Genomic DNA, 57671 nt, shown 5'->3' on the forward strand with positions numbered 1-57671 from the left:
CAAAGTAAATTTTATCGTCGAACGTGAAATCGGCTTTCAGGTAATCAAAGCGCCCGCGTCCACCACTTACGCTCACATCGCCGTTCAGAACCGGCGCCGTTGGCGTCCCGGTGATAGCAACAACCCCGCTGGCCGTACCACCCAGATTGGAAAACAAATCTGTCGTAAAAGCCTCCAGAATGTGCAGATCAGCGTCGTTAAGGCTTGCTTTCAATGCTAATGGGTCAGTTTTTTGTTGGGGTGTGTAGCTTCCTCGTAACGTGAGCACATCGGCTCCACTCCGATTCAGGTTCACATTAACATTGAGCTTTTGGGTCAGTTGATCCCACTTGGCCCGCCCCCGCAGATCGCCTACCAGTGCCTGCTGATACGACAAGGTATCAACTGAAAATTCGCTTTCGAAAATTGGTGTTGCGTAGATATCACGCACGGTCACGGTTCCGTTGAGAATCCCGCCAAGCGTTGTATTCAACAAGGGATTCAGTGACCGAAGCCGGAAATTCTGCGCCTGCACATTGAGCCGTTGTACCGAATCGGATGAAAGCTTTCCCGATGCCTGAATCAGTTGGTTCTGATTCAAGACCGACAGATTTCGTATCGTATACTCGTCGCCAACTTTCCGAATCAAACTTTGGGGGTTAAGTGTCCAGTCGCCATCCAGCACCCGTACTTTCGACTGGTTGAACGTAAGATCGACCGCATCCCCCTTGAAGTACATCTGGCCGTTCAGATTAGCCCGGTTCGAACTACCCGCCTGATCAATGCTACTGGTAAAACTGATGTGATCGACATCCCAGGAGGCTTCCGCCTGAAGATTACGCGTAGGCAATACGGTACTGAACGTTTGTCGATCCGAGGAAACGACCGCCGATGCCAGCACTTCTTCACTATACGTGAATTTGGAGGTCGTTACATCCAATTCCGTTGGTCCAAACCCGATTTTACCGAACTGTAATGAATCCGTTTTGACGTTTGCCGTTAGAAACGACGTGTTGTCAGCCATAAAACGCCCCTCAAGACGGGTAGCCGGAGCGACGTGTACCGCCGGACTCAAAAACGCCATTAATGGTGCTATATCTTTGGCTATAAACTGAAAGTCAAGCCCATACCGAGGGATAACTTTACTCCGATTAGTATGCGCATGCCGTTGTTTTTGCTCATAGTAAGCCTTCATCCCGACGGCATCTCCGGCGAAATGCATCTGGTATTCGCGCGCGAGTCGTTTCAGGTCATCAATCGTGCGCTGAGGCTGAAAATTCCCTTGTAGCCGGGTTGTCAGAAAATCAGAATCAAGGTCAAAGTAGCGCTGCGTGCCGACCGAGTCTTTGCGCTCGATGGACGACATAAGCGCGAGCGTTCCGACGCTGAGCCGACGCTTACCCAGCGTCAATTCACCGTTTTGAAAATACGCGTTGCCGACAATGTCATCGAGTTTACTGCCTTCCAGCTTGACATCCAGATCAGTTTTTACAACCAGCGAATCATCCAGATACCCCAGCGCTCTAAAGTCGGCGTGCCGCACCGTACCGTGCAGATCATAGCGATTTTGGGGACCGCGCAAATCAAATTCGCCGTTCAGCGCAAAATCCAGATTGACGTCATTTAAAATAAGTTGCCCCTGGAAAAAGGCTTTTTGCAAATTGCCCTGTGCTACAATGTTGCGGTAATCATAGCCTTGCCAGCCAAACCGGGTCAGCCGACTGTCGATGTCAATATTAGCTCGTTCGAGATCCGTTCCGTGGCCATTGATGCGCCCTTCTCCATCGAGCTTGCCAAACTGATCCGGCTGATCGATCAATTGACCGAGTTCCAGATTCTCGCTTTTCAGATTAGCCGAATACGTCGTCCGATCCGCGTTATCGGCTAGCTTGAGGGCAAGGTCACCCGTGACGCTGCCAATGCCGGTTCGGAATGTTCCTTTCGTCTTGAAATCGTCAAATGCCCCAGCAAACTTGGCGTCGAAACTAACCGTTCCGAGTTTCTGAATTGTATGGTTGAACGACGTATCGGGATAGTACTGCCGGATATCGGCCATGTTGACCTGCGAAGGCGTAAAGTTGAAGTCAACCGTTGTTCGGTCCATGTCGGGCAGTCCTTTCCAGGCAATATCACCCGCCAACCGGCTTCGTCCATTCGGTCCAAAGCGCAGGTCGGTATGGCTCAGCCGAAAATCATTGACCGTACCGGTGAAAATGCCGGTTAGATACCAAGTTTCGTTTAGCTCCCGCAAGTAATCGGAGAACAGCCCCAGGTCTTTCGATTTCACTTCGCTGTCGCGGAAATTCGCTACCATTAGCACCCGGCTGTTAAAATCGCTGAAAGCCGCCGGTTTGTCGTAGAAAAACGTCAGACTGTTGCGAATTACTGAACTACCAATGTGCGCGTGCAGCTTGGCCAGCTCCATTTTGGTATTGCAATACAGGAAGCGTGTGTCAAGCCGCCGAATTTTTAATCGCGAATCGCGGTCAAATCCCGTTAAACCCTTGATGTCAAGTGCAATCGTATCACCGAGCACCAGAAAATTCGAGACTTCGGCGGTAAGGTTTTTTAAGGTGAAATGGTTGTAATCGAAACTTTTCGGATCGCGCATAAAGGGTTCGCGCGGATCTTCGAGCGTGTACGCTCCCTCAACCAGATGAATGTGGCTAATCGTGAAAGGCACATTTTGATTCGGGACGCTCGGCTTCGTGGGGTCGGAGGTCAGTTCTTCAATGCGGGCAATGAATTCATCCAGGTTCGTATCACCCGTTTTCGGATTTTTGATCATCCGTACGTCGGGTCGATACAGCACTACCTCGTCCAGATGAATGTTGTGCGCCGACGAGTCGATCAGGTTTCGCAGGTTGTAGTCCGCATCAAGCCGCCCCACCTGAATCATGGGTCGCCCTTCCCGATCGCGGATTCGAACGCCCGTCAGCGTAAGCGAATCAAACCATTTAATCGATACATGTTGAATATCAACCGGAAATTGAAGCTTTTCTGATAAGCGCGTCGCCAGTTCGCTTACCACCCGCGTCTGAACAGCCGGAACCTGTAATCCCAACACCACACCCAATAGCAAGCCAACTGCTGTGAGCAGCAGGTACAGCAGCGTTTTAAGGAATATGGCAAAGAATTGACGCATCCGGGCCCGAAATGCCTAAAGTACAATGATTATTGGAAAAAGCTTATCCTTCAGACAACTAACAGAGGGAACGGTTTAGCAGCAACTTCCATTATATATTCTACAAGAATCATTATCTATTAGTTTTGTACGGTGAATATTTTAGCGATTGAATCCTCCTGTGATGAAACATCAGCGGCCGTTTTAGCCAACGGTCGGTTGAAATCCAATATCATCGCCACCCAACTGATTCACGAACAATACGGCGGTGTTGTGCCCGAATTAGCGTCGCGCGCTCACCAGCAGCATATATTACCCGTTGTCGAACGTGCCTTAGCCGACGCAAATATAGCCAAAACAGACCTGTCGGCCATTGCCTTTACGCGCGGACCGGGCCTGCTGGGGTCGCTGCTGGTTGGTACGTCGTTCGCTAAAGCGATGGCGTTGGGCCTCTCGATCCCGCTTATTGAGGTCAACCACATGCAGGCGCACGTACTGGCCCATTTTATTGACGATCAGCACGATGATCGTTCACGTCCGAAGCCGGGCTTTCCATTTCTGTGTCTAACCGTCAGTGGTGGACATACGCAGCTGGTACGCATCAACAGTCCGCTTGAGATGGTTGTGATCGGGCAAACGCAGGACGATGCGGTTGGGGAAGCATTCGACAAATCAGCGAAGTTGCTCGGCCTGCCCTACCCCGGCGGTCCGCTAATCGATAAATACGCGAAAGAAGGCAACCCGCTGGCTTATAAGTTTCCAATGGGCGAAATGCCGGGCCTGGACTTCTCGTTCAGTGGAATAAAAACGGCTATCCTTTATTTTTTGCGCGATAATATAAAGGCAAATCCGGCTTTCACCGCCGAGAATCTGGCCGATATCTGTGCCAGTATCCAGCATACACTGGTACAAATGTTGCTGAACAAACTAAAACGGGCTGCCCGCGAAACCGGTATCCGGGATATTGCCATCGCCGGGGGCGTATCGGCCAACAGCGGTTTACGCTCAGCCTTGACAAAGCTCGGTGACGAACAAGGCTGGACGGTGTTTATCCCGCGTTTTGAGTATTGTACCGATAATGCAGCTATGATTGCGATGGCCGCTCAATTCAAGTACGAACAAAGCGATTTCACCGCGCAGACAGTCAGTCCACTACCCCGAATGAGTTTTTAAGATCAGCCATGACCACTATTTCCGAACTCCATATTTATCCTATAAAATCGTTGCGGGGTATTTCCGTAGCCGAAGCGGTTGTTGAAGCCAAAGGACTCCAATACGACCGGCGATTTATGCTGGTTTCACCCAACGGACAGTTTATCACCCAACGGGCGAATCCGCAGATGGCCTTGATTGATGTAGCGATTGACAAGGATCAGCTCCGCATCTGGCATGTCAACCGTCCCGACGATGTGCTGGTGTTACCGCTAGTGGTGCCAGAACAGACGAGCACGTCGCAGGAAACCATGTCGGTAACCATTTGGGATAGTCACGATGTGCCAGCCATGACGGTGAGTGCGGAAGCGGACCAGTGGTTTTCAGAGATGCTTGGACAACCTTGCCGACTGGTGTTTATGCCCGAAACCACCCACCGGGCGGTCGATCCGGAGTACGCGCGGCAGGACGATGCGGTCAGTTTTGCCGATGGGTATCCATACCTGCTCATTGGACAGGCTTCGCTCGATGACTTGAACCGGCGATTGCCCGCTGATGAGCCGGCCAAACCGCTTGACATGCTTCGGTTTCGACCGAGTATTGTCGTTACAGAAAGCGCCCCCTACGAGGAAGACACCTGGGCGCATTTTCGAATTAGCGACATCGATTTTTACGGAGTAAAACCCTGCGCCCGCTGCGTACTGACGACGATTGATCCGGCAACGGGACAAAAAGGGAAAGAACCGTTGCGGACGCTGGCTACCTACCGTCAGTGGAAAAACAAGATTCTGTTCGGTCAGAATGTCCTGGCCGGTTCGAGCGAGGATCTACCGCTAGGGGTTCTTCGCGTTGGGCAGGTTGTGGAGGTGGTTAGTCATCAGGAGCCGAGACTACAGCCTCCCATTGAGTAATCCTACTGCGTTTTTAAAACCTATAGGCACTACTGCCGTTTATTGCCTAGTGTTTATTGTTATTCAAGTCCATTGCTTACACCTTTACGCAACGCCTATTACTTGAGTTTACCGGTCGTGTTCGGCGCCGTGCTGTCAAATCGAATGGCAGCCCGGCTGTCTGACGTTACACCGATACACTGGGCCACGCCCATCGTCCTGGCGCTGGTTGTTTTTATTATCTACACCGTTGACCGACTTCTCGACATCAGAAAGCCGAACGAACCCGCAACGGCCCGACATCAGTTTCACCGTCGATATGCTCATTTGCTCTGGCGCTCGGTGATTGTAGCAGCGGTGTTAGCCTTCATCCTGTGCTTTTTCTTACCCGGTAGCGTCATAAAGTTTGGTATCGTATTAGGAGGCATTTGTGCTGCTTACATTGGCGCGGTATATCGGCTTCCTACCCGTCATCCGGCTTTGTTGTTGAAAGAGCCGCTAGTAGCCATGCTTTACTCGGCAGGGGTATGGGGAAGCGTGTGGGTGCAGCGCCCAGCCATCAGCGGTATTGAGATGGCTCAGTTTGCGATGTTTCTGGGCATTGCCTTTCAGAATCTGCTTTTGTTTGCCGTTATGGAAAAGCGTGAATTGCCTGGCCAACCGGAGTTTTCGCTAGCCACCGAATGGGGCGAAGAACGCTGTGACACCCTATTACGATGGCTGACCTTTGCCATCATCGCTACCGGATTGACCGTTTGCTTTCTGACCGAAGACCGATTTGCGCAACGATCGGCGATCATGCTGGCGCTGATGAGTTTGACACTTTACGGAATTCAGCGCTACCCGGCTTATTTTCTTAAACATGAACGCTACCGCTGGCTTGGCGATGGTGTATTCTGGTTCCCCGCGCTGGTTCTGTAACAGTCGATTTTTGGGCAACTGATACGTATAGAATTGCTGTCTGTCCCTAGGCTACACTGTAGAGTTATCATCTACAATCGCCTATTACTTCCTATTTCGGCAGCAATTACCCTCATTATTTACCTCAAAATAAAAACTAAACTAAACCTCACAGTACTATTATTATATTTTAACATATAATCTGATCATATCCTTTAATTCTGGGTTTTAACAAAAATTATCCTTTTATACATAAATATTGGTCGAATCGCCTAGATCCTGATTTTCCTGTCAAAACGTATCTCTTCTTTTCATTTACTTTACTGATAAAGCGGTAAGGAAGCAACGATCAGCGGTGACTCTTTCACCCGTTCACCGGATTGATTTTGCCCATCATAGCCGCTTTTTGAAACGACCCGTAACGTAAACGCAGCCCCTGTCTGGTAAGCAACCAACGTTGCCATTTCGATAAAAAGTCGTGGTCAGCAGACAGCGTCCAATGCCCTCGAACGCATAGATGCTCCTGGAGAATTTGCAACATCATAAACACGCCCCTATATGAAACAATCTCTAACTGCAATGCGAGGTTACGTGGCACTACTGGCCGCTTTCGTTTGCCTGCTGGCAGAAAGCCGGGTTTTTGCCAGCGCTGAACCGGCCAAGCTAGCCGATGTTGACGTGACCGGTGTTGTTACGTTCAAGGATGATGGTACACCCCTACCGGGTGCCTCGGTTTTGCTAAAGGGCAGCACAAACGTGGGAACCATAACCGATGCGAGTGGTAAATTCCGGATTCGGGTTCCCGACGAAGCCACACTAGTCGTTAGCTACATCGGGTACATATCGCAGGAGATTAAACTGAACGGACGCACATCGCTCACGGTTGCGATGGAATCCGATGCGCAACAGCTCAGCGAGATTGTCGTGACATCGTTTGGCATCACCCGCGACCGTAAAACGTTGGGCTATGGACTGAGTGAAGTAAAAGCAGAGCAGCTCACCAAAGCGCCGACCACCGACGTGACAAACTCGCTGGCGGGCAAAGTGGCGGGCGTTCAGGTAACGGGAGCTGGGGGCGGTTTCGCCGGTTCGAACGTAACGATTCGTGGATTCTCGACGTTTACGGGTAGCAACCAGCCGCTCTACGTGGTCGATGGCATTCCACTCGACAACTCGGGCGGCAGCAATAGCGTTAATACGGGTGTCGTCAATTCCAGCCGGATCTCCGATCTTAATCCGCAGGACATTGAAAGTGTGAACGTGTTGAAAGGAGCAGCGGCTACCGTATTGTATGGGTCAAGAGCCGCTTCGGGCGCGATCCTGATCACGACCAAAAAAGGAAAGAAAGGCACCAACCGTCAGATCTCGTTCTCGACCAATACCGCCGTCGGTACGGTTAGCCGCTTTCCCAAATTTCAGAACGAATACGCGCAGGGAAGCAACGGAAATTACGCCAGCAACGTAGCAGGATCATGGGGCCCTCGGATTCAGGGTCAGACCGTTACGAACTGGTTTGGTCAGCCGGAGCAACTTCAGGCGTATCCAAATAACGTTCGCGACATTCTTCAAAACTCCATCTCGTCGCAAAACAACATCAGCTTCTCAGGCGCTGCGGACAAATTCGATTACCGGGTTTCGTACGGCAACTCCATAGAAACGGCGCTGGTGCCCAACAACAAACTCAACCGCAACAACCTGACCGTAAACGCAAGCACTCAGTTGACCGATAAATTACGCGTGGGTAGCTCGTTTACCTACACAAACTCGACGTCGGATCGTACGCAGTCGGGCAATCAGGGCGCAAACCCCTTATGGCGCGGTATTTATGCGCCCCGCAGCTACGATTTAACCAATCAACCCTACCAGGATGCTGCCGGTAACCAGCTTTGGTTTGCATCTGAAGATCACCCCTACTGGTCAATCGAACACATCAGAAACCACCAGGAAACCAATCGCTTCTTCGGCAACATCAACCTGAAATACGATATTCTGAGCTGGCTACAGGCCGACCTGAAAGTTGGGACGGACGTGTACACCTTCAACACCAAAGGCTTTGACGACAAAGGTGTACGCAGCAACGCCAACACAACGTCTGCCGGGGCCGGTGGGGTGCTGGACCGCACCGAAATGATTCGCAACCTCAACTCGTATTTTACCCTGACCGCCAACCGAAAAATCAGCAACGACCTCCAGTTGATGGCGACGGTGGGTAACGAGATCGTTTCGAACTACAGCAGTTCGTTACAGGATATCGGATTGGGAATTGTGGTAGCCGGGTTCGACAACGTAAAAAACTTCCTGACCTTCAATCCATCGTCAAGCATTACGCAACAGCGGCTGGTTGGTGTATTCGGAGATGTGGTACTTGATTACAAAACCTGGCTGTCATTCAACGCCAAAGCCAGAAATGACTTTTCCTCAACGCTGGCTCCTGGCAACCGCTCTATTTTCTACCCAGCCGTGGCAGTAAGTTTTGTGCCCACCGAAGCCTTTCCAACGCTTAAGTCGAAAGTGCTGTCGTCGGCCAAGATTCGGGCCAACGTGGGTGAAGTGGGTAAGGGAGCCAGTCCGTACGCTATCAACACCTACTACGGCAAAGCCAGCGGAAGCGATGGCCTTGGCTCCACGGGGGTCAGCTTCCCGTTCAATGGACTGGCGGGTTATACCTACGACAACGGTACCGGCAACCCGAACTTAACACCAGAGTTTACGCGGGAGATTGAATTAGGCACCGAACTAACCTTTTTCAACGGACGGCTTTCTTTCGACGGATCGGTTTACCGCCGGGATAGCCGAAACCTGATTTTCTCCGTTCCGGTCCCATCCACTTCCGGTTTTACCAGCCTCGTTACCAACGCGGGCCGGCTATCGACAAAAGGGATCGAGTTCCTGCTTTCGGCAACACCAATTGAAAAAGAAAACTTCAGTTGGGAAACGTCGCTCAACTTCACCAGCTTCCGGTCGGTTGTCGAAGAGCTGGCACCGGGCGTGAGCAACATCTCGATTGGCGGTTTTACGTCCCCGAACATTCAGTTGGTTCCGGGACAGCTCTACGGACAAATCTGGTCGAACGCTTACCAGCGCGATGGACAGGGCCGTATGATTATCGGAGCCAACGGTTTACCGAAAGTATCGACCAACGTACAGGCCGTCGGCAACCCGAATCCGCGTTTTACGGCAGGGTTCAGTAATACGTTCAATTACAAAGGGTTCAGTCTATCGTTTCTGCTCGACTACAAGCACAAAGGAGATCAGCTTTCGCGGACCATTGGTGATCTGCGCATTAACGGCGTATCGGCTGAAACGGCTGAATTTCCCCGCTTCAACGCCGACGGCACACCCAACAAAGCGTACTTATTTGACGGCGTACGGGAAGACGGAACACCGAACACAACCGCTGTAACGGCTCAGCAATACTTTAGTCTGCAAGGAAAATACGTGGCCTGGGAAGGTTATGTTCTCGACGCTACGTTCCTGAAACTGCGGGAAGCCAACCTAACGTATAAATTCCCGACGACCTGGTTTGGTCAATCTAAATTCATCAAGAACCTGCAATTGTCAGTGTACGGACGGAACCTGTTCATCTACGCGCCCAACTACCCGGACCTCGACCCAGAGCAGAATCTGCTGGGTGTCAGCAACGCGCGTGGTCTCGAATTCGGTATTACACCAACCGCCCGTACTGTGGGTGGTAGCTTACGCGCTACGTTCTAACAGCCCCCTACTACCCTCAAAAACTTGACATCATGAAGAAGTTAATCTACACAAGTGTATTGGCGGCAGGTCTTTCCCTGAGCTCCTGTAGCGAGTTTCTGGACGTCAACAACGACCCGAACAACATTCAGGCCGTTCAAGTCTCGCAGCTATTGCCATCGGTTACGGTCAACGTGGGCTACATGGGGGCCAGTGATTTATTCCGGTACGCCAGCCTGTTGGTTCAGCAGTTCAGCGGACAAGGACCGAACACGGGTTTTGCGACCTTCAAAGAATACGAACGCTACAACATCAATAACTCCGATGTAAACAACCAGTGGGTACGCATTTTCTCTACCACGCTGAGCGATACGGAGCTGATGATCGATCAGGCCACCAAAGAAGGCAGTCCGCACTACGCTGGTGTTGGTAAAATCCTGAAAGCGTACGTGTATCAGACAACCGTGGATGCCTGGGGTGATGTGCCCTACAGCGAAGCCAGCAAACACAGCGCTAATTTTTACCCGGCGTTTGACGATGATGAAGCGATTTACAAAGATTTGATCCGGCTGATCGACGATGGCATCAAGGACGTTAGCGCAACAACGTCGGCCTTATCACCGAACGTCAACACAACAATCTACGCAGCCGGTACGTGGGCAGCTTCGCAAGCCCAATGGATCAAATTTGCCAACACGCTGAAACTACGCATCTTCCTGCATTATTCGGCCAAAGACCCGGCGTATACCACGCAGCAGATTACGGCGTTGATCAACAGTGGCGCTAAGTTTATGGAAAGTACATCCGATAATTTCCAGATGGCTTTTCTGTCAGAATCACAGCGTCAGAATCCGCTGTACAGCATGGAAAACGGTCAGTTCAAAAACCAGTTTTTCCCGCATCGTTTTCTGGTCAATCTAATGAACGCCAAGACCGATCCGCGCCGGTCAGCCTACTTCGTTCCGTTCCCGTACACCGCCAATACGGCAACCGCCACGTACAAAGGAGCCAGTGCCCTCGATCCTGATCCGTCGTCGGCGTATTCGCGCAACTACCGGTACATTTACGGAACCCCTTCAGCGGTCAATGTGGCGCTGGTCAACGCCGATGGGAGCTTGAAAGATGGAGCGATCACGTATTCGGGTAATGCACCCGCGCGACTGCTTACGTTTGCCGAGTACAATTTTATCCGGGCCGAAGCGGCACTGGCTTACGGCGCTCCCGGCAGTTCGCAAAGCTTTTTTGAGGCAGGTATCCGGGCGTCGATGACTGATGCGGGTGTTGCTGCGGCTGATGTAACGACGTATCTAGCGGCCAATGGCACACTGAAAGGAACACCCGCCCAGATGCTTGAGCAGATCATCACGGAAAAATACGTGGCGAACCACGGCGTCCTGATGGAACCCTGGACGGACTACCGCCGAACAGGCTACCCGGCTCTCACACCTTTAAAAACGCCGTTTGCGATTTATGACGAGGTGCCGCATTCTTTATTCTACGCCCAGTCTGAGATCAGCAATAATATAAAGGCCAAACAACGAAGCACGATGCTGGAGCGGGTATTTTGGGATACGCGCAAATAATTAGGAACTAGTCTGGCGTTTGGCACCCGAAGTCGATTATACTTCATCAACAGACACTTCACCTGCCGAACGTCGGACTAGTTATTCAATGCGATCTATCGTCGGTGGTGTCGGCTTCACTGTGGTGTCGGTTTTGAGAACCGCGCGGGCGGCCCCGCCGACACCACCGATGATAGATCAGGTTTGAGAACCTGACCGCGCAACTTTATTTTTGGCAAACTATCCGTTGTCAAACGCCGTCGGGTTTGAATCTCTACCCGCTAATTCGTAGTCCATGCTGAACGTATACACCCAGACTCTATTCGTATTTTGCCTTGTTGGTAATCTCTCCGCTCAACCGGTGAACGACACGAAAGTCGCCCACGAGTTGTTGGCAAAAGCCCGAACGTCGGTTCGTAGTCAGTTACAGCAAGGCACGACCGGCAAAGCACCGCTTATTAAACGAATGCTGGACCTGGGTATCTGGCGAGAAGCAACCGACGCTTTACAGTCCGGTAAAGGATTGAGCAATGCGGACAAATCGCTGTTATGGGCCGAATATTATTGGTTGAACAACGATTTTAAGCAGGCAGAGAAAAACGTCAGAAACGCGCTTATTGCAGATAAAAACAGTCGATGGGGCAAGCGGTTAAAAGCGCAGTTGGCGATTGAAGCTTGGGATCTACCCAATGCCGAAAAACAATGCAAAGCGCTCTTAGCCAGCAACCCGACCGACGACGAGACTTCGTTGGTTTTGGGACGAGCCTTGCTTTTGCAGAAGAAATACCCTGAAGCGTTAGCCGTTGCCAAAGCCCTTCAGCAAACCAATCCGAAACTGGCGGGCGCTTACCAGCTGGAAGCAAATGTGTATTTCTGGGATCAGCACCCCGAACAGGCCGAAGCGCCCCTGGTGAAGTCGCTGACGCTCGATCCGCTGAACGCCGACGCCCGGTTCAGTTACGGCTACGCCATCTGGCGCCGGATCGACGCAACGCAACTCAACGATATGGCCGCTCAGTGGCAACTCGCCCTCGCCATCAATCCGCTGCATTTTCAAACCCACTGGCACTGGGGCAACGGCCACACGAACCTGACGTACGCCGACTACGCGGATAAAAACGAAAAAGAAATTCGCGAAAAATTAAGAGAGGCCGACAAACTGTTTCATGCCAAACGACTGTCCGATGCGGTTGCCGTTACGTACCGGGTTGAAAAGGAATACCCGGCTTCGGTGCTGCCAGCCATGCACCGGGGATCGCTGTACTACAGTGACTTCGACACACCAAACCGGAAAGCGAATCTTGATTCAGCGGAACGGGCCTTCGTAACGATCCTGGACAAGAAAAAGCATTATGGCCCAGCGCATAACGGGTTATCGGCGGTTATCAAATCCAAGCGGATACCGTACCTAATGACCTACGATTCGATTACCAATGTACTCAAGACCACGAAGATTAAAGACCCCGAAAACTTCGCAAACGTATTTCCTGATCTAAGCTATTACCCCGGCGACTGGGCGAAGGCGATGGTCTGGAACCAGATGTATACCAGCGTTGTATACTTCCCGTTTTTGTCGAAGCAGGGCAATGCATTTGCGGTTTCTCCGCTTCACATCGATCTAGCCCTAACGATGCGATCCCCTCAGTTTCGCTACACCACAACGTTCGACAACCGCCAGTGGATGGATATTCGCGGGGTGGGAAGTGGAGCCGCCGACATCGAATACGTGGAACGGGGAGCGTACGAAGAACGAAACGTGGTACTGCATGAATACGTCCACCTGTTTCATGGCCGGGTGCTGACCGACGCCGAAAATCGCAAAATCCGGGAGCGGTATTACCACGCCATGAAAAACCACCTGACCCTGGATTATTATTCGCAGAACAACGAATCCGAATATTTTGCGCAGACCTATCCGGCTTACTTCGAAAAAGTAAAAGTACACCCGCTCGATTTCAAGTCGATGAACATCACCGCCGAACTGAAAAGCAAAGACCCCGATATGTACGCCTTTCTGGATGCACTGGTCAAGAAAGAGCGGGCATACCTGAACGGTGATCAGTCGGTGATGGCATCCAACTGGGCGCAGGTATATCTCAACATGAGCAACAAAGTAGCTCGCTCCGACTCCGCCAAAGCGGGTAAATACCTCGATACAGCGCTAGTCTACGATAACAAGTACCAGCCCGCCTATCTAGCTTATGCCCGGCTCAAGCAACAGCAGAATGATTTTGATAAAGCGCTGAGTTACATCAAAGCCGCTGAGACAATCGACCCCAATTACGCACCAGTCTACGCGGCCTACGCGCATCTAGAAGAAGCCCGCTACACGCCCGACAAAAGCCGGGATGATCTGATAACGACGCAGGCTCACTGGTACCAGAAAGCCCTCGATCTGGAGAACGACTACCAGACACGAGCAGCCGTAGCTATTCAATTGCAGGAAATGTTTTTCCAGAACGGACGGATTGGTCAGGCGATCAAAGCCGCCGAAAACTATGCCACTACCGGTCCCGATGTATCTACTTACCTGCGCGACCGACGCGACGACGCCAAGGCTTTCGCGGCTGCCCAACGGGCAATGCTCGGCTACGCGGATCAACTCGATGTACTGAAAAAGCTGGTGTTGCAGCGGCCACAGAATTACCCATTACGGGGTCTGTACGCCGATGCATTGCTGGCTAACGGACGCTATCAGGACTGTGTCGAAACCATGAAGCAGGTGCAGCGCATTCTGGAAGCAAGTAAAAACGGACGTGCTGACTTCGACCTACGGATTGCTGAAAGCTACGCCAAACTGAACAAGCAGGATTCGCTAGCCTATTATCTGAACAACGTTGTTACCGAGAAATCGGAGCTTGATCCGCTCAGCAAGCAACGTCTGGTTCGGCTGCTGGCAACGACCAACCGACTGACCGATGCCGAAACGCTTTTTAAGACCTTGTCTACAAAAGGAACGTCGCTTTATCAGTCGGCTGCGTTACAATCGGGTGGCGTTCTGCACGCCTTAAGCGGCAAAGCGGATGAAGCCGTCACCGCCTATAAGCAATCGCTGGAACATAACCCGTATAACATGCGCAGCTATGCCGCTTTGGCGGACCTTTATAAAAAAACAGGAAAACAAGCAGAGCTAAAAGAACTGACGACAACAGCTAACCAACTGGATATTAAACCGGGAACGATCGCTGGCTTATAAAATCAGATAAGCGGCAGCTTACTGTATTTTTAGTGGTGTCGACGGGGCGGCCCTAGTGGTGTCGGTTTCTCAAAACCGACACCACTGCGCGGGTGGCCCCGCTGATACCATAACAAAGTCCTCACGATCACCTCTTATTAAGCATTACCAAAAAGTACGCTATACATGAAACGGATTGTCTTTTTATTGCTTTTCTGCCTGACAACAGGTTCGTTATCCATTGCGCAAAGTCAACGTGGTCAGGGTCAACGCTCGGCAGCTCCCCCGCCAGCCGATGATCAGGCAGCTCGGGCCACGGCCAGCCCTGCCCCGAAACCATCGCCCGGCGACTTGACGTTGCCAATGGATTCCAGTGTTATAACGACCCATGCCGTAACCATCAAAGGGCAGCGCGTTCCCTACACCGCTACCGTTGGCACACAGCCCGTCTGGGACGAGAATGGCAAGCCGATAGCGGGAGTCTTTTACACGTACTACGAGCGCTCCGATGTGAAAGACCGGACGACTCGCCCGCTGGTCATTTCCTTCAACGGGGGTCCCGGTACAGCCTCAGTCTGGATGCACCTCGCTTACACGGGTCCCAAGCTCCTCAACATTGACAGTGAAGGTTATCCCTTGCAACCTTACACCGTAAAAGACAACCCCAACTCGATTCTGGATGTAGCCGACATCGTGTACATCGACCCGGTCAACACGGGCTATTCTCGGATGGCAAATAAGGATGTGCCCCGCTCCAAGTTCTTTGGCGTGAACGCCGATATTAAATACCTGGCCGAGTGGCTCAATGTGTTTGTCAGCCGCAAAAATCGCTGGCCGTCACCTAAATACCTGATTGGCGAAAGTTACGGTACAACACGGGTGTCGGGATTGGCCCTGGAATTACAAAACGCCAGCTGGATGTACCTCAACGGGGTGATTCTGGTCTCGCCTACGGATCTGGGTATCAACCGGGAAGGACCCGTAGGTGCCGCCAATCTGCTACCCTATTACGCAGCGACAGCCTGGTTCCACAAAGTACTTCCTGCCGACCTGCAACAGAAAGACCTGACGGCTATGCTGCCCGAAGTCGAACAGTTTACGATTAGTGAGTTACTTCCGGCACTGGCTAAAGGTGGTTTTCTGGAAGCCGACAAGAAAAAGCAGATAGCCGCGAAGGTAGCCCGCTATTCGGGTCTATCCGAGAAAGTCATCATGGAACACAATCTGATGATTCCAACGTCTTTCTTCTGGAAAGAATTACTGCGGGACAAAGGAAACACCATTGGCCGGTTGGATTCACGCTACCTGGGCATCGACCGCGAAGATGCGGGTGAGCGTCCCGATTATTCGCCGGAGCTAACATCCTGGCTTCATTCGTTTGCGGCTCCGATCAACTACTACTTCCGGGAGTTTTTGAATTACAAGACGGATCTGAAATACTATATGTTTGGTCCTGTACATCCGTGGGCACGAACGGGTGCGGATACCGACCGGACGGGTGAAAACCTGCGGCAGGCCATGGCGCAAAATCCGTATCTGCATTTATTGGTTCAGTCGGGCTATTACGATGGCGCCTGCGATTACTTTGGTGCTCAGTACAACATGTGGCAGATGGACCCAAGTGGAAAGCTGAAAAGCCGGATGGACTGGAAAGGCTATCGGAGCGGACACATGATGTACCTGCGTCAGGAAGACCTCGTTAAGTCGAACGATGATTTGCGCGATTTTATCAAGAAATCAACACCGAAACCAAATCAACCGGCCAAGTACTAACCCAAATGCACCGGTGATCGATTAGGATCACCGGTGCAACCAGGCATTAAATACCTCTCCTCTTTATTTCCTTCTCAATCAGAAACAGCTCCCGGCTGGTTTGTCCGGCAACGGAGCTGTTTTCTTGTGCCCGTCTCATCAAATACGGAATAACATCTTCAATGGGACCGTACGGCAGGTACTTGCTGACATTGCACCCAGCTTTGGCAAGATTGAACGTAATGTTATCGCTCATGCCATACAACTGCGAAAAATGAACGTGCGGGTGATTGGTTGGTAAGCTGGCTTCCTGAAGCAGTTGAACCGCAAGCTGAGAACTGTATTCATTGTGCGAAGCAACAATTACCGAGATGCTATCCAGATGCTGAATGCTGTAGGCAATCGCTTCGTTAAAGTCCTGATCGCTGGACGACTTATCGGGTTGGATCGGGGATAGTTCATTCTGGGAACCAGCCCGTCTTCGCTCTTTCTCCATGTAAGCCCCCCGTACGATTTTTGCGCCAAACAGAAACCCGTTGGTCAGCGCTAGTTCGTGGCAGTACTTTAAAAACTCCAGCCGGTCGTGTCGATACAGTTGGATGGTATTGTAAACGACCACCTGTTTTTGGTTATATCGCTGCATTACCTTCATTGTTAGTGCATCGATAGTGTTTTGTATCCACGACTCCTCGGCATCAATGAGAATCCCTACTTTTTTTTGAGCCGCCAGTTCGCAAATTTCGACAAGCCGCTGTTCAACGTTGGCCCACTCCTGCTGTTCGGCTCCACTCAATGGCGCAGTATCGATAGTGATTTGATCAACCGCTATTTTGGTCGAACCATTCAGTTTTTCGAGAAGGGCGAACCGGGCCAGCGCCGTTAGTTTTATGCCGATAAACGGTATGTTTTCAAAGCGAGCGCTGTAGTTGATTACGCGGATAAATTCGTTCTTGGCCTTGTCAAAATCCTGCTCACTCTCCTTGCCTTCCGCACCGTAGTCCAGAATCAGGCTGATACCGTACTTTTTAAAATCATTGACAATTGTGGAGGTCTGTTCAAGCGTTTCTCCCCCGACAAACTGCTCAAATATCGTCGAACGAAGCAGTCCGTTAATTGGCAATCGCCACTTGACAGCCAGTATCGTTAAACTGGTCCCAGCCTTGACCAGCCACGACTGATTCATTAATTGAAACAGCCGGTATGTCTTTTTCAGTTGAGCGTCAGACTTGTAAACAAAAGCCTGCTTTGTATCGTCAAAAGATACTTTATCCTTTACGTTCATACTCTTTTTATTCAAATTTATTGATGAAAGTGTAACAGAAAACGTAGCAACAATTTACGATAACACTTGGATAATTATTGCCCAATCGTAAAGGATTGCCCACGGCATTGTGACCACAAACTTAGCAGGAAACGACTAATCGGTTGACCTCGATCCACAGGAAAGAAACAGCCTTTCCATCCGGTTTAGAATTAATACGTTAAAAAATAGTCTTATAGTAGACTACAGATTTTTTTTACGCACTTTTCTTTCCGTATCGATCACGCTATGCGATTTACGGCGTTATATTGCATATTGTATTTATAGGCGAATACAGAATTTTATTTATGCCTTGATAGTGTTTATAACATTATAATTTGTATCAATCATGAAAGTGTTGGAATTTACGCCCCCGGTTCCAAAAGAGGATTCGGTTGTAGTGGATGAAGACATCCTGCCGTATTTTTATAATTACTTCCACCGTCACAGACAGTTACAGATTACCTTGATTCTTCGCGGAGAAGGGACACTTATGGCAGGTAATTATAGCCAGTCGTTTAAACCCGGTGACGTTTATATTCTTGGGGCTAATCAACCCCATATTTTCAAATCCGATTCCTCGCATTTTAACAATCCCGACAAATTAAACGCGCACGCCATTCACATCTATTTCGATCAGGACCGGATTCCCTGCCCGTTCTTTCATTTGCCGGAAATGGAATCCATCAGTAATTTTTTAAGCACAACCCAGAATGGATTCCAGCTACCGAGTCAGTACCAAAACTACGTCAGCAGAATCATAAAGAAACTACCCATAAAGTCGAACCTGGATCGCTTACTGACGATTATCAAGCTTTTCGATTATTTCGCCAAGCAGGTAAGAGGTTGGAAATCACTAGACTCAGGTTTATCGAATACTCTTTTTTCGGAATCAGAGGGCCTGCGAATGACCGAGGTTTTTCAATATACGCTGGAGCATTACGCGGAAAACATTACGTTGAACAAAATCGCGGAGATCGCCCATATCACGCCACATGCCTTTTGTAAATACTTTAAAAAGCATACCCGAAAAACGTACAATACATTTCTGAACGAAATACGGATTAGCGAAGCCTGCAAGAAGATCATCAACAGCAATCACGACGGCATATCGACCATAGCGTACTCGACCGGATTCAACAGTGCAACGAATTTTAATCGTGTTTTTCGAAAAACCACAGGCATGTCACCGCGCGATTATATTCGGGAGTACAAAAACAAAGCCAGCCTTTATACCAACTGATGTACTGCAAACGAGGAAGTCAATCAAGGAATCAGCACCGACGAGTACAGGCCTTTTGCAGCTTTTTTGCCCTCAAGTGCCATTTCTTTTGGCTTTGTCTCCTGCTGTAGTTTACGACTGGTCAGAATATCAAGCAGGATATCGGTCATGTATTCCCGCTTATTAAACACGATATCGTGGCGATTTTCGGGCAGTAAAAACTGCTTCACCTGCGCGTTGACTAGGTGTTGTTGCGCAAAAGAAACGTTCGTCGGATAAACGAGTTCATCCCGCTGACCGTGCAGCATGGTGATGTTTGCTTCAATTTTAGGCCAGTCGGGCAGAATTGCCTCAAGAGCTTGCCGATGGGCTAGTTTTTCGTCGTTAGCCAGCCGAAGTAAAGGCGGAATTCCCCACCGGAGCAAGGGTGTATCGACCCAGTGACTAATCGGATAGGTCCGTTCCAGCCCCGGCCCAAGTGCCGACGAAACAAATACAACGTGATTGACAGCTTCGGGGTTGTTCATAGCCAACCGCGCCGATACCGATCCACCGTACGACGACCCAACGACCATCAGGTAAGGTGCTTTTTTGTAACGATCAATAAGCGGTTGCAGAAATTCAGCCTGCTTCACGATTGACGTTTCGACCCGTCCAAAATCTGAATACCCATAGCCTGGACGATCGACAGCTACCAACTGAGCCCGATTAAGCAGGTTTGTATCCTTAAAAAATTCGTTGAAGAACGAAAGAGAACTAGGAGCTCCGTGTACAAACAACACCACCGGTAAGGCCGAATCGACAGCTAAGGCAGGCGTTTCCATAAAGCGGATGGTTCGTGGTTGCCCGCTACCGTCCTTTACCTGATAACGATGCACAGTAGGCTGTATGCGCTGCCCTTTAAACTCTTCGACCAATTCCTGATCCGTCTGCCGAAAATCGACGAACCAAGCTGTTATTACGGTTCCGGCAGCTAAGATGAAGAGAAGTAAAAGGCTCCAGCGCAATACAAGCAAAAATCGTCTCATAAGTAGTGTCGTGTACGGCTATAACTATAAACCAGCCGCTAAAGGTTTGCAGAAATTACAGAAAGCTTTTTCAGGCAGCGAACAATATGGTAATCTGACCGTTTGGTCTGCATAGGCAAAACCACAAAACGTTATGAAAGAGAAAGCAGATGCACCTGCACAGGTCAGTGAAATTGACCTCGACAGCCCCAATCCAAACAATCCCGCCGACACCGATCTAACGTCATCGGCAACACTGCCCGAAACGCGGGATGCACTTCAAGCCAATGACGCGGAGAAAATGACGCCGGATGAAGCAAACGAAGAAAGTGAATAAGCACCCTTTACTGATCAGCCCTCACCAGTAGCTAATCGCTACCGGTGAGGGCTGATCCTTTTTGTATATCCTATTTTACTTCGCTTTCCACCGCCAGAAAGTGAGTCAACGCTCCCTGACTGTCATAGAGCGGGTCGATCTGCACCCGGCACACATATGAGTCTCCTCCTTTTCGATAATTCAGCAGATCCGCTTTCACAGAATTAGCGCGCTGAAGCGATTCTCTGACACGTATTATCGTTGCGGGATCGGTGTCTGGTCCTTGCAGGATACGGGGCGTTTTCCCGATAACTTCTACGTGCGAATAGCCGGTCATCGTCAAAAAATTATGACTCGTCCACAGGATTGTTTTAGAGAGATCGGTTAGGACGAGCGTAGAACCGGACTCCAATTTTTTGATATACGCGTTTCGTTGTCGACGTGGAATGTTCCAGTCAAATATATCATTGAGCTGACGAAATAGCTCGATTTCTCGACGATTGGCACGTTGCTGAGCCTGTGTTAGCATGAATATTTCAAAACACGCTACTGGAAAAGAACGGTTTCCCTCCTGCCGAGACTGGCTATACACCTTGTTCACAAGCTCTGAATATAATTCCGATGTAAGCATGGGGTTAGAAAGGGAATTTTCTATTAGGAAAGATAGTAGGTGGTACTCCTAAAACCTAAAATGGCAGGTTAATAAATTACGAAATGCTTGTCAGCTAAAAAAAATTTTTAAGGCGAAGGATCTGATAACCAGCACAAACAAGGCCATCACACGAACGAAACACATTTTTTTTCGACTTCCCTCTTGCGCATAACACCAAAAGCCTATACTTTTGTGCCACGATTAAGGAAAACAACAACGGTTGACCGAGAGTCGAAAATGGTTCGGTAGTTCAGTTGGTTAGAATACCTGCCTGTCACGCAGGGGGTCGCGGGTTCGAGCCCCGTCCGGACCGCCAACACAAAGCGCTTATCAACACTGGTAAGCGCTTTTTTTATTGCCCTTCCCAATTGCTGTTCTTATTCTGAAGCACTGCTGCTTACTGTCTACTCTTTTTGTTGACCAATGACTACGGTCTATCCTGCTATTTACATATTTACAGATCAAACAGCGAAAGAGCGATTGATCAGACGTAAATCTTCACTGCCAAGCAATCCGTTTAACGACCAGGACCGTAAAATAGACTCATACTCAATTGCTTTACTTTTCTTTAATCATTTTTTAACTTTGAGTTAGTATGCGGCTTATTCTATTCCTTACTCCCCCCTGACTCTTCTTTAGTCGGACCACCTCACGGCCTCATCCCTAATGCCGATAACACCCCATTTTAACAGGGCGGCTGTCTTTATGAACCGGGCTATAAGCTAGCCAGGTACGACCACAAACATAAACGCTTGACTATCAGTTGACGGCATGTCTTCTATTCGCTAATTAGCCAAACCAGGTGAAGGTTGCCAGGCTAGAGAAAGAATACGTACAGTTTACAACTTAATACAAACTCAACGACGAGAATCGCTTCCTGTAAGTCATTCTCAGAGCGGTTTATTATCGTTGAGCAACCTGAAGAAAAAGCTAAATAGCTTCGTTATGAAAGTAATTATTTTGATTCGTTTGGTTTTTTTTCTGGCTTTAGCTGGTCTGCTGACGCATTGTAAGCCAGAAGACGCTGTGGTGGACCCCGTTGTTCAACGGCAGGACACCTTGACAATCAACCAGGTACGGTCCTGGAACACGTTACCTCTGCCTAGCAGCGTTCGCATTACCGATACGGGTATAGAAGGCGTATTTAAGCTGGTCGTTGGCGATAATACCAGCGCCGACGATATGGGCAGTATCCTCGTAACTGCTAATGGCAGACGTTATAAACGTGATTTTACCGGCCCCGCCAATGCGGCCTGGTTTGGCGTTAACCCTTCGGCGGCTGATATTGGACCGGCGTTGCAAGCCGCTGTAAATGCGGCTAGTGAAGTCGTTATTCCAGATGGAGCCTACACGCAGGGAACATCCGTTGTTCTCAAAAGCGGGCTGACGATTCGCGGAAACGCTGGTAAAGTTACGATTACGCTTCCCAAAACGTACGTGTCGCTTGTTTCGCTGGCGCGGTCCGAAGAAGCTATCACTCCCCTTGAAAACGTAATCATCGACGGCTTATCCTGGGTGACAACGACTCGGGAAGATGGTATGTTCGGATGCATCTACATCGATGGCCCAACGGTCAATAACCTAACGGTACAAAACTGTGCTGGTAACGACGTTGCATCTAAAGACAGTACCAACTGGCTGACGGTGAAAATTCAATCCGGTAAAACAGCCAGCAACATTGTGATTAAGAATAACCATGTGCAGGCACGACGAATGGCCTGTGAGATTTTCAATCACGATAATCACGGTATTTACTCCGGTAAGAACATTATTGTTAGTGGTAACGATTTTCATAACTGCCATTTCGGTATCTCCTTATCTGGACCGCTGGATGGACTCACGGTCGACAATAATCGCCTGACCAACTGTAGTCTGTTCGGCATCGAGATAGCCGGTGCAGCCCGTAATGTCAAGATTACCAACAACACATTCGAAGGGACGTTTGACAAGTTTCTTACCGGCTCCAACGACGGCAATGGGAATGGTAGTGTAGTAGGCGGCATGGTTGTTACGGGAAATTCGACGATTGGTTTGTGTACCGGTGGCGTCCAGATCTTTAATGGCGGAACGATGCAATTCACTAAGAATAATTTCAATATGACGGGAATGCTGGAACTTGCCCACTCCACAAACGGAGGAACCTACACCGAAAACGTCATTGAAAGTCTAGCCAACAAAGCCATCATCTGTGACAACACATCGGACAACACGTTCAGTGGCAACACGATTTCAAACAAAAACTGCCCCGGCAATCACGCTACGTTTATGTCTTATGGCAGCAAGGCAACGAACAATGTGTTGACGAATAATAAACTGACAAAAGGCGTCGGTGGCAGTTATTACGATTCAGTTCTGGGTGGTACTACCGTAGCCTCCAAAAATTATGACGAAGCTGGCAACCCAATTCCATAAAACCAGCTTTTTCGCCAGGTCGATCAGCACCGGAAAGTCCAGTGGTACAGATTACCTTTTCACGCAGGCACACTAATCATATATGTGTTTTTAGGCACAAGCAACGGTTAAGACTCAGTTGACGTACTGGTAGTTGAATAGGTAATATTAACAAGATAAAGAAAACGCCCGGTCGATTGAACCGGGCTGTTTTTTTAATAGGATTTACCAAGCCGTTCGGAACAGATTTACGTATGACTGCTCGTACGTACAAATTGAGTTGGTCGTTTGTCGTTGCTAGGTTAACCATCTTTTAACCCCTCCGTCCGCACGAAGCCTGTACTTTTGTTAAGAAGGTTTTTTGGAAAAGAGGATAAAAAACGCCGGTCTTTCTGGGACCGGCGTTTTTATGTTAACGTCTTTTAACATATGGCTTGGGCCGTTCGCACTACCTTTGCGGCTCATAAGAAATATCTCATAGGTTAAGAAAACAATAAATGCCGGTCTGCTTTGGACCGGCGTTTTTATAAATCGCTGTCAGGCAAACACACGGTTAAGTGGTGGGAGGAACGGCGACACCTCGTTCAATATAGCCGTACGTATCAATGCATAGGCTATCTAAATAACGCAGTAAAGCAACGATATTGACGCGTGCCGGGCTGGCCAGGCCATCAATCCAGCGCTCGGAAGAAACCGCGCCGTCTGCGGTAATAAGAAGTTTGATAGGTCCTGAAATCAGTTCGATCTGCGCTTCGCCCCGAACCAGGCGTACCTCCTCGCGCTGATCCCAGTAAGGAAACCCGGAACGGAAACACTGTCTAGCCTCGAATTCTGTCAAATCTACCAGTGGCCGCAGAATTAAACGAACACATGGCGGAGGAATCGTTCGGACAAACGGCTCGCCCTGAAAAGACACACCTGCCGTTGGGGTCATCGCATTTCCTTCGATTCGGTCGCGGACATACCTAAGAATACCGATTTGCCCATGTTTGGCGTGCCCGACTGACTCAATCAACACCGGCTGGCCAAGATGCTGAATTAACTCGTTCGGGGTCAGTGTTACCTCTGTACTCATTGCTACCTATTCGCCACGTTTCTACGCTTTAGCAGATATCTGCTTTCTTTTCTGTTGCTAGAATTATAAGGTGTTGGATAGTGCTTTTTAGCAAGCAACGCTGTCATTTTTGGGCCATTTACTCACAATACAGCCCTTTTTTCTAACCCTAAATTATTGGATTTATACCTAGAAAAACAAACCTGCTTCCTGTGACGGCGAACGCACGGATTGCTGAGACAATCAGCTATTTATTAAAAAATGGACGGTTGCAATCCAGAAATCAATTATCAACGTATATACTACTAAAGAAGCTTACAGCGAATTGGATCAGGCTACTCCGATGGGGCAGCCTGATTTTTATTGTCTCCTATCGACAAGGTTTTACACACCCTCTCGCTCCTATCAACTAAGCAATAGCCGTTAACTGTCAACGCCTTACGCTCAACAAGCCTATTATCTGGCCGAATGTTCGGTTCTGTGCGTGCAGATAGTATAGAAAGTAAACATCCCGTCGCAGTAGGACGCTACGGTCGTCTTTGCCGAAGTAAATGGATCAACGAGCGTTATCGAAAAAGGCAGCCAGTCAGACAACTGCCAAGTTACTCATCGGCTCTTCCAACCGTGAGAATTTCTTATTCAATGCCTTTTACTTGCATCGGAAGTGTGTAGACCGATTCAGTAGCGGTAATAAATAAAGTCCGTCGATCTTTTCCCCCGAAACAAAGATTGCCGACCCAGCGTGAAGGAACCGGTATCGTTCCGAGCTTCTTGCCTGCTGCATCGTAAACCGTGACGCCTTTTCCGGACAGATACACGTTTCCCTGACTGTCGAGGGTCATGCCGTCGGAGCCCTGCGCAACAAAAAGCTGCCGGTCCGTCAGGCTCCCATCCGCCTTTATCTGGTACTTGTACGTCTTGTTGGCGCGAATGTCGGCCACGAATAGGTGTTTCCCGTCCGGCGTTCCAACAATGCCATTTGGCTGCATCAGATCACCATCAACCACCACGGCTTCTTTGGCCCCCTTGGGCAGATAATATACCTTCTGCCCGTCGATATCCGGCTTTTTGCGCTCCCAGTAGTCACGCTGGTAGTAAGGGTCGGTAAAGTAAACTCCTCCTTTCGGATCAAGCCATAGATCATTGGGACCGTTCAGGCGCTGGCCTTTGACGTTATCCAGCAAAACAGTTCGTTTTCCGTCGGGACTAATTGACCACAGTTCGTTTTTCTCATCAGCGCAGGATATGATATTGCCTTTTTTATCGATGTACAATCCATTGGAACGCCCGGCCTTATCCATAAAAACAGATAGTTTCCCCTCTGTATCGTACTTCCAGATTTTATCGTTGGGCTGATCGGTAAAATAGATTACGCCCTGTTTATCAACCGCAGGTCCTTCGGTAAACGTAAACTGGTTCGAAACCTGGTGAAGCGCAGCTCCTGGCGCAACTACTTTTATAGAATCTAACCCCTGAGCGGAGCCATGCCGACCGATGACAGTTAGCGCGATTGCGGAAAAAACGACGGATAAAAAACGGACGTTACAAGCGTTCATCATAAAAGACTGACGTTAAATAAAAGGAAGACGTATTTATAGTTAATTCTACTGTTTACGTTAGTGCAGTATCCAACCGTAGTGCGGCATCGATGCAGTTATAGCTACCCTACCAAAACAATAGCATTAACAGTCGGTTTCTGTAAAATAGATTTTATCTGTGTGTAAATTGCAAACCGGCACGTCATCTGCGGTGTCGGTTATCTGTTAATCTGCGAAAGTACTGTCGTTTAATGACTCTATCGAACGTTGACCTGACGAACTGTGACCGGGAACCCATTCATATTCTCGGTTCTATTCAATCCTACGGCTATCTGCTGGCTATTCAGCCTGATACCTATTCGATCGTTCATGCCAGCGATAACATCGCAGAGCTTCTTGGCTCATCGCCGGACCAGTTGATGGGGAAACCGCTTGACCGGGCTCTTGCTGAAACAAATTTACCCGTCAATGCGCTAATCGAGTTTTTAAACGTTGGCCGACGAAACGGATCGTGGGAAGGGCTAAATCCACAGGCGTTCACACTCAATGAAACAAGCTGGAACCTGATCGTCCACCAGCACGAAGGGCTGATTGTTCTGGAATGGGAACCCGCTGGTGACTCCAATATACTGACGAACCAGCAATTGGTCGCCCAGGCGCTAACCGAAGTACAGTCCAGCCGAACACTCGCTGACCTGTTGCACAATACAGCACAGCGCGTCAAAAAAATCATTGGTTACGACCGGGTAATGGTGTATCGCTTTGAATCCGACTGGCATGGGCATGTCGTTGCCGAAGCGAAAGAGGACGATCTGGACCCTTACCTTGGCCTGCACTATCCAGCTTCTGACATACCCCGGCAGGCTCGTGAGTTGTACAAAGTCAATCTAGTACGGATGATTGCCGATACAACCAGTACGCCCTCCCGTATTCTGTCGCAACCCGACTGGCCAGCTGATCAACCGCTCGACCTTACTCATTCTGTGCTCAGAGCCGTATCGCCTGTTCATATTGAGTATCTGAACAATATGGGCGTGCAGGCGTCGATGAGTATTTCGTTGCTTTACCGGGGTGAGTTATGGGGGTTGATTGCCTGCCATAACAATACGCCACGCTTTGTCAACTACCCAGCCCGGCAGGCGGCCAAATTCGTTAGTCAGTTATTATCAACGGCGCTCGAATTTCGGAAGGATGAAGAAGATAAGAGCAATCTACTGCGTTATCGGGAGCATGGTCAGCTCTTACACGAACAGTTACTGCTCGATGACAACATTGTCCAGGCTCTCACAAAGCGGCCTACTACCATCCTGGATCTGACAAAAGCCACCGGTGCCGCGCTTGTGTTCAATAATAACGTTTATCGACTCGGCAACGCCCCCAACGAAGCAAGCATCCGTTCATTAGCCGATTGGGTTAAATTAAGTGATGTCGAAACGTTCCTGGAAACGAATCAGTTGCCGCAACTCTACCCACCCGCCGAAGACTTCCGCGATGTTGGTTCAGGCTTGCTGGGAATTATTCTCTCAAAAGAATTGAATGAGTACGTGTTCTGGTTCAAACCCGAGCGTATTCAGCAGGTGACATGGGCTGGCAATCCGAATAAACCTGTAACCATCGATGAGCGCGGCCAACAGCGTCTGAGCCCACGAAAAAGCTTTGAAGCCTGGACGCAGATCGTCCGGAACACATCGGACATTTGGTCGGAAGCCGAAGTATCGACGGTTGTCAAACTGCGCGAGGATGTTTTGCAGATCATTAACAAGCAGGCAAACGAAATACGCATCCTGAACCAACGGTTGCAGATTGCCTACGACGAGCTGGATGCGTTTAGCTATACCGTCTCGCACGATCTGCGCACACCGTTGTCTTCCATTCGGTGTTATTCGGAAATTCTGCTTGAAGAATACGGCCAGGATCTTAACCCCGATGCACGGGCTCTATTTCAGAAAATTATCGACTCGACCGAGCGGATGCGGTCGCTTATCCGGCATATTCTGTACTATTCCCGCATGAGCCGTACAGAACTGAACACACAGCCGGTTGATATGCGTGAACTCCTGGATGGTATACGGGAAGAAATCATGGTAACCACCAAAGGACGGTCGTTAGCGATCAACATTGGTGATACCCCCCCCGTAATTGCCGATCCGACGATGGCGCTTCAGCTGTTTACAAACCTGCTCAGCAACGCGGCCAAATACACCCGCTTAACGCCCGAAGCAATTATTACAGTAAACGGTAAACAATCTGACGAAGAAGTCATTTACACTGTTGAAGATAACGGGATTGGCTTCGATATGAAACAGGCGGGAAAAATGTTCGACCTGTTTAAACGCCTTGAAAACGCAAAGTCTTTTGAAGGCTCCGGCGTTGGGTTGGCCATTGTAAAACGAATAATAAATCGTCACCAGGGCAAGATCTGGTTCCATAGTGAACCCGACCGAGGTACGGTTTTCTACGTTTCTTTCCCGACAGTACCCACTACTTGAGTTATGATAGACGTTCTATATATTGAAGATGATGCCAATGATGCGGATATTTTCAGCCGCCTGATGGAGAAACTGCGTAGGCCAATTACCTACTCGATTTTCTCCAGCGGTTCCGACGCTATCGATTATCTGGCGGGGCAGGGACAATACACCAAGCAGCTAACTCCCTTACCCAAATTACTCTTGCTGGACCTTAACTTGATGGGTTTGAGTGGCTTTGAAGTCATACAACGGGCGCGCCAGATCGACCGGACGCGCTTTCTGCCGATCGTTGCATTCAGCACATCCGACAACCCTCAGGATATTCAGACAGCGTACGAAGCTGGTATCAATGCCTATGTAGTAAAGCCCGGCACGTACCAAGCTACGGGCGCCCTACTTGGCCACGTATATGATTTCTGGCTCGAAAGCAATACCCGAATTGACAATAAATGACTTCGTTACCCGAACGATTACGCCAGGAAACTCGTCCACTGCACGAGCAAACCGAACAACTTTTTTATACCCAAGCGCTTCAGGACGGCACGCTGTCGGTTTCTGAATATACCCATCTGTTACAAACGCATTTTGTGTTTCATCGGGCGCTGGAATCCGCTATCGATCGTCATCCAGACTTTTTTGCTGAATACGAACCACAAACACGTCAGAAAACGCCGTGGCTAGCCGCAGATCTGACCGATTTGAATATCCTCCTTCCTCAACTGACGACAGACTTCTTTACGACCTGGTCGCCGGTTGCGCTTTTAGGAGCCGCTTATGTTGGTGAGGGATCGATGCTGGGCGGTACTGTAATCTGGAAACTTCTGCATCAGAACCAGGCAATAAAGCCTCTGCTGGATCAGGCGCGTTTTTATCAGGGATACGGACCGGCAACCGGCCGAAACTGGCGCAACTTCGGCGCGTTTCTACTCCACCAAGGCACAGATCATGCCGATGAAGTAATAGCCGCAGCCAAGCAGGCATTTGTTGATTACCAGTCCATTTTTCAACAGACCGGAAGTTAATTGAAGCAGGCCGTTTCTGACTAGGCTAGTTCCCCATAAACCGGTAAGAACACGTTGAACGTTGCCCCCTTTCCAGGTTGGCTAATGGCATCGATAGCCCCACCGTGACTCTCGACTACGCGCTGGCAAATTGCCAGTCCGATGCCCGTACCTGAAAACGTGGTTTGGTCGTGCAACCGTTGAAAGGGAGTGAATATGCGGTCTTTATATTTTTCTTCGAAGCCAATCCCGTTGTCAGCGACCGAAATCAGCCAGAAAGGTAGCTGCCGCTGATCATGCAACAAAGCGGGTAGTTCGTCGGCCATCGCTAATCGGAAGCGTATGGTCAATACAGGCAATTGTCCGGTCTGCGTAAATTTAAGCGCGTTGGCAATCAGGTTCTGGAAAAGCTGTCGTAATCGCGGTGGAGCGCCCAGAACGGTTGGCAACGGTACCGCATTGATAGTCGCCTTCTTTTCCGCTACCGTCATCTCCAGGTCACTTAGCACATCAGTTAGCACGTCGGTTAGCGATACGGGTGCAAAGGGTTCGCGCTGGGTCGTCAGTTGCGAGTACATCAACAAATCCTTGATCAGCATCTGCATGCGACGGGCGGATTTCTGTATTCGACGAATCAGATCGGTTTCACCCTCAGACAAGCTATCGGCAAACTGACTTTGCAGCATATCACTGAACGCCTGAATACGCCGGAGCGGTTCCTGCAAATCGTGCGAAGCAATCTGGGCAAACTGCTGCAAATTTTCGTTGGAGCGTTTAAGTTCAGCGTTTGCTTCTTTCAATTCGGCTGCGTGTTGCTGGGCCGCCATCTCGACTTTTTTACGATCGGTGATGTTGTTGTAGGTAACGATTACACTGTCTTCACCCTGCTTTACAGCCGAAACCTCAAACCACCCTTCCAGACCAAATTCGTCGCGGTAATACTGAACGCTTTCTTCGGGCCGTCCGGTTTGGACAACGCGCACGTATAAATCAAAGAAGCCGTTGTCCTTATTGCCGGGAAACACGGTCAGCAGCGTTCGGCCAACGATCTGATCGGGTGTCATGAAGTTGCTTTTAATAACAGCCTCATTTGCCGTATCCATTACAAAATCCACGATGGTTTCGGTTTCGTCCCGAATCGCCGTCATGGCAATAATGCTATTCAGCGAAGCGTCCAGAATGGTTCGTAGCTGATGCGTTTGCCGTTCCAGATCCTGCGTTTGTTCGGCAACACGTCGTTGCAGTATTTCTTCGGTACGCTTACTGGATGTTATATCGATCACGGTGCCGATAAATCGGATAGCACTTCCCTGCGCGTCGAAAACGGTCTGTCCGTTCGCCCGAATCCAGCGTAGTTTTCCGTCTTCAAGGCCTATCGTACGGTATTCAATATCATAGCGTCCACTACTACCTGGTTCAAAACACTCCTGAACAGTCTGGTCCGTTCGGTCCCGATCCTCAGGGTGAATCCCGGCTAAAAAAACGGCGTAATCAACGTCTGCCGTTGGCGGCAAACCAAACAGGCGCTTTGTTCGATCCGACCAGATCAGTTTACCTGTCAATAGATTGAGATCCCAGGTTCCCAGTTTGGCGGATTCGATGGCCAACCGTAGTCGTTCTTCAACCTCCTGAGAATGGATTTCGGCGTTTTTTCGATCCGTGACGTCCACCAGCACACCCGAGAATGAGCGAGGCTGATCATCGGCATTATACGTTAACCGTCCACGGGCAAGAACCCATTTTATGGTCTGATCGTCAACAAGGATGCGGTATTCGGCTTCGTAACCATGATGATTGCGCATGGCCTCTTCGATCAGGTGACTTACCCGAGCCCGGTCATCGTCGTGAATGTTATTGGTGAATACCTTTAGCGGTAGCCCTTTATCTCCGGGGTTCTCAGGTACCCCAAACAGATGAAACAAATTTGCATCGCCGTAAACCTTATCAGTGTTGATATCCCAGAACCAAGTGGCAATCAACCCAATACTAAGTGCCGTTTGTAGCTGATCGTAGGAGCGAAGTAGAAGATCTTCTTCAGGTGGGTATGTGTTAGGCTGATCAGCAACGGAATTGTCCATGTTTAGAAGGTTACGGGTATTATTAAGTTAAACCGCAAATTAACAGGATAAGTTATTAATTTCCGGTTCTGTGTATAACAGGTCCGGTTTCGATCAAAATAGCGCAGACTGCTTTGTTTTGATCGAAACCGGACTAGCACTAAAAAGGCTCAGACTTAAATCTGAGCCTTTGGTTAGTAACAAAGTTAATTCTTCACCACCCTTTTTCGGAAAACCTGCTCGCCGATTCGTATCTCGACAAAATAAATGCCGCCAGCTGCCGAATGCAGGTTGAGTTGCTGCTCGAACGTATCACCCGTTTTCTGGTAGGACTGCCTGACGACTTCAACACCGTTGACGTTTCGGACAGCGAGCGTTAACGCGCCTTTTAACGGGCTACTGAACGATACCACCATCTGCCCTTCACTGGGGTTAGGCGTTACGGTGAGTGCCGGTTCAACCTGCGGATTATTGGCTGTGACCGTACCCGATCGCACATAGACCTGAATGGTGGCCTGCGCCGTACACAAATCCACTCCCGAACCTGACACGGTATACGATGTTGTTCGGGTCGGCTGCGCAATTACCTGCGCACCCAGTGCCGAGCTAAGTCCTGTACCCGACCAGCTAAAGATACTCGCTCCGCTGGCGTTGAGCGTAACGACTTCGCCCGGATTGATAAACAGCGAAGACGCAGCCACCTGTACGGACGGTTTCATACCAATGCGCCCTGCTACATCATGGGCAACGTTTATGCCCAGGCTATCGGCATAGCGGAGCCAGTCACCTCGTTGGTTTTGTCGCCAGGCCGTGGCAAACAGCGATTCGCCATTTTTAGACGTAACCAGCGCAACCGTGTCGCCAGCCGCGTAGGGCAAGGTGACGCCGATGTGATACGGCAAGCCAAAGAGCGGTACGTTCCGGTCGAAGGTTACCGTCGTTGGCCGGTTGTTCGTCACATCGTCCAGGATGACCCGCAGTGGCACGTCTTTCTGACCAAGGATAGCGCCCGGCCCGCCCTGGAAGCCCCGTCCGTTCCAGACCGTTACGGTCACGACCGATTCGGTAGCCGCTCCCTGAGCCGCTTTTGCTACGCCAAACCGCAAACTGGCGCCTGACAGATTGCTGTAACTGAGTGAGTTGTCAAAATATTCAGAAACGGCTTGCGTTCGCTTGCTGTTCTGCCCCGCCAGATAGCCTCTGCCGCCCGGCTCCGGTATGACCGTACGCGTTCCGCTGAAGTTGGTAACGTCGGCACAAAGACCCTGATTCAGCACTTCAATATACTGGGTACGGACCAATGGGTCCGACTGGCCAAGCGCGTTCGATGTAACCAGTGTTACGGTGAATTTACCCGGCTGATTGTAGGTCACCACGGGATTCTGTTCCGTCGAGGTAGACGGTGTGCCGCCTTCAAACGTCCATTCCCACTTAGTTGGAAATCCGCTTGAGATATCCGTGAAGCGCACTTGTCCACCCAGCAATACGCGTCGGGTATTAGCCTGAAAATTCGATACCGGTCGGGAGGCCACCAGCGTACCACAAACGTTGGAACTTAATAGTGTATTCCGGCGTGGACTGATCTCCATAACGGCCCGAATCCGGGCTTTTTGGTTCTGCGTAAAGATGTTGGTACAGGCGTCATTGGAATAGTCCATGTAATTTTGCACCATATTCGTCGATCCACAACTGATCCGACCTACGGGACAGCCGCTACTGGCCGATGCTTGTGGGGGCGTATCCGCACAAAAGTCATCACCACAGTTTGCATCCCCCCAAATGTGCCGCAGACCGAGCCAGTGCCCCGTTTCGTGCGTCAGCGTCCGTCCCAGATTGTAAGGGGCCTGAAGCACCGGGAATGTGCCTTTCTCCGCATTTCCGAAAGCGCGGTAATAGATCGCTACTCCGTCGGTACTGGCCGGACCGTTGGCTGGAATCCCCGGCAAGTTGGATTGACTCGGAAACTGGGCGTAGCCCAACAATTGCCCGTTTACGGTTGGGTCATTAATGTCAACAACCCAAACGTTGTAGTATTTGTCCGGGTCCCAATAGGTACTTGGTTTTAAAACCCCATCAATGTCGTTGATTGTCCAGTTGGCCCGGTTTCCATTGTAGCGGTCGATACCCGGCTCGGCCATCGTATTTCCTTGCCGGTCAATCGTAGCGAGACAGAATTCGATTTCGATGTCCGCCCCAACCGGATTTTCGTTGAACCCACGGGTGCCGGGTTTACGGCGGTAATCTTCGTTGAGGGTTATCAGTTGCGATTGTACCTGAGCCGCACTGATATTCCGACCAACGCCAACCGCTTCGCCATTGTGGACCACGTGAACAATAATCGGAATAGTAATCACCGTTGTCGTTTGCCGACTGGATGCCATCCGCTTTTTGATGTCAATCATTTTGAGCTGTAGCTGTCGTTCAAAATCGTTCAGCGTACCCAGTTGCGGATACTTAGCCCGTAAGCTACTGTCCATGAACATCGTCGCGCACTTTTCGGGCGGGCTAAGCGGAGCCTGCGCCTGGATGGCCTGACTAAAACCAGCTGCAATTAATAGACAAAGTAAAAATCGGAACATACGTCTATTGAGTAGTAACAGGATTAAACGTGAACCGGTAGCTGGCATCAATGTCGCCGAAATAGTATTCTACCGTGAGCACCCTATCGGTCAACGTTTTGATTGTCCAGGGATAAACACCATTCAGGACAGGTATATAAAACTCTAACGTGGCATTCGCATTGACCAGTGACCAAGTGTCCGTCACATAAATATCTGGTTCGCTCGGATAGCAAATATTTGCTCCCTGACTAGCCTCCAGCTTACGCTCCGCATCAGCGTAGAAAGTCAATACGTCGTCAGCTACACAGGGATCAACAGCATTTTGAACGGGTATCACTCCTGACCCTTTCCCTTCATCAAAAATTTGTACGGATACCATTCGCCAGCTTTTTTTCTGGGTACCGGTCAATAGCTGACTATAGGTAGTCGGTTTTGGCTCAATTTTTTCGGAGCATCCGCCCAGCAGCCATCCAACGACGCCAGGAATCAGCAATAAACGGATAAGTTGTCGCATACTAGTAGCAGCTTGTTAGGTTACTGGGGTGTGTATGTCTGCGTAAAACGCAAGGTTGTGTCCCGGTATGTTGTTGTTGTGTCACGAATCATGGCAATCTGAACTTTAGCCTGAAGATTCAGTGTGATTTGACGGTTACGCGGGTTCCAGGCCCCGGTTCCGCTGAGTGACCCGTTCGTACCAAGCGAACCGTTCGTTTGCGCTGGTACCGTCAACGAGTTATCGCCGTTGTCGGTAAAGACCAGCGTCGGCTTCTCCGCATTGAATCCGAACAGGGTGCTGTTGCCAATAACCACGAATTGGGTCAGGCCAATGTTCCAGTTGCTCAATGTGTACTGTTTGCAGTCAGCACTGGTTATGCTTATGTTGGGTACAGACACGGTTCTGCCACTGACCACGCCACTTCCGGTGTATGTTCCGCCGAAGAGACAGTCGTCCTGAATCGTGAGCGACAACGTTTTACCTAACGCACCGGTGGGTCCAAACCCAACTTTCAGCGAACTCGGTTCAACGCTCGTCAGCGTAAACGTCAGCGACTGCGATTCCAGAATATTATTGGCGTTGTTGATCAGTTGTAACGAGATTTCGCCAAAGCTTTTGTTTGCCGGAATAACGACTTTCCCTTTTGTACCGACAATGCTGTAGTCTTTTCCTTCGCGGGCGGTTCCACTAACGGCATAGTTGATGGTAATGGGTTGATTCGATACCGGCCCTACGTTGTGCACGCGAATCGGGATTGGCTGGCTGTAGCTTTCTTTGTAGGTCAGCGTTGAATCCGTAAAGCGGACAAAATACGGCCCTTCGAAGGTCCGGTCAACATCCGTGGTTTCGCAGGCAAACACGCCTATGATAAAAAGCAACCCTACACTTAGTAAAACACGTAACGTATTTGTTCTCATAGTTCTGACTCGCGCCTTAATTAATAGCCAGGATTTTGGGCACCCTGCAACCCTGGGTTACGTAAGATTTCTGACTGGGGAATCGGCCATAACTCGTAGCGGCTGTTCCAGTTGGGCGAAAAAGCAGCCATAACCGCCTGCGCCCGGCCCGTCCGAACCAGGTCATACCAGCGGTGCCCTTCAAATGCCAGCTCATACTGGCGTTCCCGTTCAATGGCGAGCAGAACATCGGCCTGGTTTGTAACGGTAATGGCACTTGCTTTAGCCCGATTACGGAGTATTGTCAAGTCAGCAACAGCCCCGTTAGCCCCTATCTGGTTGCCTTGTTGAGCACGCGCTTCGGCCCGGATCAGGTACATCTCAGCCAGCCGAAAGACAACGATATTAGCATTGTTTTCAATCGCTATTCCATATTTCCGAACGGTCCAGCCATTGTCATTCCCCTGCTGTTGTTGGACATTAAAAGTAATCGTGGCTACCCGCGCTCCCGACTCCGCCGAGTTTAAAACCGCCACCAGCTGATCGGACGGGATCACCTCCCGACGACTGACAAATAAGGTATTTAATGTAGCCGGATCATCATTCTGCGTATAACCCACTTCGAAAATGGACTCGCTCGTGAAGTTTTGGATAACGACCGTGTTATAATCGGGTACTAACGAAAACTTACCGGAGTTGATAACCAGCGTAGCATACCGTTCCGCTTCGGCCCAATTCTTCTGGTACAAATAAAAACGCGCCAGAGCTGCCTGAACGACTCGTTTCGACAAATAGGCCGCTCCCGTTGAGGAATCATCCGGCAGGTCCGCCAGCGCAGCCTGGTAATCAGCCAGCACCGACGCCAGAACAGTAGCTCTCGCCGTTCGGCCAATGTTCCGGTTTGTACTTTGGTCGGTAGTCGTAGGCAGTGGAATATCGCCGTAGGTGTAGGTACCCATAAAATTGGCGAAGCCGCGCAGAAAGCGAGCTTCCGCCGTTAGCTGCTTGCGGTTGGCTTCCGTTACACCGGTTACGGCAGGCAGCCGTTCCAGGATAAAGTTAGCGACGTAAACGGTGCGGTAAATTCGTCCCCAATAGTCGGACACATCGGTGTTGGTCGAGGTAATCTGTTTCGTACCAAACTCCTGATAGGATGCAAATGTACCGTTGTGTTTGATGTTGTCGGCGGTAAAATCACCCGCGATCACTATTGACGACGTCATGGACCGAAAGGCGCTGTACAAGCCAATCCGAACCAAAGGCACATCGGCAGCACGCGTCAAGGCCAGATCATCGATCCGGATATCGTAGGGTGTCGGCTCTAACACTTCTTTGCAGGAAGTAAGCAGCAATAATGACAGTATTAATAACGTGCAGTAAGACTTCATTGTGGCTAAAATAGTCTCCTTTTATAGGACAGGATAATTAGAACGTTACAGACAACCCAGCCGCAATATTTTTCACTTGTGGTAAGGTATTGAAATCAATGCCCTGCGCCGTCGTTGATCCATCTAGTGTGCTCACTTCAGGATCTGGACCCGAGTAATTTGTCAACGTACACAGGTTTGTCGCTGAAGCGTACACCCGCACGTTGGCTACTTTAATTCGATTAACCAACGTCTTAGGTAAGTTATAACCTAGTGTTATATTTTTCAGGCGCAGGTAAGAACCGTCTTCAATAAATCGGCTGCTCAGGTAGTTGTTGTACGTGTTTTCATACACATAGCGCGGCACGCTGGTTATATCTCCTTCTTTCTGCCATCGTTTCAGTGCATCTACGCTTTGGTTAAACCCAAGTGACGATCCTGAATTGACCGTCGTTTGCTTCGTTAAATTCAAAATACGATTACCGAACGAGCCCTGGAAGAAAACGTTTAATTCAAAGCCTTTGTACGAAAGCCGGTTTGTCAAGCCGCCAAATAATTTAGCCTGTGCATTACCAATCACCTGACCATCATCCGGGGTGATACGTCCATCACCATTTTTGTCGTCATAAATAGCATTGCCCGTAGCAGGATCGACACCCAAAAATTTCAGTCCCCAGAATGTTCCCAGCGGTTGACCGGGCAACACCGCGTTTGTACCTGTAACGCCACTCGCTTGGTAACCGGCGTAAATAGGCTCGTCAGTAGCTAGCTCGACCACCTTATTGCGGTTGAGCGACAGGTTAACGTCCGTACTCCAACGAAGGCCCTGCTTATCGATATTAACTGTACTAATCGTTAATTCCATACCTCGGTTATTGATCTTACCGATGTTGCCTTGCACTACTCCGAAACCCGACGTTAATGGAATTGGCTGACGGAACAGAAGTTTATCCGTTATGTTGTTGTAAGCGTCAAATGTCACGCTTAAACGTCCATTAAAGAAAGACGCATCCAGGCCAATATTTGCTTCGCGTGTGCGCTCCCATTGTAAGTTGGGGTTTGGTAACCGCGCAGGTCCCAACCCCGACGATCCGCTATAGGTGGCAACATCCCAAGTCCCTAAAAACAGAAAGTCACCGATCTGTTCGTTTCCGGTAAGTCCGTAACTAGCGCGTATTTTTAAATCGCTGAGGAAGTCAAACTTTGACATAAAATCTTCCTCAGACAATCGCCAGGCAACGGAACCTGACGGAAACAAACCGAACTGACGATTTGGGCCGAATCGCGATGAACCATCGTAACGCCCTGTTGCTTGCAGAAGATACTTCTCTTTATAGTCGTATCTCACTTCGGCAAATCCAGAAAACAATCCATTGTACACTAACGATGAGCTACCTCGATTAACTACTCCCGCTGACGTTATGTACGTAAAATCATTGCTTGGGAAGTACTGTCCCGTCACCTGCCCTGCCCGATTCGTGCGCTTGAGAATTTCCACACCAGCAAGCGCGTTTAAGCGGTGCTTGGCATTGATTATTGTATTGTAATTGAATGTGTTAGTACTTGTGAAGTTAGCGACTAAGTTTGTGTTGTACTCGCCGTAACCCTGCTGGCCCAGACTAGTCGTAAAACCACCGGTAGCTGTTGACGTAGGAAAATATATATCCTCGATAATGCTGTTGTAATCGATACTAGCTCTTGATTTAAAGCTTAGATTATCCAAGAATTTGTATTCGCCATAAACACCACCTAACATTTTTGTGGTCAGCACATTCTGGCGAGGCTGCAACGCTTCTGCAACCGGATTGAAGTTGGGAAAGCCAGGGTAGTCTGGATCGCCGGGAACAGTCAGTTGTCCTTGATCATTGTAAGGCGAATAATAAGGTAGGCTATGCAAAGCACCTGAATAAACGCCATCCAAAAAATTGTCGCCTGCCACACGTTTATTAAGCGCTCTTGATACGGTAATATTAGACCCAAACGAAAGTTTCGGCGTCGCGTTATGATCAACCGTCATGGTTCCGGAGAGTCGGTTGAATCGGTTGTTGATCAATACCCCTTCTTCGTCCCGGTAATTGCCACTTATATAAAAGCGGGTTCGCTCGTTACCACCCTGGGCTGATAGTTGGTACTGCTGATAAACGCCTTTTCGCAGGACCCTATCCAGCCAGTTTGTATTGATACCGTCCGTAACACCTTTGATCAAGCCCAGCTTGTCCGGGTCCTGACCAGCATTGACAACAGCCTCCCGCTGGAGATTCAATAATTGTGATGAGTTCAGCATCTGTGGCCGCTTAACGATGTCGGTTATGCCCCGCTGAACATCGGCAACAATCGTTGTTTTCTGATTGGCTTTACCACGTTTCGTTGTAATTAAAACAACTCCATTGGCAGCCCGTGAGCCATAAATAGCTTTCGCCGACGCATCTTTTAGCACCTGAATCGATTCAATGTCGTTGGGATTCAGTAAGGCTAACGCATTATCGCCCTGCCCGCCATAACCATCTGTTGATGTCAACGCGCCACTTTGAATCTGTATACCGTCAATGATGAATAGCGGACGGTTGGAAGCCGATATGGACGTATTACCACGTATACGCACGGTTAGCCCGCCACCCGGCGTACCCGACGATTGCGTAACCAATACGCCAGCGGCCTGCCCTTGAAGAGCCTGATCCAAACTGGCAACGGGAATGTCTTTGAATTTTTCGGATGAGATGGAAGCGATGGAACCGGTAATGTCTTTCCGCTGGGTGGTGTTATACCCCGTCACAACGACCTGCGCCAGTTCATTGAGTGCTTCCTGCATCTGCACGTTGATGACCGTGCGATTGCCGACTGTCACTTCCTGGGTTATCAAACCGATTGAGGTGAGTACCAGAACCGCATTTCCATTAGGAACCGCAATGCTGTAGCTTCCGTTGGCGTCGGTACTGGCACCGGTAGTAGTACCCTTAACCTGAATATTAACGCCCGGTAGTTGCTGGCCATCCTGCGCCGATGTCACTCTACCCGTTATACGCTGGCCCTGCGCCCATAGCCGCACTGGCAGCATAGCCACCAAGACTCCGCAAAAAATAATACCGTAATAGTTCCTCATGTATAGATTATAATCCAAGCAAAATCTTTTAGGTTGTAGCTTTCCCGACCGCAAAACAATGTACTGAAAATACCAAAGGACGCTACCGGATTAAACGAAAAAAAACATTACGTCGTATAAAAATACAGGTAAACTAGGTGTTTACTTCCATTAAAGCTGTCAGCACAAATGAATAACACTTATTTGATAGCATCATCTGGTCCTACTTTGTTACGAATCAGCTAATCGACACACTTTTTTAACGCAAAGCGGCTTTTCCATTAGGAAAAGCCGCTCTATCAAATTCACTTATTGATTACCGTGGCCTAGAACCGTTCTAGTAATTGGGGTTCTGCGTAGCTACGCCGGATGTCGATGGATTCAGCACCGCTTCGTCAGCAGGCACATCCCAATAGTCCATGAAATTGTAATTAATGGTAACGTTTTTGTTGACAGTACCCGCCGTCGTAACAACGGTGTTACCATAGCTTCCACCTCCAGTGCTGATGTCATACGTCCATCCCCACCGTCTGCTGTCGTAGTACGATAACCCTCTGCTAAACAAGGCTACTCGTCTTTCCTTCGTCAGTTCGGTAAGCGCTTTTGCCTGCGTAAGTCCCGTTCCGGCAACGGCCGCAACGCCCGCACCCTGGTAGGTTCTTTCGGCATCCACAAACGCTAACCCTGCTTCCACATTACCAAGTCGGATATTAGCTTCAGCCAGCATCAACGCATTTTCTTCATAGCTACCCGCAATCACCAGTTCAGAAACGCCAGCGCTCCGGCTTCCGTATCCATACACACCAGCGGGTACTGTACTCGCATCAAGCAGGCTATAGCGCGTGGTGTAGATGTAGTTATTTTTGTACGTAGTGGCCATGCTGAAATTGCTGCTGAGCCGCTTGTCACCTGCGTTGAAATTCTGGATAAATCGTTCACTGATGCGGAACGTAGTGCTCGTATTTGTTCCAACAGCCAGCGACGAGACAGTTCCTCCGCCTGGCGAAATAAAGGAATTGTTTGCGGCACTGCGACCCGTAAAAATCAAATCCGACTGCTGAATGCCGTTTGTAACTAACGTCAGCACACTATTCCAGTCGGCAGTTGTCATCGCCGTTGTCGACGACTTGCTGATGGTAGCATTGGGATTGCCATTCACGAAAGGAGCCAGTTTGTTAACCAGAATGTTACGAGCCAGCATGGTATTGATGTTGCGTTTCCACATATCAACGGTAAGTACGCCCCCGCGCCCTACCTGACTTGTCGACGGAATCAATGCGCCCAGAACGGCCTGATAATCCGTCGTACTCGTAATGGCGCTCAGCGTGGTAGCGGCCAGGTTAAAGTTTGTGTTTGACTGGTTGATAATGGCATCGTGGAGTACGTAGCTTCCGTTGGTCGTAGCGGCATTATCGTTGATCAATCCGGAGTAGTACATCGACCCGATGGAGGCATAAGCGTACCCTTTCCACCAGTAACACCAGGCTTTGATGGTATTGGCCCGTGAAGCAGCATCACCCGAAAATTTGATGCCGTCAATCAGCTTCAAAACCTGATTACAGCCGTTATTGAGCGAATACATATTAGTCCACTGGTAGTAAAGTGGGTTGTTACCGGCTCCGGTGGCTGCCCGGCTGTTGTACGACCGGATAATACCGACTTGCGGGGCAGGATTCGTTACTTTCGTTCCGTCGTCAAGAATGATGTAATCCGGCTGCCCGATGGTTGTGACCTGGTTATTCGACGCGTCCGCGCCTACCATGTCAGCCATCAGCGCACTATAGCCCCAAGGCAGAGAAAAATAGCTATCACCCAACCAGGCGTCAACCGTAGAGCCCGAGCTTGTAATGGCATTACCAAATCCATTGATATAGACAGCACCTTGGGCAAGATTGATCAGGCCCGTTTCGGTATTGACGTTAGCGTCGTACGTTGGCGCGTTCGGGTTGCCAACATCCAGTTGTTCTTTGCAGGAAACAGCGCCCAACAAAAGTGCCGTTAAACAAGCGGTATAAAGAAATTTATAGGAATTAAGCTTCATTGTCAATGGTGATTAATGATTAGAACCCAAGATTCAAACCAATCTGATAGGACTTCGTATTAGGCAGGGTACTGTGGTCCACTCCCCGGTCGAACGACGAGTTCGAAGCACCTGAACTGATTTCAGGATCATACCCGGTGTACTTCGTGAGGGTGTAGAGGTTCCGTCCGGTAAATACCAGTTGGGCTCTGTTGATGTACGGAAGTTTCACCACTTTGGCCAGATCGAAAGCCAGCGAGACGTTTCTTAACCGGGCGAAGGAAGCATCTTCGTAGAAGAAATCCTTCGTCGCATTGTTACCAGCCCCGCGTGTGCTGCCCCATAGCGCATAATACGCACTGGACCAATACGCCGAAAAAGCGCCCGTTTTGCCGTCAATGGTTACTGGCTTCGCAAAATCGCCGTGAATACCGTCGCGGTACATCCATTCTTTGGTCTGGTTGTACAGGTGGGCACCATATACCCAGTCAACCTGGAAGTTGAACGTCAGGAAGTTTTTAAACGTAAATCCGTTGATAAACGAAGCATTGAACTTCGGGTTCGGGTTACCCAGAGCGTAGGTCTGGTTCGTGAACATGATCTGGTAATCCGATTTCCGCACAACGCGACCGTCAACCATCGTGTAGTTTCCTTCGTTGGCAGCAGGAATGTACCGGACACCTTCCTGATTGACGTAGTCCATACTGGTCAGGGCCTTGTAGCCATAGATCTGTCCAATGGGTTGACCGGGCGTCAAAACCAGCGCGGTACTACCAGCAGCCGTTGACAGAATAATGTCGGCTCCACCGGCAATAGCATCAATTTTAGAAAGCTGATGGCCGAAATTGGTCGTGAAGTCCCACTTCAGATTTTGGGAACTGTAAACGGGCAGCGACAACTGAAACTGAACCCCATTCGAGGACATGCCGATAGCATTGGTCAGCTGTCCCGTTGCACCGGTCGATGGTGGTACGCTAACCGTGTAAATCACGTTTTCGCTTTTGCGCTTCCAGTACGTAAACGATCCCGAAAGAGAACTGAGCCAGGTACGTCCTGAATGGCTGCTAACGGTAAAGTCTGTACCAACTTCAAGTTCTTTCGATACCTCAACCTGTAAGTTTGGGTTGTTGCTGGTGGTTTGAATCGAATAAACGAGACCGGAACCCAAGTTCTGCTGATCGAGCACTGGGTAGCGGTCAAAAGCGCCCGGCTGGATACCGGCCTCTCCGTAAGCAGCCCGCAGTTTGAAGTACGATAGGGTGTTCGCCAAACGGCTATTTTTAAAGAAAGATAAGGGCGCAATATGTCCGTCAAAATGCGGAAAAGTAAACGGTGTCGATCCGCCACCAAACGTTGACGACCAGTCGCTCCGGAAACCAGCCGTAACGCCACCGTAATCGCCGAAATCAACTTTCTGGTTGACCAGATAACCGTAGGTGACAAACGGTTTTACATAATCGAATGATACCGCCTGTTTTGATGTAGACGAGATGTTGTAAGGTGGTGCCAGACCTAAACCCAACCCGTACGTATCGTATTCGGTGTACCGATTTTTGCGGTAATCGAAAGACACTTGCGTGCTGGTTTCGATGGGTACATTGATGTGAAAGTCATCCTGGAAATTCGTCCGAATGAATGCTGTCCCCAGGAAGTTCTGGAACGTGGTGTTGTACTGCCAGTTCGCGATCTCGCCCTTGTTGTCTGATGCAAAGTTGGACGAATAACTATTGTAAAAATTGGAGTTTGCGTTTTGCGACTGGTTGTAGTACGTCCAACGGGCGTTCTCGTTACGGTAGTTAATGCCGTATTTGGCGTTAAGTTCAACGAACTTATTGATCTTGTAATTGGCGTCAAAGTTCTGAATAACATCTACTTTATTATCCAGACCATCTGTGTATTGCAGGTTGTAATACGGGTTGCTCGCGTTGACACTCAGATAGCTATCCCCCTGCTGGTGGCGTGGATACGAACCATCGGGCAGCTTGGCAGTCAGGTCAAAGAACGGCGACGTATTCAAAAATCCGTATACCGATCCAATGTTACCCAACGAATTTCCCTGACCATAGTATTTACCACCGGCAGCGCCTAGCCCTGGCTTCAGCGTGTTCTTCGTGTATACCAGTTGCGTGGTCGAACGGATCGTAAATCCTTTAAAGATCTCGGTACCGAAATTGGCCGATAAGTTGCTCCGGTCGATGTAGCCGTTTTTCAGGATAGGCGTAACGTTGTGATTGTTAGCCACGGCAATGTTGAAGTCGCTTTTCTCCGAGGCCCCCGAAATGTTGACGCTGTTATTGACCGTTGTTCCCGTTTGAAATACCTGCTTGAAGTGATCATAGTATTTCAAGTTCGCATCGTACGGCTTGTTGGCATTGTTCCGAATATCCTGAATAGCGTACCGCGTTGCTCCACCGTACTGGTACGATATTCCCATCAGTGAACCGACATCATTGATCGACAGTATTTTGCCCGAAGCATCAACAAGGTTATTATTTGCGTCGGTCAAGTAAGGGTGCATGTCGGCTTTGCGTACATTGCCGACGTTCAAAAATTCATTCGTAGCATAGCTGGTCGATACGTTAACCGCTATACGCCCTTTTTTTCCTTTCTTGGTAAACACCTGAATAACACCGTTTGCCCCCTGAGCACCGTAGATAGAGGCCGAAGCAGCACCCTGCGCAATCTCGATCCGCTCTACGTTACTCAAGTCCAGCGAGTTGATATCGGTAGCGGCTACCTGAACACCATCAACCATGATCAGCGGTTTGGTTCCGCCCTGAACGGAGTTGATGCCACGCAGTAAGATGTTCACCGGGTCGCCGGGGTTACCACTGACCGACGAAATCTGCGCGCCTGGAATTTTACCGATCAGCGCCTGGTCGATGGATGCGGTTGGTGTTTGCGGTAAATCTTTGCCCGAAACACTTTCGACGGCAATTCCCAATTTGGCCTTACTGGTAGCAACACCACTCCCTGTTACAACGACTTCGGTAAGTAACTTGGAGTCAGAAGCCAGGCTCACATCTAGCGTGGATTCGTTACCAAGTACGATTTCCTGATTAACGGTTCCGACAAAGCTAAATACCAGCGTAGTTCCTTTCTCGCTTGGTACAGAGAGGCTATAGATACCAGCGCCATCCGTTATAGTGCCTCTTTTTGATCCTTTGACAATTACTGAAACGCCCGGTAAGGGAGATCCTTCTTCCGCCGACGTAACCTTGCCCGTTACTCTTCGCTCTTGCGCCCAGGCAGTAGTCAAGAATGAGCATACCAGTAGCATACTCACCAATAGAAATTTACTCATATCTAATTAGTGTTAGGACAAGAAAAACCATTCCTTTACCCAAATCTAAATCACTAATTAAACAATACAAAACTATTACCCACTATCCATATACCTAATATTAATGTGGATTTAACGATCGTTTGTAAAATTTCCTTTGTTGGTGAATATTATACACTAATAATTACAATCACTTCTATATTTCGTAATACATTTACTATAAATACCTAAATTACTTAGTATAAATACTCAATATCTTTTTAGTTAATATACGGTTCTTCAAATTTAGGATACTAACAATTAAATTTTTTTAATCTGAAAATAGTACCATAGTTTACTAGTTGATTCTAATCAGACGTTGCCTGCTGGTCTTACTACAGGAGTTTATAGCAATAGACTATTTTTGATTGGTATTTTTGTAGTTATCATGCATAGCCTTACAGACATGGGTAAACGGACAAACCGGTTAACGGTGTTAATCAGCATTCACTACCGTCTCGTCATTGGCATTATACTCCTACTTGGTACGACAAGTTGGCAAAAAAGCACCTACCAGCGTCCGACAAATCTCACGGTATACGCTTTTTTAAACACCGAATGTCCCATTAGTCAGCAATACACACGCCGACTAGCGGAGCTGTACCAGACATTTAGTCCGGAAGGGGTGCGGTTTGTTGCTGTCTTTCCGCTTCGGACGGACACGCCGAAAGCGATTGAGCAGTTTCGAGTCGATTATAAGTTGCCTTTTGCCGGACAGCCAGACAAGGGGGCACGGCTGGCCCGGCAGTTTCGGGCGCACGTCACGCCCGAAGTGGTTGTCATGCAGTCGGATGGAAAAGTGCGGTACCAAGGGGCTATCGATGATTGGTACGTTGATCTGGGAAAGCGTCGCACCGAAGCCGTACATACCTATTTACGGGATGCCCTCAACGCGTTACTAACCAATCAGCCGGTTCCTGAAGCACGCACGGAGGCAGTCGGCTGTTTAATTGAGTAACCAGCGTTTGATTTACACCGGTTGTCTGCGTAGTAGGGTGAGCGCAGGCTCAAAAGCCTTCCGGGCGCTTATTAAACGATTTCAATCGGTGGCGTTTGGAGTCGTTTCTCGATATCAGCCGCGATCGACTTCGTATACTGATAACCAACCCGGAACAGATCCCGCGCTTTGCTGATGTCGGTCGTAGTGTATTGTGCCAACTGAGGGGGTTCGATCAGCACCGAACAGCGGGCAAACCGATCTTTTGTTTTACTCTGCACCGCCAGCACCAGGCTCCGTTCGATTACCCCGCGCATCGACGTAATGGGCTTGCGCGGTCCCAGCACGTTGCAGTGCGACCCAATTAGGCAATCTACTTTGTGCTCGATGACATCGACGGGTAAATTGTTCAGGACTCCCCCATCCACATACTGCCGCTTGTTGATCATAAACGGCTCGAAAATGCCCGGCAAACAACACGATGCCAGTACGGGCCGGACGAGTTCACCCTTTTCAAACACAACCTGTTCTCCGCTGTTGAGGTCAACCGCTACTACGTGCAACGGAATTTGCAGCCCTTCGAAGGAATCATGAGGAATATACTTTCGGTATAGATCAACGATAGGATCGAGCCGCAGCAGGCCCATCCGATTCCAGGTAGGTCGTAAATGCCGCACGAAAGACGACGATTCAATTAGTTTCAAGCTTTCGTCGGGGGAGTAACCCTGAGCAAGCAATGCGCCAACAATGGCTCCGGCACTGGTTCCGGCAATCTGATCGAACCCAATGCCCATTTCCTGTAAAGCTTTTATTACGCCCAAGTGAGCAACTCCGCGCGCTCCACCACCGGACAATACCAAACCAATTTTCATTGTTCATCAATTCGCTCCAATCAAATAACGACTGGATCAATTTTTTGGTTTGCACCCGTAACGCGGACAGGATGGCCGCGTTACAGAAAGTCCGAGAGTTTTCCCTTTTCGTTTACCCGAACTCCTTTCTCAGTCTTTTCAACGGTTGCGGCTTCTGTGACCGGATCATGCTCGAAGACCAGAATCCAGTTTTCGTCAGCAGCCTGTTGCAATAGCCGGGCTTTCTCGTCCATTGTCAGCAACGGTCGCACATCGTAGCTCATCACGTAAGGCAACGGGACGTGCGCCGACGACGGAATCAGATCGGCCATGTATGCAACTGTTCGTCCGTTGATCTGAAAGAGCGGCAGCGCCATTTTTTCCGTATGGCCATCTACGTACAGCAACGAGATCGTGTCGTACGGAAATGGATTCTGCTCCAGAAATTTCAGCTGACCACTTTCCTGCAAAGGCCGAATATTTTCGCCCAGAAACGACGCTTTTTCGCGCGGATTCGGGTTCACCGCCCAATCCCAGTGCGATGGGTGTGTCCAGTAAGCAGCGTTTGAAAAAACCGGAACTAGCCCTTCCTCGTTTCGTTTGACAGCGCCCCCTACGTGGTCAAAATGAAGGTGCGTAAGCAGTACGTCGGTTACGTCAGTTTCCGAGTAACCCGCTTTTCGGATCGAACCCAGCAGCGAAGCATCCCCGTGGAGATCATAGTGACCAAAAAACTTAGCATCCTGCTTGTCGCCAATACCGGTATCTACCAGCAAAAGCCGATTTCCCTGTTCGAAGAGCAAACAACGCATAGCCCAGGTACAGCGGTTCAACTCATCGGCGGGGTTGAGCTTATTCCAGAGCGGCTTAGGGACAACACCAAACATAGCACCACCATCAAGCTTAAAAAGACCAGTATCGAGGGTTCGTAACGACATACGGCACAAGTATAAAAGTATAGCACAAAGGTAGCGCTCTGCAATCTTGTTATTATTGATCCAATAAATAGCAATTCAAGAATCTAATAAACCCAATTGTTCGTTATAGACTACAGGCGACCCAACAAACTACCCTAACTATATTAACCGATGAAACGAATTGTCCACAAGCACCCGCTAGCCATTCGCTGGTTTCACTGGATTAATTTTCCGGTGCTGTTCGTCATGATCTGGAGCGGAATGCTGATCTACTGGGCATACGATCCGTACAAAATTCAGATCGGTGATTACACGCTTATTTCTTTTTTCCCCGACGGATTCTATAAATTTTTCAAGCTGTCCCGCCGACTGGCCGAGGGTATGGCCTGGCACTTCGTGTTCATGTGGATTTTTCTGCTGAACGGATTGCTGTATGTAGGCTATACCGTTGTTTCCGGCGAATGGCGGCATCTGGTGCCAGACCGCAACTCTTTTCGGGAAGCGGTTCAGGTAACGCTCTACGATCTGGGACTTCGTAAATCGCAACCGCCTTTTATCAAGTACAACGGAGCGCAAAAAATCGCTTATTCAACCATTATTCTTATGGGTGTTGGTTCGATACTTACGGGCTATGCCATCTATAAACCAACGCAATTTTCGTGGCTTACGCGATTGCTTGGCGGCTACGAAGCGGCCCGTCTGGAACACTTTGTTCTAACCGTTGGCTTTGTATTGTTTTTCTTTGTTCACGTTGCTCAGGTAATTCGGACGGGCTGGCAAAACTTTCAATCCATAATAACGGGCGTTGAAGTCATCAAGCCACACTCCCCCAATCAGCCAACACCGCAAGGGTCCGACAACGTACGCCCTGCTGGCCCATCGGAACCGACGCCATCGCCTATGACCCCTCCAACCCGACCCGCTTTATCATGACTATATCGAATAAACCCGCTCCAAACGAACCGCAACTGCCGCAGGAAGATGTTCCAGAATCAGCCGTTCGCCGACGGATGCTAAAAGCGTTCGGGTGGTTTTCTGTTGCCGCAGCCGTTCCTTTCGTTTCGTATAACTGGATAACGCGCAGCCCCAAAGCAATGGGTATGCTCAAACCTTTGCGGGATGTCCTGAACACCAACGAGACGATTGCGCGTACGTACTTTAGCGACACGCATCTAGTCCGCACGTTTGCCGTTGACGATGCCGCAAAAAAAGCCCGCGTAAATGGTTACGACGGCTTGAAATCGCCAATTCCGGAAGACTGGAAACTTCAGATCGATGTTCCGGGAAAGCAACCGTTGGCGTTGACTATTGACGACATCAAAGCATTACCCAAACAGGAGATTGTCTACGAATTCAAATGCATCGAAGGCTGGAGTCAGATCCAGCATTGGGGCGGAGTTCGTTTGTCTGATTTTCTGGAAAAATACAAGCTCGGAACGCGCAGCGGCAACGCTCCCTCTCCCGACAACACGGATGATCTGTTTAACTACATCGGTTTGGAAACGCCCGATAAAGGGTATTATGTCGGTATCGATATAGAGAGTGCGCTCCACCCACAGACACTGCTCGCTTACGAATTGAACGGGCAACCGATCAATAGCCAGCACGGTGCTCCGCTTCGTCTGATTATTCCGGTAAAATACGGCGTCAAAAATCTCAAGCGTATCGGTCGGATGTTCTTTGCGGATGAACGCCCGCGCGACTTCTGGGCCGAACGCGGCTACGATTATTATGTTGGTTTGTAAAACGGAACTATACTTTGCAAACCAACCATTTGTTATACCGTCCAAATTCAAAACAGACAAATCCTTAAACTACAGTGATTTATCTTTTTAAATACCTACTATAGTTCAAAAAATCAAACTACTAGCGTAGCCCGCTTCAACGCCTGTTCGACGCAGTTCAGGTGGTTCTTTATACAGTTCAGACAGTAGCTGTTGGTTCGTCCCTCCGTTCGCGACGTAAGTTTGCATCGTTCCTCACGGATAACCAGAAACAACAAATACTGTCATGAAATCGTTTACTCAATTAGCCATGCTGGCGCTTGCCTTTGTCTGTTCTACGGATCTCGCTATGGCTCAGCAGTCAGTTCGGCGCCCGGCTACCCAGACCAGCACCGCCGTCAGAAAACCAGCCCAGAGACCCGCTGCCAGCCCGGTTAGACGACCAGCGACAACTGCGGTCGCACCGAGGGCACAAGTTCCGGTAGCAGAAGCCAGACCAGCCCCGGTAGAAGCCCAACCCGCTCCAACTTCGCAGACGGTTGCCCGGCCACAGCCTGGTGCGCGTTACGCTACGACACGCTCGTACAGTCGTCCATCACGCAGCAGTCATGCGGTATACCTCAACGCCGGACTTGGCTTAGCAACCTACTACGGGGGTGGTTTACCACTAGGCGTTTCGGTTGAAGTAGACGCGAAAAACAATTTTTCGGTCGGCGGCTCCATCGACTACTACCGCTATGCCAACGGCTATTATTCAGGCGGTTACAACTTCGTTTATTTTGGCGGGCGGGCATCATACCACCTTGGCGAAGCGATGAATGTGCAAACCAGCACCTTTGACCCTTACGTTGGTGCATCCCTGGGCTTCCGGTATGCAGGCAATAGCGGGTATTACGATTACGGCGGGTACAACAGTGGCCTGTTCGTCGGATTACACCTGGGTGCCCGGTTCATGTTCGCCCCAAAAGTTGGCGCGTTCGCAGAAGTAGGTTATGGCGTATCAGCCGTGAAGCTCGGTCTGACCGCAAAATTCTAAGATAATTCCTTGAAAATCCGCAGGTACGCATCACGTCTGCCCTGTTTGACGATGACGCTAGTTCAAGTAGAGCACGGCCTGATGCGTACCTGCGGATACAAACACCATTTACGAATCAAACCAATGAAAACTACCAGACACATCCGCACCGTTTTGCGCACTGAACGTGCCCGGTTATTGGGTATGGAAACGGTCGTTGCCCGTCCAGTACGTCGGACAGCCGTTTTTACGACCGGCCGATAACACGTCCGCTTCTCTATCGACGCATCACTAACTACAGAGTCAGCTCAAGGTGTAGCCCCTGCCAACAATGGATTGGCAGGGGCTTTTTAGTGATCGATACTGTAAAGAGGCTGTAGATTTTACAGGTTCATCAGCCGCTTTAGTTTATCATAAAAGCCCGTATTTCGAAAGGTAAACTGTTTGTGCAGGACATAATTGCTGATAAAGCTCAGTCCCATGCCCGCCGTGTGCGAAGCCAGCTTATTGATGTTCACCACTTTGACGGAGAAAGGAATTGTGAATAGAATCGCTTCCATCCTTTCGGTCGAGAACTGATAAAGCAGCGAGGATCCGTAGACGGTGATGATACAGGACAGTATCGAAACAAGCGTGAATTTGGCAATTTCGCGCCGGGTCTTCGCCGAGTTTTTTGCGTTGAACGCAAAGAGCTTGGTGAGATAAAATCCAATGAAAAAAGAAGAGACATAACCGGCTAATAGCGCCTGTTCGTAGGTAACGGGAAACCACTCCTGAAGTAATGTGCCGACTATCAGCTGCAACGAAGCACCAATGGCCGCGACAATAAAATAAGCAATGAGATCTCTTTTGTTGAATAGTTGACTATTCATAGTGTACTGTGCGGGGAAACGGCAAAGATAGGTAGAAAAGCTTAGTCCGCTTTTACAGCGCGCTACAAACCCACCACAGACTTCGCTATATAACGCACGAGTCGGCTCCGTAGCCGCATGAATTAAGTCGTTGAACAGTGTACCGATACGTCATAATGGGATGCTCATTGTCATCCCATTATGAACAGAGCAGGTTAGGCGGGCAGTTCAGCGGTCTTGGTCAAAAACGTAAACGTAGGCGGTCCCACTGTACCACTGGCCTGCATTGTTTCTTTAACCGTTTGATCAGCCAGGAATCCTTCGAAATCGGCCCGCGAAGACCAGTCGAATAGAATAACAAGCTGCTCTGGCGCCGGTAGTGTAAACACCTGCGCTCGTTGGCAGCCGTGGCGCTGCCGAGCAGCTTTCCCGTTTGTCGTAAAAACGGCCATAAATTGTTCGTAATCCCGAATCTGGACGTTCGCTAAAATAGAGATCGTGGTCATTGTCGTTGTTGGTAACTAGTGATTAGTACAAATTTGGAGCGATACGCGGCAGGTTGAAATAAGCGTCAACATGAACTGCTGTTTTCTGGTGTTCAGCTGTACAAGTCTCCCTTACAACGTAATTCCTTTGATCACAGAAATTTCCATCAGGTGTCATTCGTGCTTCCGCAACGGCAAGTGCTAACGATGCGTTTTCCGGTTCATTCCGCAGTTCTTCCCGTTTAAGCGGCTCTTTTGCCAGTTGGTACAGGCACCCTTTCAAACAGTCTATACTGTCGAGCACCTTTGTATCGATCAATGAGCCAAGCCCAACCGGGCAACCTCTTTTTTTCCCAAAACAACATGACTATAATGAACACATTTTTCGCTTTTCGTCGCTCAGCACTCCTCGTGCTACTCGTAGCCGCTTCTCTTTCCGCTTGTAAGAAGGAAAAAGATACGCCTGCACCAGATTTGGCCAGCCAGGTATCAGGCACGTATAATTTCTCTGAACTAACTACAGGCGGTAAAAAGTATCCGGCCAGCGAAACCAACCTGAAAGGCACGATGAAAGTAAGCCGTCAGACCGCAACGACGGTATCCATTGATGTAGCGATCAACCTTAAATCAACGGGTGAAGCGTTCATTGAAGATTCTGCCGACGACGTAACCGTAGTTGACGCCGGCAACGGTAGCGTTGAATACCGACTAAATGGGAATGTTATTGCCAAAGGCAGCAACAACAAACTAAGCATCAGTGGCGAAGACAGCGACGGCGTTGAGCTAACCGTTTCGGCAACCAAATAAACCTCTTTTTTAACGACCACAGCAGCGGACCAATACCATGAAATCATTCAAGAAATTTACTGTACTGGCTTTAGCCGCAATTACCCTTTCAGGATCGCTAACCAGTTGCGCAACCGTTTTTGGTGGCCGTATCACCGACGCTCAAAAACGCAAACCAATGCCTGGCGAACCACAACGACAAGTCCGGACCGGCGCGTTGATAGCCGACATCCTATTGTTCTGGCCGGGTACCCTCGTTGACTTTGCAACCGGTGCGATTTACAAGCCTCAGCATAGCGTAACGGCTCAGAAAGTGCAGCATACACCGACAAAAAAGCAAACGAAATAGTCCGTTTGAAACGTTTCTATCCCCAAATCCCCGGCCATCACTCGCTGGGGATTTTTAGTATACGTGCCGAATAAACACCATACAGACAGAGATTGTAGACTTATTCGAGTATTTGTCTGTGTATTTTACTGAAAAGTCCTGCTCTTCGGTTAATTTGCTACAGCGGAGCTTTCCTTTTCTCACCATCCATGACCAGACAATTATCCAGGGATACGAAGTTACGCCTTTGGGGACCCTTGCTGCTGTTTGCCTTTGGTTCTTTCTTTTTCCGACTTTCGATTCTCGTCAATAACTCTCCGCGTCAAGCCATTCAATACATCTGTATCGCTCTTTCGCTCGGTTATTTAGGCTGGGAGATTGCCCGACGGCTGATTGGTATTATTCAGAACAGGTATCCCGGTCTACACCGCACCCGCCAGCGGCTTATTCTTCTTGGCTTCCTGATTATTCTTCTGGCCAATGTTAATTCCTCGTTACGCGTATTGATCAATAGTTTACTGGATACCCGCATCTGGAAAGTCGATCTGTACAATTACATCGAAACAACAGGTATCCAGTTCGTCTACGTGTGCGTTTACGTCGTTGTATACGAGGGTCAGTACCTGATTCGGCACTGGCAAAAGACGTATCAGGAAAAAGAGCAACTGATGAAAGCCGAGTGGCAGGCTCGGTTCGATTCGCTGAAAAATCAGGTCAATCCGCATTTTTTGTTTAACGCGCTCAATTCGCTTTCCACGCTGATCGAAGACTCGCCCGTTCAGGCCGGAGAATTTGTCGATGAATTGTCGAAAGTGTACCGCTACCTGCTTCAATCGAACGACCGCGAGCTTACGTCACTCCATACGGAGTTACGTTTCATCCAATCGTACACGCATCTACTTAAAACCCGGCATGGTTCGGGAATAGCCGTACGTACGTCAGTACCCGACAATTGCCTAACGCATTCACTCCCTCCGCTTACGCTACAGCTACTGGTCGAAAACGCGGTCAAGCATAACATTGTATCGCCGGGCCGCCCCCTTGTTATTGACATCACCACATCAGCCTCAACCGACAAGCTGAAGCAGGACTGCTTTCTGCTGCTGGTTCGCAATAATCTCCAGCGCAAGAGTAAACAAAGTTTGAGCAATGGGGTCGGATTAGCCAATATCGCGGCCAAATACCGGATGCTCACCCAGTCCGACATTGTTGTTCAGGAGGAAAACGACTCCTTTACGGTAGTTTTACCCTTACTCGCCCCTATGCAAACGGCGCGCTGAGTCCGTACTCCTGACCGGTCACAGATACTGATTAACCCTTCATTTGCACAACTCATGACTCCATTCGTGCAATTGGTGACTATCGTGGTAAAGCCTACATGAAGGCATCGCTATCTTTAGCACTGCTAAAAAGCTCCCCAGACCGGTATTGTTTATGCATCAGTCCGTTTGTTTGCCACCTCTGAGCCAACTCAGTCCTTACAATCGGTGGACTTACGTACTGACTGTCCCTTTTCTTACCGGAGTGGTTAGTTATCTACTGGCAGGAGACGCCTACTGGCAAAACGGATGGCACTTCACGGCAACCACGTTTCTGAACGGTGCCTTACTCACGGGTTCCTTTTTCGCCCAAAATCGTGTGACGCGTGTAGTTACCCAACGGTATCCTCGCTTCGCTCAGTCACTGACACGAGTGGCTCTCGTCGTAGCGGCTAACAGCCTATTGTCGGTACTTTGTGTGAGCCTTATCGCTGGTGTATACAGTCGTTTTCGGTTACTTGGCACCTCGTTTACGGTTGAATCGCTCCTGAAAATTTACGGTATCAACCTGTTATTTATCGTTCTATCTGCCGGGATTTACGAAACGTTTTACTCGCTGAACCGGTGGCAACAGATTCAAATCAATCGGGAAAAGCTAAAGAAGGAAAATTTGAAAGGGCAACTGCAAGGCCTTAAAAGCCAGGTTAATCCACACTTTCTGTTTAACAGCTTGAATTCGTTATCGTCGCTGATTGCCGATGAGCCACAGCTAGCTGAACAGTTTATTGATCAAATGGCGCGCGTGTACCGATACATGCTTCAGACCAATGGATATTCTAACATGCTTCCCGTCAGCGATCATGCGATTAACGGCGAGTGCAGCGATGAATTGACAACCCTCGACGCAGAGTTATCTTTTATTGACTCTTACTATCATTTGCTGAAAACCCGCCACGGGACCGGCCTTACACTGTCCGTCCAGGTAGCGAATCATTATAGGCAGCATCGCCTTCCCCCGCTCACACTGCAACTTCTGGTTGAGAATGCCGTCAAGCACAATAGTATTCTGGCCAGCCGCCCTTTGTTGATCGAAATCCAAACAACAGAATCTGGTTATCTTCGTGTGCGCAATAACGTTCAGAAAAGATCGGTTCGGAGCGATCTAACCCGATCAGGTTCGTCCGAATCAGGTGAAGCAGAATCAACGCACGTTGGCTTAGCTAATATTCAGACAAAGTATAACTTGCTGGCACAAACGGAACCACAAATTGAAGCCGGTCCTGATTATTTTACCGTTACATTACCTCTTTTAGCACAAGCATAAATTAAGTCCATGAACGCCCTAATCGTTGAAGATGAAGAATTAGCCGTGCGTAAACTCCAGAAGTTACTGCACGATGTAGCCCCCACCCTGAACATCGTTGGCGTAACGGCCAGTATCGACGATACGGTCAACTGGCTAGAGGACCGCCGGACAAGTGGTCAGCCCGAGCCCGACCTTATTTTCCTGGATATCGAATTGGCCGACGGTCAAAGTTTCGAGATTTTTGAGCGAACACCGGTCAGAAGTACCGTTATTTTTACGACCTCCTACGATGAATACGCGTTGCAGGCGTTTAAGGTTAACAGCATCGATTACCTGCTTAAGCCCGTTCAACGCGACGATCTGCAACGAAGTCTTCAGAAATACGAAGCGTTGCGTGGTCGCCCGGTGGACGATCCGGCTCAAAACATTGAAAAGCTTCTCCAACAGATTCAGCGGCAGGCTCCGCGCGATTACCGACAACGCTTTCTGGTACGACAGGGTCAGCGCCTATTATCGGTTGAAGTGGGCGAGATTGCGTATTTCTACACCGAAGACCGCTACAGCTTTTTCTCGACCCATACCGGGCAAAAGTTTCTGGTCGATTACACGCTGGATGAACTGGCCGACAGTCTGGACCCAGGCCGCTTCTTTCGGATCAACCGGGGAGTTCTGGTAACACACCAGGCCGTCGATCAGATGCAGCCTTACTTCGGTAACCGGCTCGCGCTGAACCTACGCCCTACCTTCGATAAGGAAACGTTGGTGAGCCGGGAAAAAGTAAGCGACTTTAAGACCTGGATGGGAAAATAACCAGCCGGGTCTTAAAGGCCACTTCGTTAGCGCAACGAATCTTTTTTTGTTTTTCCAATCGGTATACCTACCCCAAAAGCCCTGGGGTCAGTTGGCGGATTGGTTTTATTTTTCCGCTTTTTGCGGTCGTTTTGCGGTATGGCCGTGGCCGTTGGGTTAGCGGGTGCCTGCATCATCGTTCCGGGACCGGATAGCGGAGTATCAACGCCCGGTATCGGAACATGCGTCGATGGTGAAGCCTCACGGGGCGTTTGTGCGGAGTCAAGTTTTGTCAGCCGCTGCGATGAGTCAGCCTGGCCAAAACAAATCGACCCGTACAGACTGATCGACAGGAGTAATAAAAAGGAACGCATACGAAAAGACAGTTTGTTGAGTAAATCGTTTCTGACGGAAAACACATCCGTTATTCTCTTCTCAACTAACCGTAGCAGGTAACAGTTTAGCGAAACCGGAATCTGGAAGTAAACTTTCTTCCGTTGCTTCTTTTGACTGAGTTAGCCAAGACTTACTCACGACCCTGATGCCTTTCTACAAACGCTTTAAGCAAATTAACCTGTTGCTGATTGGCCTGCTGACCAGCCTAGCCGTTTCGACAAACGCTCAGCAGAAATCGGTGGGTGTGTTCGACGGACAGGATGATATTGGCCAAGCCAAACAGCCCCTGTCCGTTCGTTTTAATTCGGCTACGTACGAGTTAAGCGGTGCAGGAGTCGATGCAGCCACAACGCACTATCTGTGGAAACGCATAAAGGGCGATTTTATCGTTTATACGCGGTGCCATCTGACCTCTACCGATCCGCACCACACTATCGGCTGGCTGGCCCGAGCCAGTCTGGCCCCAAACGCTCCCCAGGTGAGCGCCACCGTGCAAGGCCGGGGACCATCCCTACAAATTCGTAGAACGGCGGATGGCCCCAGCGACGAAAGGCGAATTAGCCTGAGTAACGCGGACGTTATCCAACTGGAACGCCGTGGGACAACCTACACCCTGCGCGTGGCGAAGTTCGGTGAGCCGTTTCAGATTCGGGAGGTGACGAATCTCAATCTGGGCGACGAAATTTACGTAGGTCTGTTCGTTAGTGGCGCTCAGAAGAACAACCTTGCCAAAGGCGTATTTCAGGATGTTCGTCTTACCGTCCCGGTCAGCCCCGGCGTACCGGCTGGCCAGATGAACCTCGGCAGTCGGCTGGAACTACTGGAGGTGGCAACGGGAAAGCGGGAAGTTATCCATACAGCACCCAATTCGATTCAGGCTCCCAACTGGACGCCCGACAACAAGACGCTGATCTACAATGGTCAGGGCTTTATTTACGCATTTGATTTGGCCAGCCGTCAGCAGAGCGTCCTGAACACCGACGACGTCAAGAACAACAACAATGACCACGTTTTGTCTTTTGACGGAAAAATGCTGGGCCTCAGTAGTGG

General features: G+C 49.5%; 44 protein-coding genes and 1 tRNA gene (2 of these 45 cut by a window edge). 24 read left to right on the top strand and 21 right to left on the bottom strand.

Translation table 11 applies throughout. The annotated features are described in order from the left end of the window. On the bottom strand, positions 1-3124 hold the 5' portion of the coding sequence (locus tag M0L20_RS04355; RefSeq protein ID WP_248475874.1) for a translocation/assembly module TamB domain-containing protein. 1526 nt of this gene lie to the left of the window's left edge; 3124 of the gene's 4650 nt are visible here — the first part of the coding sequence; its start codon is at positions 3122-3124; its stop codon lies off the left edge, out of view. Between the two features lie 132 nt (positions 3125-3256). Here M0L20_RS04355 and tsaD point away from each other — a divergent pair, with 132 nt between their 5' ends. The 3 genes from tsaD to M0L20_RS04370 all read left to right on the top strand — a co-directional run bounded on the left by tsaD (position 3257) and on the right by M0L20_RS04370 (position 6066). Then, entirely contained in the window at positions 3257-4276 is a 1020-nt protein-coding gene (gene tsaD, locus M0L20_RS04360; RefSeq protein ID WP_248475875.1) for a tRNA (adenosine(37)-N6)-threonylcarbamoyltransferase complex transferase subunit TsaD, read from the top strand. 8 nt (positions 4277-4284) lie between these two features. Next, the gene (locus M0L20_RS04365) at positions 4285-5166 is read left to right on the top strand and encodes an MOSC domain-containing protein (protein WP_248475876.1); all 882 of its coding nucleotides are present in this window, start codon (positions 4285-4287) and stop codon (positions 5164-5166) included. Between the two features lie 72 nt (positions 5167-5238). Continuing rightward, a complete protein-coding gene (locus M0L20_RS04370; RefSeq protein ID WP_248475877.1) occupies positions 5239-6066 on the top strand; it encodes a UbiA prenyltransferase family protein in 828 nt (275 codons plus the stop codon). 299 nt (positions 6067-6365) lie between these two features. On the opposite strand, the gene M0L20_RS04375 is transcribed toward M0L20_RS04370, so the two are convergent. After that, a complete protein-coding gene (locus M0L20_RS04375; protein WP_248475878.1) occupies positions 6366-6509 on the bottom strand; it encodes a hypothetical protein in 144 nt (47 codons plus the stop codon). Positions 6510-6603: 94 nt separating this feature from the next. On the opposite strand from M0L20_RS04375, the gene M0L20_RS04380 reads away from it, so the two are divergent. The 4 genes from M0L20_RS04380 to M0L20_RS04395 all read left to right on the top strand — a co-directional run bounded on the left by M0L20_RS04380 (position 6604) and on the right by M0L20_RS04395 (position 16248). After that, positions 6604-9759, top strand: a complete 3156-nt coding sequence (locus tag M0L20_RS04380; protein ID WP_248475879.1) for a SusC/RagA family TonB-linked outer membrane protein — start codon at positions 6604-6606, stop codon at positions 9757-9759. Between the two features lie 32 nt (positions 9760-9791). Continuing rightward, positions 9792-11321, top strand: coding sequence for a SusD/RagB family nutrient-binding outer membrane lipoprotein (locus M0L20_RS04385; RefSeq protein ID WP_248475880.1), 1530 nt, complete (start codon positions 9792-9794; stop codon positions 11319-11321). 274 nt (positions 11322-11595) lie between these two features. Next, a complete protein-coding gene (locus tag M0L20_RS04390; protein WP_248475881.1) occupies positions 11596-14496 on the top strand; it encodes a tetratricopeptide repeat protein in 2901 nt (966 codons plus the stop codon). Positions 14497-14661: 165 nt separating this feature from the next. Then, positions 14662-16248 (top strand): S10 family peptidase, encoded by a 1587-nt coding sequence (locus M0L20_RS04395; RefSeq protein WP_248475882.1) that lies wholly within the window; start codon positions 14662-14664, stop codon positions 16246-16248. 46 nt (positions 16249-16294) lie between these two features. Here the strand turns inward: M0L20_RS04395 and M0L20_RS04400 are convergent, their stop codons facing one another. Further along, positions 16295-17509: a proline dehydrogenase family protein gene (locus M0L20_RS04400; protein ID WP_248475883.1), complete on the bottom strand. Its 1215-nt coding sequence runs from the start codon at positions 17507-17509 to the stop codon at positions 16295-16297. Between the two features lie 367 nt (positions 17510-17876). Here M0L20_RS04400 and M0L20_RS04405 point away from each other — a divergent pair, with 367 nt between their 5' ends. Further along, positions 17877-18770, top strand: coding sequence for an AraC family transcriptional regulator (locus M0L20_RS04405; RefSeq protein WP_248475884.1), 894 nt, complete (start codon positions 17877-17879; stop codon positions 18768-18770). A 23-nt stretch (positions 18771-18793) separates the two neighbouring features. Here the strand turns inward: M0L20_RS04405 and M0L20_RS04410 are convergent, their stop codons facing one another. After that, complete coding sequence (locus M0L20_RS04410; protein ID WP_248475885.1) at positions 18794-19777, bottom strand: alpha/beta fold hydrolase; 984 nt, start codon at positions 19775-19777, stop codon at positions 18794-18796. 133 nt (positions 19778-19910) lie between these two features. On the opposite strand from M0L20_RS04410, the gene M0L20_RS04415 reads away from it, so the two are divergent. After that, on the top strand, positions 19911-20093 hold the full coding sequence (locus M0L20_RS04415) for a hypothetical protein (protein ID WP_232559649.1): 183 nt from the start codon (positions 19911-19913) through the stop codon (positions 20091-20093). A 70-nt stretch (positions 20094-20163) separates the two neighbouring features. On the opposite strand, the gene M0L20_RS04420 is transcribed toward M0L20_RS04415, so the two are convergent. Then, complete coding sequence (locus M0L20_RS04420; protein WP_248475886.1) at positions 20164-20601, bottom strand: PAS domain-containing protein; 438 nt, start codon at positions 20599-20601, stop codon at positions 20164-20166. Positions 20602-20963: 362 nt separating this feature from the next. Between M0L20_RS04420 and M0L20_RS04425 the strand changes: the two genes are divergently transcribed. Then, positions 20964-21040 (top strand) — tRNA-Asp (locus tag M0L20_RS04425). A gap of 629 nt (positions 21041-21669) precedes the next feature. After that, positions 21670-23136, top strand: coding sequence for a right-handed parallel beta-helix repeat-containing protein (locus M0L20_RS04430; protein ID WP_248475887.1), 1467 nt, complete (start codon positions 21670-21672; stop codon positions 23134-23136). A 532-nt stretch (positions 23137-23668) separates the two neighbouring features. Here the strand turns inward: M0L20_RS04430 and M0L20_RS04435 are convergent. Then, the gene (locus M0L20_RS04435; protein ID WP_232559652.1) at positions 23669-24190 is read right to left on the bottom strand and encodes a hypothetical protein; all 522 of its coding nucleotides are present in this window, start codon (positions 24188-24190) and stop codon (positions 23669-23671) included. 614 nt (positions 24191-24804) lie between these two features. Then, entirely contained in the window at positions 24805-25728 is a 924-nt protein-coding gene (locus M0L20_RS04440) for an SMP-30/gluconolactonase/LRE family protein (protein WP_248475888.1), read from the bottom strand. 230 nt (positions 25729-25958) lie between these two features. Between M0L20_RS04440 and M0L20_RS04445 the strand changes: the two genes are divergently transcribed. Genes M0L20_RS04445 through M0L20_RS04455 form a run of 3 tightly spaced genes read left to right on the top strand, consistent with a single transcriptional unit; the run spans position 25959 to position 29200 of the window. Then, entirely contained in the window at positions 25959-28196 is a 2238-nt protein-coding gene (locus M0L20_RS04445) for an ATP-binding protein (RefSeq protein WP_248475889.1), read from the top strand. Positions 28197-28199: 3 nt separating this feature from the next. Continuing rightward, the gene (locus M0L20_RS04450) at positions 28200-28631 is read left to right on the top strand and encodes a response regulator (RefSeq protein ID WP_232559655.1); all 432 of its coding nucleotides are present in this window, start codon (positions 28200-28202) and stop codon (positions 28629-28631) included. Continuing rightward, positions 28628-29200, top strand: coding sequence for a biliverdin-producing heme oxygenase (locus M0L20_RS04455; RefSeq protein WP_248475890.1), 573 nt, complete (start codon positions 28628-28630; stop codon positions 29198-29200). Before M0L20_RS04450 ends, M0L20_RS04455 begins: the two co-directional genes overlap by 4 nt. A gap of 20 nt (positions 29201-29220) precedes the next feature. Here the strand turns inward: M0L20_RS04455 and M0L20_RS04460 are convergent, their stop codons facing one another. The 8 genes from M0L20_RS04460 to M0L20_RS04495 form a co-directional block, all read right to left on the bottom strand. Continuing rightward, a complete protein-coding gene (locus M0L20_RS04460) occupies positions 29221-31257 on the bottom strand; it encodes a PAS domain-containing sensor histidine kinase (protein WP_248475891.1) in 2037 nt (678 codons plus the stop codon). 185 nt (positions 31258-31442) lie between these two features. After that, the gene (locus tag M0L20_RS04465; RefSeq protein ID WP_248475892.1) at positions 31443-33815 is read right to left on the bottom strand and encodes a M43 family zinc metalloprotease; all 2373 of its coding nucleotides are present in this window, start codon (positions 33813-33815) and stop codon (positions 31443-31445) included. 4 nt (positions 33816-33819) lie between these two features. Beyond that, complete coding sequence (locus M0L20_RS04470) at positions 33820-34311, bottom strand: hypothetical protein (RefSeq protein ID WP_232559659.1); 492 nt, start codon at positions 34309-34311, stop codon at positions 33820-33822. A gap of 20 nt (positions 34312-34331) precedes the next feature. Continuing rightward, positions 34332-35210, bottom strand: coding sequence for a hypothetical protein (locus M0L20_RS04475; protein ID WP_248475893.1), 879 nt, complete (start codon positions 35208-35210; stop codon positions 34332-34334). Between the two features lie 20 nt (positions 35211-35230). Further along, positions 35231-36577 carry a RagB/SusD family nutrient uptake outer membrane protein gene (locus M0L20_RS04480; protein ID WP_248475894.1) on the bottom strand — a complete coding sequence of 449 codons (1347 nt, stop codon included), beginning with the start codon at positions 36575-36577 and terminating at the stop codon, positions 35231-35233. Positions 36578-36614: 37 nt separating this feature from the next. Further along, positions 36615-39656 carry a SusC/RagA family TonB-linked outer membrane protein gene (locus M0L20_RS04485; protein WP_248475895.1) on the bottom strand — a complete coding sequence of 1014 codons (3042 nt, stop codon included), beginning with the start codon at positions 39654-39656 and terminating at the stop codon, positions 36615-36617. A 316-nt stretch (positions 39657-39972) separates the two neighbouring features. Next, a complete protein-coding gene (locus M0L20_RS04490) occupies positions 39973-41676 on the bottom strand; it encodes a RagB/SusD family nutrient uptake outer membrane protein (RefSeq protein ID WP_248475896.1) in 1704 nt (567 codons plus the stop codon). Positions 41677-41695: 19 nt separating this feature from the next. Beyond that, complete coding sequence (locus M0L20_RS04495) at positions 41696-44959, bottom strand: SusC/RagA family TonB-linked outer membrane protein (RefSeq protein ID WP_232559664.1); 3264 nt, start codon at positions 44957-44959, stop codon at positions 41696-41698. Positions 44960-45365: 406 nt separating this feature from the next. Here M0L20_RS04495 and M0L20_RS04500 point away from each other — a divergent pair, with 406 nt between their 5' ends. Next, entirely contained in the window at positions 45366-45935 is a 570-nt protein-coding gene (locus M0L20_RS04500; protein WP_248475897.1) for a redoxin domain-containing protein, read from the top strand. A 71-nt stretch (positions 45936-46006) separates the two neighbouring features. Here M0L20_RS04500 and M0L20_RS04505 read toward each other — a convergent pair whose 3' ends face one another. Together M0L20_RS04505 and M0L20_RS04510 are read right to left on the bottom strand one after the other, a co-directional pair. Beyond that, positions 46007-46786 carry a patatin-like phospholipase family protein gene (locus tag M0L20_RS04505; RefSeq protein WP_232559666.1) on the bottom strand — a complete coding sequence of 260 codons (780 nt, stop codon included), beginning with the start codon at positions 46784-46786 and terminating at the stop codon, positions 46007-46009. 80 nt (positions 46787-46866) lie between these two features. Beyond that, positions 46867-47703, bottom strand: coding sequence for an MBL fold metallo-hydrolase (locus M0L20_RS04510; protein ID WP_248475898.1), 837 nt, complete (start codon positions 47701-47703; stop codon positions 46867-46869). 150 nt (positions 47704-47853) lie between these two features. On the opposite strand from M0L20_RS04510, the gene M0L20_RS04515 reads away from it, so the two are divergent. Further along, on the top strand, positions 47854-48615 hold the full coding sequence (locus M0L20_RS04515) for a cytochrome b/b6 domain-containing protein (protein WP_248475899.1): 762 nt from the start codon (positions 47854-47856) through the stop codon (positions 48613-48615). Then, positions 48612-49427: a molybdopterin-dependent oxidoreductase gene (locus M0L20_RS04520; RefSeq protein WP_248475900.1), complete on the top strand. Its 816-nt coding sequence runs from the start codon at positions 48612-48614 to the stop codon at positions 49425-49427. The genes M0L20_RS04515 and M0L20_RS04520 overlap by 4 nt, the downstream gene beginning before the upstream one ends. 105 nt (positions 49428-49532) lie before the next feature. Here the strand turns inward: M0L20_RS04520 and M0L20_RS30095 are convergent, their stop codons facing one another. Then, the gene (locus tag M0L20_RS30095) at positions 49533-49655 is read right to left on the bottom strand and encodes a hypothetical protein (protein WP_262923846.1); all 123 of its coding nucleotides are present in this window, start codon (positions 49653-49655) and stop codon (positions 49533-49535) included. Positions 49656-49692: 37 nt separating this feature from the next. Between M0L20_RS30095 and M0L20_RS04525 the strand changes: the two genes are divergently transcribed. Continuing rightward, positions 49693-50442 carry a hypothetical protein gene (locus M0L20_RS04525; protein WP_248475901.1) on the top strand — a complete coding sequence of 250 codons (750 nt, stop codon included), beginning with the start codon at positions 49693-49695 and terminating at the stop codon, positions 50440-50442. Between the two features lie 362 nt (positions 50443-50804). Here the strand turns inward: M0L20_RS04525 and M0L20_RS04530 are convergent, their stop codons facing one another. Further along, positions 50805-51293: a GtrA family protein gene (locus M0L20_RS04530; protein ID WP_232559671.1), complete on the bottom strand. Its 489-nt coding sequence runs from the start codon at positions 51291-51293 to the stop codon at positions 50805-50807. A 194-nt stretch (positions 51294-51487) separates the two neighbouring features. Next, positions 51488-51778 carry an antibiotic biosynthesis monooxygenase gene (locus M0L20_RS04535; protein ID WP_248475902.1) on the bottom strand — a complete coding sequence of 97 codons (291 nt, stop codon included), beginning with the start codon at positions 51776-51778 and terminating at the stop codon, positions 51488-51490. Positions 51779-52129: 351 nt separating this feature from the next. Here M0L20_RS04535 and M0L20_RS04540 point away from each other — a divergent pair, with 351 nt between their 5' ends. From M0L20_RS04540 to M0L20_RS04560, 5 genes are all read left to right on the top strand, one after another. Continuing rightward, complete coding sequence (locus tag M0L20_RS04540) at positions 52130-52564, top strand: hypothetical protein (protein ID WP_232559673.1); 435 nt, start codon at positions 52130-52132, stop codon at positions 52562-52564. A gap of 37 nt (positions 52565-52601) precedes the next feature. Then, entirely contained in the window at positions 52602-52892 is a 291-nt protein-coding gene (locus M0L20_RS04545; protein WP_232559674.1) for a hypothetical protein, read from the top strand. Positions 52893-53080: 188 nt separating this feature from the next. Next, positions 53081-54151, top strand: a complete 1071-nt coding sequence (locus M0L20_RS04550) for a sensor histidine kinase (protein WP_248475903.1) — start codon at positions 53081-53083, stop codon at positions 54149-54151. Positions 54152-54305: 154 nt separating this feature from the next. After that, positions 54306-55454 (top strand): sensor histidine kinase, encoded by a 1149-nt coding sequence (locus M0L20_RS04555; protein WP_248475904.1) that lies wholly within the window; start codon positions 54306-54308, stop codon positions 55452-55454. A 9-nt stretch (positions 55455-55463) separates the two neighbouring features. Then, positions 55464-56246, top strand: a complete 783-nt coding sequence (locus tag M0L20_RS04560; RefSeq protein WP_248475905.1) for a LytR/AlgR family response regulator transcription factor — start codon at positions 55464-55466, stop codon at positions 56244-56246. A 26-nt stretch (positions 56247-56272) separates the two neighbouring features. On the opposite strand, the gene M0L20_RS04565 is transcribed toward M0L20_RS04560, so the two are convergent. After that, on the bottom strand, positions 56273-56599 hold the full coding sequence (locus tag M0L20_RS04565; protein ID WP_232559678.1) for a hypothetical protein: 327 nt from the start codon (positions 56597-56599) through the stop codon (positions 56273-56275). A 167-nt stretch (positions 56600-56766) separates the two neighbouring features. Between M0L20_RS04565 and M0L20_RS04570 the strand changes: the two genes are divergently transcribed. Next, on the top strand, positions 56767-57671 hold the 5' portion of the coding sequence (locus tag M0L20_RS04570) for a TolB family protein (protein WP_248475906.1). The gene runs 619 nt beyond the window's last position; the window shows 905 of its 1524 coding nt (coding positions 1-905); it begins with the start codon at positions 56767-56769; the stop codon falls past the right edge of the window.

It is taken from the genome of Spirosoma liriopis (assembly GCF_023196085.1).
GTDB lineage: Bacteria > Bacteroidota > Bacteroidia > Cytophagales > Spirosomataceae > Spirosoma > Spirosoma oryzicola.

Excerpts from the sequence above, each read along its gene's own strand:
- M0L20_RS04365 (WP_248475876.1), top strand. The coding sequence starts at position 4,285 with ATGACCACTATTTCCGAACTCCATATTTATCCTATAAAATCGTTGCGG.
- M0L20_RS04375 (WP_248475878.1), bottom strand. The coding sequence starts at position 6,509 with ATGGCAACGTTGGTTGCTTACCAGACAGGGGCTGCGTTTACGTTACGG.
- M0L20_RS04380 (WP_248475879.1), top strand. The coding sequence starts at position 6,604 with ATGAAACAATCTCTAACTGCAATGCGAGGTTACGTGGCACTACTGGCC.
- M0L20_RS04385 (WP_248475880.1), top strand. The coding sequence starts at position 9,792 with ATGAAGAAGTTAATCTACACAAGTGTATTGGCGGCAGGTCTTTCCCTG.
- M0L20_RS04390 (WP_248475881.1), top strand. The coding sequence starts at position 11,596 with ATGCTGAACGTATACACCCAGACTCTATTCGTATTTTGCCTTGTTGGT.
- M0L20_RS04395 (WP_248475882.1), top strand. The coding sequence starts at position 14,662 with ATGAAACGGATTGTCTTTTTATTGCTTTTCTGCCTGACAACAGGTTCG.
- M0L20_RS04400 (WP_248475883.1), bottom strand. The coding sequence starts at position 17,509 with ATGAACGTAAAGGATAAAGTATCTTTTGACGATACAAAGCAGGCTTTT.
- M0L20_RS04405 (WP_248475884.1), top strand. The coding sequence starts at position 17,877 with ATGAAAGTGTTGGAATTTACGCCCCCGGTTCCAAAAGAGGATTCGGTT.
- M0L20_RS04410 (WP_248475885.1), bottom strand. The coding sequence starts at position 19,777 with ATGAGACGATTTTTGCTTGTATTGCGCTGGAGCCTTTTACTTCTCTTC.
- M0L20_RS04415 (WP_232559649.1), top strand. The coding sequence starts at position 19,911 with ATGAAAGAGAAAGCAGATGCACCTGCACAGGTCAGTGAAATTGACCTC.
- M0L20_RS04420 (WP_248475886.1), bottom strand. The coding sequence starts at position 20,601 with ATGCTAACACAGGCTCAGCAACGTGCCAATCGTCGAGAAATCGAGCTA.
- M0L20_RS04430 (WP_248475887.1), top strand. The coding sequence starts at position 21,670 with ATGAAAGTAATTATTTTGATTCGTTTGGTTTTTTTTCTGGCTTTAGCT.
- M0L20_RS04435 (WP_232559652.1), bottom strand. The coding sequence starts at position 24,190 with ATGAGTACAGAGGTAACACTGACCCCGAACGAGTTAATTCAGCATCTT.
- M0L20_RS04440 (WP_248475888.1), bottom strand. The coding sequence starts at position 25,728 with ATGATGAACGCTTGTAACGTCCGTTTTTTATCCGTCGTTTTTTCCGCA.
- M0L20_RS04445 (WP_248475889.1), top strand. The coding sequence starts at position 25,959 with ATGACTCTATCGAACGTTGACCTGACGAACTGTGACCGGGAACCCATT.
- M0L20_RS04450 (WP_232559655.1), top strand. The coding sequence starts at position 28,200 with ATGATAGACGTTCTATATATTGAAGATGATGCCAATGATGCGGATATT.
- M0L20_RS04455 (WP_248475890.1), top strand. The coding sequence starts at position 28,628 with ATGACTTCGTTACCCGAACGATTACGCCAGGAAACTCGTCCACTGCAC.
- M0L20_RS04460 (WP_248475891.1), bottom strand. The coding sequence starts at position 31,257 with ATGGACAATTCCGTTGCTGATCAGCCTAACACATACCCACCTGAAGAA.
- M0L20_RS04465 (WP_248475892.1), bottom strand. The coding sequence starts at position 33,815 with ATGTTCCGATTTTTACTTTGTCTATTAATTGCAGCTGGTTTTAGTCAG.
- M0L20_RS04470 (WP_232559659.1), bottom strand. The coding sequence starts at position 34,311 with ATGCGACAACTTATCCGTTTATTGCTGATTCCTGGCGTCGTTGGATGG.
- M0L20_RS04475 (WP_248475893.1), bottom strand. The coding sequence starts at position 35,210 with ATGAGAACAAATACGTTACGTGTTTTACTAAGTGTAGGGTTGCTTTTT.
- M0L20_RS04480 (WP_248475894.1), bottom strand. The coding sequence starts at position 36,577 with ATGAAGTCTTACTGCACGTTATTAATACTGTCATTATTGCTGCTTACT.
- M0L20_RS04485 (WP_248475895.1), bottom strand. The coding sequence starts at position 39,656 with ATGAGGAACTATTACGGTATTATTTTTTGCGGAGTCTTGGTGGCTATG.
- M0L20_RS04490 (WP_248475896.1), bottom strand. The coding sequence starts at position 41,676 with ATGAAGCTTAATTCCTATAAATTTCTTTATACCGCTTGTTTAACGGCA.
- M0L20_RS04495 (WP_232559664.1), bottom strand. The coding sequence starts at position 44,959 with ATGAGTAAATTTCTATTGGTGAGTATGCTACTGGTATGCTCATTCTTG.
- M0L20_RS04500 (WP_248475897.1), top strand. The coding sequence starts at position 45,366 with ATGCATAGCCTTACAGACATGGGTAAACGGACAAACCGGTTAACGGTG.
- M0L20_RS04505 (WP_232559666.1), bottom strand. The coding sequence starts at position 46,786 with ATGAAAATTGGTTTGGTATTGTCCGGTGGTGGAGCGCGCGGAGTTGCT.
- M0L20_RS04510 (WP_248475898.1), bottom strand. The coding sequence starts at position 47,703 with ATGTCGTTACGAACCCTCGATACTGGTCTTTTTAAGCTTGATGGTGGT.
- M0L20_RS04515 (WP_248475899.1), top strand. The coding sequence starts at position 47,854 with ATGAAACGAATTGTCCACAAGCACCCGCTAGCCATTCGCTGGTTTCAC.
- M0L20_RS04520 (WP_248475900.1), top strand. The coding sequence starts at position 48,612 with ATGACTATATCGAATAAACCCGCTCCAAACGAACCGCAACTGCCGCAG.
- M0L20_RS30095 (WP_262923846.1), bottom strand. The coding sequence starts at position 49,655 with ATGCAAACTTACGTCGCGAACGGAGGGACGAACCAACAGCTACTGTCT.
- M0L20_RS04525 (WP_248475901.1), top strand. The coding sequence starts at position 49,693 with ATGAAATCGTTTACTCAATTAGCCATGCTGGCGCTTGCCTTTGTCTGT.
- M0L20_RS04530 (WP_232559671.1), bottom strand. The coding sequence starts at position 51,293 with ATGAATAGTCAACTATTCAACAAAAGAGATCTCATTGCTTATTTTATT.
- M0L20_RS04535 (WP_248475902.1), bottom strand. The coding sequence starts at position 51,778 with ATGACCACGATCTCTATTTTAGCGAACGTCCAGATTCGGGATTACGAA.
- M0L20_RS04540 (WP_232559673.1), top strand. The coding sequence starts at position 52,130 with ATGAACACATTTTTCGCTTTTCGTCGCTCAGCACTCCTCGTGCTACTC.
- M0L20_RS04545 (WP_232559674.1), top strand. The coding sequence starts at position 52,602 with ATGAAATCATTCAAGAAATTTACTGTACTGGCTTTAGCCGCAATTACC.
- M0L20_RS04550 (WP_248475903.1), top strand. The coding sequence starts at position 53,081 with ATGACCAGACAATTATCCAGGGATACGAAGTTACGCCTTTGGGGACCC.
- M0L20_RS04555 (WP_248475904.1), top strand. The coding sequence starts at position 54,306 with ATGCATCAGTCCGTTTGTTTGCCACCTCTGAGCCAACTCAGTCCTTAC.
- M0L20_RS04560 (WP_248475905.1), top strand. The coding sequence starts at position 55,464 with ATGAACGCCCTAATCGTTGAAGATGAAGAATTAGCCGTGCGTAAACTC.
- M0L20_RS04565 (WP_232559678.1), bottom strand. The coding sequence starts at position 56,599 with ATGCGTTCCTTTTTATTACTCCTGTCGATCAGTCTGTACGGGTCGATT.